The organism is Bradyrhizobium sp. DOA9, assembly GCF_000617845.2.
Taxonomy (GTDB): domain Bacteria; phylum Pseudomonadota; class Alphaproteobacteria; order Rhizobiales; family Xanthobacteraceae; genus Bradyrhizobium.
Genome location: NZ_DF820425.1, coordinates 5,214,741 through 5,270,834, shown reverse-complemented (window position 1 = coordinate 5,270,834; position 56,094 = coordinate 5,214,741). Strand labels below are relative to the sequence as shown.

53 protein-coding genes, 2 tRNA genes and 1 pseudogene (1 of these 56 cut by a window edge) are annotated in these 56,094 nt (G+C 64.8%); 38 read left to right on the top strand and 18 right to left on the bottom strand.

Annotated elements, in window-relative coordinates:
- Positions 1-189: the end of an ATP-dependent Clp protease proteolytic subunit gene (locus BDOA9_RS24675; protein ID WP_025036638.1), read on the top strand. The gene continues 447 nt to the left of window position 1, outside the view; 189 of the gene's 636 nt are visible here — the last part of the coding sequence; its start codon lies off the left edge, out of view; it ends in the stop codon at positions 187-189.
- A gap of 62 nt (positions 190-251) precedes the next feature.
- Here the strand turns inward: BDOA9_RS24675 and BDOA9_RS38160 are convergent, their stop codons facing one another.
- Positions 252-458 carry a hypothetical protein gene (locus BDOA9_RS38160; protein ID WP_152033448.1) on the bottom strand — a complete coding sequence of 69 codons (207 nt, stop codon included), beginning with the start codon at positions 456-458 and terminating at the stop codon, positions 252-254.
- A 180-nt stretch (positions 459-638) separates the two neighbouring features.
- Between BDOA9_RS38160 and clpX the strand changes: the two genes are divergently transcribed.
- The 3 genes from clpX to BDOA9_RS24660 all read left to right on the top strand — a co-directional run bounded on the left by clpX (position 639) and on the right by BDOA9_RS24660 (position 5,134).
- A complete protein-coding gene (clpX, locus tag BDOA9_RS24670) occupies positions 639-1,910 on the top strand; it encodes an ATP-dependent Clp protease ATP-binding subunit ClpX (protein WP_008547851.1) in 1,272 nt (423 codons plus the stop codon).
- 322 nt (positions 1,911-2,232) lie between these two features.
- Positions 2,233-4,656, top strand: coding sequence for an endopeptidase La (lon, locus tag BDOA9_RS24665; protein WP_025036637.1), 2,424 nt, complete (start codon positions 2,233-2,235; stop codon positions 4,654-4,656).
- A gap of 73 nt (positions 4,657-4,729) precedes the next feature.
- Positions 4,730-5,134, top strand: coding sequence for a GFA family protein (locus BDOA9_RS24660; RefSeq protein ID WP_025036636.1), 405 nt, complete (start codon positions 4,730-4,732; stop codon positions 5,132-5,134).
- A gap of 112 nt (positions 5,135-5,246) precedes the next feature.
- On the opposite strand, the gene BDOA9_RS24655 is transcribed toward BDOA9_RS24660, so the two are convergent.
- Positions 5,247-5,323: transfer RNA gene (locus BDOA9_RS24655), tRNA-Val, on the bottom strand.
- 130 nt (positions 5,324-5,453) lie between these two features.
- On the opposite strand from BDOA9_RS24655, the gene BDOA9_RS24650 reads away from it, so the two are divergent.
- Positions 5,454-6,314, top strand: coding sequence for a class I SAM-dependent methyltransferase (locus BDOA9_RS24650; RefSeq protein WP_025036635.1), 861 nt, complete (start codon positions 5,454-5,456; stop codon positions 6,312-6,314).
- A gap of 126 nt (positions 6,315-6,440) precedes the next feature.
- Here the strand turns inward: BDOA9_RS24650 and BDOA9_RS24645 are convergent, their stop codons facing one another.
- From BDOA9_RS24645 to BDOA9_RS24620, 6 genes are all read right to left on the bottom strand, one after another.
- Positions 6,441-7,433 carry a cation diffusion facilitator family transporter gene (locus tag BDOA9_RS24645; RefSeq protein WP_025036634.1) on the bottom strand — a complete coding sequence of 331 codons (993 nt, stop codon included), beginning with the start codon at positions 7,431-7,433 and terminating at the stop codon, positions 6,441-6,443.
- Position 7,434: 1 nt separating this feature from the next.
- Positions 7,435-10,653 carry an efflux RND transporter permease subunit gene (locus BDOA9_RS24640; RefSeq protein ID WP_025036633.1) on the bottom strand — a complete coding sequence of 1,073 codons (3,219 nt, stop codon included), beginning with the start codon at positions 10,651-10,653 and terminating at the stop codon, positions 7,435-7,437.
- Entirely contained in the window at positions 10,646-11,635 is a 990-nt protein-coding gene (ihpB, locus tag BDOA9_RS24635; RefSeq protein ID WP_025036632.1) for a divalent metal ion exporter adaptor subunit IhpB, read from the bottom strand. The genes BDOA9_RS24640 and ihpB overlap by 8 nt, the downstream gene beginning before the upstream one ends.
- Positions 11,632-12,900, bottom strand: coding sequence for a divalent metal ion exporter subunit IhpA (gene ihpA, locus BDOA9_RS24630; RefSeq protein WP_025036631.1), 1,269 nt, complete (start codon positions 12,898-12,900; stop codon positions 11,632-11,634). Before ihpA ends, ihpB begins: the two co-directional genes overlap by 4 nt.
- 55 nt (positions 12,901-12,955) lie before the next feature.
- On the bottom strand, positions 12,956-13,318 hold the full coding sequence (locus BDOA9_RS24625) for a hypothetical protein (protein WP_025036630.1): 363 nt from the start codon (positions 13,316-13,318) through the stop codon (positions 12,956-12,958).
- 120 nt (positions 13,319-13,438) lie between these two features.
- Entirely contained in the window at positions 13,439-13,669 is a 231-nt protein-coding gene (locus BDOA9_RS24620) for a hypothetical protein (protein ID WP_025036629.1), read from the bottom strand.
- Between the two features lie 359 nt (positions 13,670-14,028).
- Here BDOA9_RS24620 and BDOA9_RS24615 point away from each other — a divergent pair, with 359 nt between their 5' ends.
- Positions 14,029-14,913, top strand: coding sequence for a hypothetical protein (locus tag BDOA9_RS24615; RefSeq protein ID WP_025036628.1), 885 nt, complete (start codon positions 14,029-14,031; stop codon positions 14,911-14,913).
- 63 nt (positions 14,914-14,976) lie between these two features.
- Here the strand turns inward: BDOA9_RS24615 and pepT are convergent, their stop codons facing one another.
- The 4 genes from pepT to BDOA9_RS24595 all read right to left on the bottom strand — a co-directional run bounded on the left by pepT (position 14,977) and on the right by BDOA9_RS24595 (position 17,314).
- Entirely contained in the window at positions 14,977-16,227 is a 1,251-nt protein-coding gene (gene pepT / locus BDOA9_RS24610) for a peptidase T (protein WP_025036627.1), read from the bottom strand.
- A 115-nt stretch (positions 16,228-16,342) separates the two neighbouring features.
- Complete coding sequence (locus BDOA9_RS24605) at positions 16,343-16,672, bottom strand: HU family DNA-binding protein (RefSeq protein ID WP_025036626.1); 330 nt, start codon at positions 16,670-16,672, stop codon at positions 16,343-16,345.
- Positions 16,673-16,874: 202 nt separating this feature from the next.
- Positions 16,875-16,951: transfer RNA gene (locus BDOA9_RS24600), tRNA-Asp, on the bottom strand.
- Positions 16,952-17,110: 159 nt separating this feature from the next.
- On the bottom strand, positions 17,111-17,314 hold the full coding sequence (locus BDOA9_RS24595; RefSeq protein ID WP_025036625.1) for a hypothetical protein: 204 nt from the start codon (positions 17,312-17,314) through the stop codon (positions 17,111-17,113).
- A 392-nt stretch (positions 17,315-17,706) separates the two neighbouring features.
- Between BDOA9_RS24595 and BDOA9_RS24590 the strand changes: the two genes are divergently transcribed.
- The 22 genes from BDOA9_RS24590 to BDOA9_RS24485 all read left to right on the top strand — a co-directional run bounded on the left by BDOA9_RS24590 (position 17,707) and on the right by BDOA9_RS24485 (position 39,936).
- Positions 17,707-19,959, top strand: a complete 2,253-nt coding sequence (locus BDOA9_RS24590; protein ID WP_025036624.1) for a TonB-dependent siderophore receptor — start codon at positions 17,707-17,709, stop codon at positions 19,957-19,959.
- A gap of 700 nt (positions 19,960-20,659) precedes the next feature.
- Positions 20,660-21,025, top strand: a complete 366-nt coding sequence (locus tag BDOA9_RS24585) for an NADH-quinone oxidoreductase subunit A (protein ID WP_008136158.1) — start codon at positions 20,660-20,662, stop codon at positions 21,023-21,025.
- Positions 21,016-21,606, top strand: a complete 591-nt coding sequence (locus BDOA9_RS24580) for a NuoB/complex I 20 kDa subunit family protein (RefSeq protein WP_025036623.1) — start codon at positions 21,016-21,018, stop codon at positions 21,604-21,606. The genes BDOA9_RS24585 and BDOA9_RS24580 overlap by 10 nt, the downstream gene beginning before the upstream one ends.
- 11 nt (positions 21,607-21,617) lie before the next feature.
- Positions 21,618-22,232: an NADH-quinone oxidoreductase subunit C gene (locus tag BDOA9_RS24575; protein ID WP_025036622.1), complete on the top strand. Its 615-nt coding sequence runs from the start codon at positions 21,618-21,620 to the stop codon at positions 22,230-22,232.
- A gap of 2 nt (positions 22,233-22,234) precedes the next feature.
- On the top strand, positions 22,235-23,431 hold the full coding sequence (locus BDOA9_RS24570) for an NADH-quinone oxidoreductase subunit D (protein ID WP_025036621.1): 1,197 nt from the start codon (positions 22,235-22,237) through the stop codon (positions 23,429-23,431).
- Positions 23,431-24,426, top strand: a complete 996-nt coding sequence (locus BDOA9_RS24565) for an FkbM family methyltransferase (protein ID WP_025036620.1) — start codon at positions 23,431-23,433, stop codon at positions 24,424-24,426. Before BDOA9_RS24570 ends, BDOA9_RS24565 begins: the two co-directional genes overlap by 1 nt.
- Positions 24,427-24,437: 11 nt before the next feature.
- Entirely contained in the window at positions 24,438-25,049 is a 612-nt protein-coding gene (nuoE, locus tag BDOA9_RS24560; RefSeq protein WP_025036619.1) for an NADH-quinone oxidoreductase subunit NuoE, read from the top strand.
- Entirely contained in the window at positions 25,049-25,249 is a 201-nt protein-coding gene (locus BDOA9_RS24555; protein WP_025036618.1) for a hypothetical protein, read from the top strand. The genes nuoE and BDOA9_RS24555 overlap by 1 nt, the downstream gene beginning before the upstream one ends.
- 15 nt (positions 25,250-25,264) lie before the next feature.
- Entirely contained in the window at positions 25,265-26,590 is a 1,326-nt protein-coding gene (gene nuoF / locus BDOA9_RS24550; RefSeq protein ID WP_025036617.1) for an NADH-quinone oxidoreductase subunit NuoF, read from the top strand.
- A 5-nt stretch (positions 26,591-26,595) separates the two neighbouring features.
- Positions 26,596-28,671 (top strand): NADH-quinone oxidoreductase subunit NuoG, encoded by a 2,076-nt coding sequence (gene nuoG / locus BDOA9_RS24545; RefSeq protein ID WP_025036616.1) that lies wholly within the window; start codon positions 26,596-26,598, stop codon positions 28,669-28,671.
- Positions 28,672-28,681: 10 nt separating this feature from the next.
- Entirely contained in the window at positions 28,682-29,749 is a 1,068-nt protein-coding gene (gene nuoH / locus BDOA9_RS24540) for an NADH-quinone oxidoreductase subunit NuoH (RefSeq protein ID WP_152033444.1), read from the top strand.
- 8 nt (positions 29,750-29,757) lie between these two features.
- Positions 29,758-30,252: an NADH-quinone oxidoreductase subunit NuoI gene (nuoI, locus tag BDOA9_RS24535; RefSeq protein ID WP_210268102.1), complete on the top strand. Its 495-nt coding sequence runs from the start codon at positions 29,758-29,760 to the stop codon at positions 30,250-30,252.
- Between the two features lie 9 nt (positions 30,253-30,261).
- Positions 30,262-30,900 carry an NADH-quinone oxidoreductase subunit J gene (locus BDOA9_RS24530; RefSeq protein WP_025036613.1) on the top strand — a complete coding sequence of 213 codons (639 nt, stop codon included), beginning with the start codon at positions 30,262-30,264 and terminating at the stop codon, positions 30,898-30,900.
- Entirely contained in the window at positions 30,897-31,205 is a 309-nt protein-coding gene (nuoK, locus tag BDOA9_RS24525; protein WP_008547737.1) for an NADH-quinone oxidoreductase subunit NuoK, read from the top strand. The genes BDOA9_RS24530 and nuoK overlap by 4 nt, the downstream gene beginning before the upstream one ends.
- Before the next feature lie 8 nt (positions 31,206-31,213).
- Positions 31,214-33,292: an NADH-quinone oxidoreductase subunit L gene (nuoL, locus tag BDOA9_RS24520; RefSeq protein ID WP_025036612.1), complete on the top strand. Its 2,079-nt coding sequence runs from the start codon at positions 31,214-31,216 to the stop codon at positions 33,290-33,292.
- On the top strand, positions 33,293-34,801 hold the full coding sequence (locus BDOA9_RS24515; RefSeq protein WP_025036611.1) for an NADH-quinone oxidoreductase subunit M: 1,509 nt from the start codon (positions 33,293-33,295) through the stop codon (positions 34,799-34,801).
- A gap of 22 nt (positions 34,802-34,823) precedes the next feature.
- Positions 34,824-36,260 (top strand): NADH-quinone oxidoreductase subunit NuoN, encoded by a 1,437-nt coding sequence (gene nuoN / locus BDOA9_RS24510; protein WP_025036610.1) that lies wholly within the window; start codon positions 34,824-34,826, stop codon positions 36,258-36,260.
- A gap of 1 nt (position 36,261) precedes the next feature.
- Positions 36,262-37,068: a biotin--[acetyl-CoA-carboxylase] ligase gene (locus tag BDOA9_RS24505; protein ID WP_025036609.1), complete on the top strand. Its 807-nt coding sequence runs from the start codon at positions 36,262-36,264 to the stop codon at positions 37,066-37,068.
- Positions 37,068-38,738 (top strand): ribonuclease J, encoded by a 1,671-nt coding sequence (locus BDOA9_RS24500; protein ID WP_025036608.1) that lies wholly within the window; start codon positions 37,068-37,070, stop codon positions 38,736-38,738. The genes BDOA9_RS24505 and BDOA9_RS24500 overlap by 1 nt, the downstream gene beginning before the upstream one ends.
- Before the next feature lie 10 nt (positions 38,739-38,748).
- Positions 38,749-39,153: a methylmalonyl-CoA epimerase gene (gene mce, locus BDOA9_RS24495; protein WP_025036607.1), complete on the top strand. Its 405-nt coding sequence runs from the start codon at positions 38,749-38,751 to the stop codon at positions 39,151-39,153.
- Positions 39,154-39,162: 9 nt separating this feature from the next.
- Positions 39,163-39,438: a DUF1467 family protein gene (locus BDOA9_RS24490; protein WP_025036606.1), complete on the top strand. Its 276-nt coding sequence runs from the start codon at positions 39,163-39,165 to the stop codon at positions 39,436-39,438.
- Between the two features lie 150 nt (positions 39,439-39,588).
- Positions 39,589-39,936 (top strand): hypothetical protein, encoded by a 348-nt coding sequence (locus BDOA9_RS24485; RefSeq protein WP_025036605.1) that lies wholly within the window; start codon positions 39,589-39,591, stop codon positions 39,934-39,936.
- A gap of 14 nt (positions 39,937-39,950) precedes the next feature.
- Here BDOA9_RS24485 and BDOA9_RS24480 read toward each other — a convergent pair whose 3' ends face one another.
- Positions 39,951-40,214: a GlsB/YeaQ/YmgE family stress response membrane protein gene (locus BDOA9_RS24480; RefSeq protein WP_025036604.1), complete on the bottom strand. Its 264-nt coding sequence runs from the start codon at positions 40,212-40,214 to the stop codon at positions 39,951-39,953.
- A gap of 32 nt (positions 40,215-40,246) precedes the next feature.
- Positions 40,247-40,696 carry a YidB family protein gene (locus BDOA9_RS24475; protein WP_025036603.1) on the bottom strand — a complete coding sequence of 150 codons (450 nt, stop codon included), beginning with the start codon at positions 40,694-40,696 and terminating at the stop codon, positions 40,247-40,249.
- A gap of 230 nt (positions 40,697-40,926) precedes the next feature.
- Here BDOA9_RS24475 and mtnK point away from each other — a divergent pair, with 230 nt between their 5' ends.
- The 8 genes and pseudogenes from mtnK to BDOA9_RS36880 form a co-directional block, all read left to right on the top strand.
- Positions 40,927-42,216 (top strand): S-methyl-5-thioribose kinase, encoded by a 1,290-nt coding sequence (gene mtnK / locus BDOA9_RS24470; RefSeq protein ID WP_025036602.1) that lies wholly within the window; start codon positions 40,927-40,929, stop codon positions 42,214-42,216.
- Between the two features lie 323 nt (positions 42,217-42,539).
- Positions 42,540-44,129 carry an ABC transporter substrate-binding protein gene (locus BDOA9_RS24465; RefSeq protein ID WP_025036601.1) on the top strand — a complete coding sequence of 530 codons (1,590 nt, stop codon included), beginning with the start codon at positions 42,540-42,542 and terminating at the stop codon, positions 44,127-44,129.
- 55 nt (positions 44,130-44,184) lie between these two features.
- Positions 44,185-45,108: an ABC transporter permease gene (locus BDOA9_RS24460; protein WP_025036600.1), complete on the top strand. Its 924-nt coding sequence runs from the start codon at positions 44,185-44,187 to the stop codon at positions 45,106-45,108.
- Positions 45,105-45,926 (top strand): ABC transporter permease, encoded by an 822-nt coding sequence (locus BDOA9_RS24455; RefSeq protein WP_025036599.1) that lies wholly within the window; start codon positions 45,105-45,107, stop codon positions 45,924-45,926. The genes BDOA9_RS24460 and BDOA9_RS24455 overlap by 4 nt, the downstream gene beginning before the upstream one ends.
- Positions 45,923-46,903: an ABC transporter ATP-binding protein gene (locus BDOA9_RS24450; RefSeq protein WP_025036598.1), complete on the top strand. Its 981-nt coding sequence runs from the start codon at positions 45,923-45,925 to the stop codon at positions 46,901-46,903. The genes BDOA9_RS24455 and BDOA9_RS24450 overlap by 4 nt, the downstream gene beginning before the upstream one ends.
- A complete protein-coding gene (locus BDOA9_RS24445; protein ID WP_025036597.1) occupies positions 46,896-47,939 on the top strand; it encodes an ABC transporter ATP-binding protein in 1,044 nt (347 codons plus the stop codon). The genes BDOA9_RS24450 and BDOA9_RS24445 overlap by 8 nt, the downstream gene beginning before the upstream one ends.
- Positions 47,940-48,052: 113 nt before the next feature.
- Positions 48,053-49,834 (top strand): B12-binding domain-containing radical SAM protein, encoded by a 1,782-nt coding sequence (locus BDOA9_RS24440; RefSeq protein ID WP_025036596.1) that lies wholly within the window; start codon positions 48,053-48,055, stop codon positions 49,832-49,834.
- An 88-nt stretch (positions 49,835-49,922) separates the two neighbouring features.
- Positions 49,923-50,272, top strand: a pseudogene (locus tag BDOA9_RS36880) (oligopeptide/dipeptide ABC transporter ATP-binding protein); the annotation flags it as partial.
- A gap of 177 nt (positions 50,273-50,449) precedes the next feature.
- Here BDOA9_RS36880 and BDOA9_RS24430 read toward each other — a convergent pair.
- The 3 genes from BDOA9_RS24430 to BDOA9_RS24420 all read right to left on the bottom strand — a co-directional run bounded on the left by BDOA9_RS24430 (position 50,450) and on the right by BDOA9_RS24420 (position 53,294).
- Positions 50,450-51,262 (bottom strand): aminoglycoside phosphotransferase family protein, encoded by an 813-nt coding sequence (locus tag BDOA9_RS24430; RefSeq protein ID WP_025036594.1) that lies wholly within the window; start codon positions 51,260-51,262, stop codon positions 50,450-50,452.
- A gap of 152 nt (positions 51,263-51,414) precedes the next feature.
- Entirely contained in the window at positions 51,415-52,563 is a 1,149-nt protein-coding gene (locus tag BDOA9_RS24425; protein WP_042336746.1) for a tetratricopeptide repeat protein, read from the bottom strand.
- Positions 52,564-52,667: 104 nt separating this feature from the next.
- Positions 52,668-53,294 carry a LysR family transcriptional regulator gene (locus BDOA9_RS24420; RefSeq protein WP_025036592.1) on the bottom strand — a complete coding sequence of 209 codons (627 nt, stop codon included), beginning with the start codon at positions 53,292-53,294 and terminating at the stop codon, positions 52,668-52,670.
- A gap of 130 nt (positions 53,295-53,424) precedes the next feature.
- Between BDOA9_RS24420 and BDOA9_RS24415 the strand changes: the two genes are divergently transcribed.
- Positions 53,425-53,817, top strand: a complete 393-nt coding sequence (locus tag BDOA9_RS24415) for a RidA family protein (protein WP_025036591.1) — start codon at positions 53,425-53,427, stop codon at positions 53,815-53,817.
- Positions 53,818-53,862: 45 nt separating this feature from the next.
- A complete protein-coding gene (locus tag BDOA9_RS24410) occupies positions 53,863-54,567 on the top strand; it encodes an L-2-amino-thiazoline-4-carboxylic acid hydrolase (RefSeq protein ID WP_025036590.1) in 705 nt (234 codons plus the stop codon).
- A gap of 173 nt (positions 54,568-54,740) precedes the next feature.
- Here the strand turns inward: BDOA9_RS24410 and BDOA9_RS24405 are convergent, their stop codons facing one another.
- Positions 54,741-55,754 carry an IS5 family transposase gene (locus BDOA9_RS24405; RefSeq protein ID WP_025032531.1) on the bottom strand — a complete coding sequence of 338 codons (1,014 nt, stop codon included), beginning with the start codon at positions 55,752-55,754 and terminating at the stop codon, positions 54,741-54,743.
- Positions 55,755-56,094 lie beyond the last annotated feature (340 nt).

The window sequence follows — 56,094 nt, the reverse complement described above, 5'->3', positions numbered from 1 at the left end:
GAAATCCTGAACCTGAAGAAGCGGCTCAACGAGATCTACGTCAAGCACACCGGCCAGACCTACAAGTCGATCGAGGATGCGTTGGAACGCGACAAGTTCCTGACCGCAAACGACGCCAAGGAGTTCGGCCTGGTCGACAAGGTGATCGACAAGCGCGCCGAGGAGCCGGCACCGGCGAAGGCCCCGTAGCACTACCGGGGCGTCACGACGATCCCTCGGTTTGCCGTGGACCCGTCAGGGCGGCGTTCACGTTAGGTGCGCGTGCGCGCGGTGCAAAACGCGGTTTTGCGCCCCGCGACAAGCAGAAAGTTCCGCTTTCGTGCTTGTTTTTCGTGGCAATCCAGCAACGCCGGGGTGTTTTCGATCACTTCGCTCGTGCCAAGACCGGAAATCACGGTATTGTCACGGCTTGCCGGCGACCCCCGATTAGCGAATTCTTGATAGTCGGGTGACAGCATGGTTGGCTACGATTGATCGGCTGATCGCGGGAGAATCGAGCGACCGTGATTCGCGCAGGATGTAGTAAGGCGTAGGGTCTTTTTTGGTACGGAATTTGCTCTACTTAAGCTTCATGCCGGCCATCGTGTCGGAATGGAGCGATCGAGCGGAACGGGATCGAACCGCGGACGGAGACATGAATGAGTAAGGTCGGCACGAGCGACTCCAAGAACACGCTATATTGCTCGTTCTGCGGCAAGAGCCAGCACGAAGTCCGCAAACTGATCGCGGGTCCCACGGTCTTCATCTGCGACGAGTGCGTCGAGCTCTGCATGGACATCATCCGCGAGGAGAACAAGTCCTCGCTGGTCAAGTCGCGCGACGGTATTCCGACGCCAAAGGAAATCTGCAAGGTGCTGGACGATTACGTCATCGGCCAGAGCCATGCGAAGAAGGTCCTCTCGGTCGCGGTGCACAATCACTACAAGCGCCTCAACCATCAGACCAAGCACAACGACGTCGAGCTCGCGAAGTCGAACATCCTGCTGATCGGTCCGACCGGCTCGGGCAAGACGCTGCTCGCGCAGACGCTCGCCCGCATCCTGGACGTGCCGTTCACGATGGCCGATGCGACCACGCTGACCGAAGCCGGCTATGTCGGCGAGGACGTCGAGAACATCATCCTGAAGCTGCTCCAGGCCGCCGATTACAACGTCGAGCGTGCCCAGCGCGGCATCGTCTACATCGACGAAATCGACAAGATCAGTCGCAAGTCCGACAACCCCTCGATCACGCGTGACGTGTCGGGTGAGGGCGTGCAGCAGGCGCTGCTCAAGATCATGGAAGGCACGGTGGCTTCGGTCCCGCCGCAGGGCGGCCGAAAGCATCCGCAGCAGGAGTTCCTGCAGGTGGATACCACCAACATCCTGTTCATCTGCGGCGGCGCTTTCGCCGGCCTCGAGAAGATCATCTCGGCACGCGGTCGGTCGACCTCGATCGGCTTCGGCGCCCAGGTGCTCGCGCCTGAGGACCGCCGGACCGGTGAGATCTTCCGTCACGTCGAGCCCGAGGACCTCCTGAAGTACGGCCTCATCCCCGAGTTCGTCGGCCGTCTGCCGGTCGTGGCGACCCTCGAGGATCTCGACGAGACCTCGCTCAAGAAGATCCTGACGGAGCCGAAGAACGCGCTGGTGAAACAGTACCAGCGGCTGTTCGAGATGGAGAACATCGAGCTGACCTTCGCCGACGAGGCGCTTGGCGCGGTCGCCCGCAAGGCGATCGAGCGCAAGACCGGCGCGCGAGGCCTGCGCTCGATCCTCGAGGCGATCCTGCTCGAGACCATGTTCGACCTGCCGGGCCTGGAAGGTGTGGAAGAAGTCGTGATTTCCCGCGAAGTCGTGGAAGGCACGGCCCGTCCGCTCTACATCTACGCCGATCGGTCCGATCGCGCCGTCGAGAACGCCAGCGCCTGATCCGACGGCGCTGGAACGCTCCAATCGTGTCCTCGAAGTGGGCTGCGGAACCGGTATTTCCGCAGCCGGTGTTGCGTCGCTTATTGCGTGCGTAAGCGCCTGATGGCGCGCGTCTTTCAATGACTTGACACCCCCCGGGTCGATAGCCACCTAATGTCGGCGGCGAGCGAAAAATCTCTTCAAGATTCGCCTCAGTTCCGTTCCGGCGAGCCGGTCCAACTTGTAAAGGACCGACCGGTTCTGCGGATCACCTCGGCACCTTGTGGCGGTTGCGCGTGATCAGCGGGCTGCGTGCAAGGGGGCAAAGCAAAAGGAAAAGGCCATGACCAATCCAAAACCCCGGCCAACCATCGTTCATGGCGAAGCGCACGCCTATCCCGTGCTGCCGCTGCGCGACATCGTCGTCTTCCCGCACATGATCGTTCCGCTCTTCGTCGGCCGCGAGAAGTCGATCCGCGCGCTCGAAGAGGTGATGAAGAACGACGCGCTGATCATGCTCGCGACGCAGAAGAACGCGTCCGACGATGATCCGGCGCCCGATGCCATTTACGAGACCGGGACGCTTGCCAGCGTGCTGCAGCTCCTGAAGCTCCCCGACGGCACCGTGAAGGTGCTGGTCGAAGGGCTCGAGCGTGCGCGCGTGGCGAAGTACACCGATCGCGCGGACTATTATGAGGCGACCGCGGTCGCGCTCGCCGACACCGATGCGAAATCGGTCGAGGCGGAAGCGCTGGCGCGCTCGGTCGTGTCCGACTTCGAGAGCTATGTGAAGCTCAACAAGAAGATTTCGGCCGAGGTCGTCGGCGTCGTGCAGGCGATCACCGATTTCGCCAAGCTCGCCGACACCGTTGCCTCGCATCTCGCCGTCAAGATCGCCGATCGGCAAGGAATCCTGGAGACGCTGTCCGTCACCACGCGCCTGGAGAAGGTGCTCGGCCTGATGGAGAGCGAGATCTCGGTGCTGCAGGTCGAGAAGCGCATCCGCTCGCGTGTCAAACGCCAGATGGAGAAGACCCAGCGCGAGTATTATCTCAACGAGCAGATGAAGGCGATCCAGAAGGAACTCGGCGACGACGACGGTCGCGACGAGCTCGCCGACCTCGAGGAGAAGATCTCCAAGACCAAGCTCTCCAAGGAAGCGCGCGAGAAGGCGCAGCATGAATTGAAGAAGCTGCGCCAGATGTCGCCGATGTCCGCGGAAGCGACCGTCGTTCGCAATTATCTGGACTGGCTGCTGTCGATCCCGTGGAACAAGAAGTCCAAGGTGAAGAAGGACCTGGAGCAGGCGCAAGCCATCCTGGACTCCGATCACTACGGGCTCGAGAAGGTCAAGGAGCGCATCGTCGAGTACCTCGCGGTGCAGTCGCGCGCCAACAAGCTGACCGGGCCGATCCTGTGCCTGGTCGGGCCTCCCGGCGTCGGCAAGACCTCGCTCGGCAAGTCGATCGCGAAGGCGACGGGGCGCGAATTCGTGCGCGTCTCGCTCGGCGGCGTGCGCGATGAGGCCGAGATCCGCGGTCACCGCCGCACCTATATCGGCTCGATGCCCGGCAAGATCATCCAGTCGATGCGCAAGGCCAAGTCGTCCAATCCGCTGTTCCTTTTGGACGAGATCGACAAGATGGGCGCCGATTTCCGCGGCGATCCGTCCTCGGCGCTGCTCGAGGTGCTCGACCCCGAGCAGAACGGGACCTTCAACGACCACTATCTCGAGGTCGACTACGATCTGTCCAACGTGATGTTCATCACCACCGCGAATACGCTCAATATTCCGGGGCCGCTGATGGACCGCATGGAGATCATCCGGATCGCGGGCTACACCGAGAACGAGAAGGTCGAGATCGCGCGCAAGCACCTGATCCCGAACGCGGTGTCCAAGCATGGCCTCGACTCCAAGGAGTTCTCGATCGACGACGAGGCGCTGCTGCTTCTGATCCGCCGCTACACCCGCGAAGCGGGCGTGCGCAATCTGGAGCGTGAGCTCTCCACACTGGCCCGCAAGGCGGTGAAGGAGCTGATGATCTCCAAGAAGAAGTCGGTCAAGGTCACCGAGAAGACTCTGGAAGAGCTGCTCGGCGTGCCGAAGTACCGCTTCGGCGAGATCGAGAGCGAGCCGCAGGTCGGCATCGTCACCGGCCTTGCCTGGACCGATGTCGGCGGCGAGCTGCTGACGATCGAAGGCGTCATGATGCCCGGCAAGGGCAAGATGACGGTGACGGGCAATCTGCGCGACGTCATGAAGGAGTCGATCTCCGCGGCGGCGTCCTACGTCCGCTCGCGCGCGATCAACTACGGCGTCGAGCCGCCGCTGTTTGACAAGCGCGACATCCACGTGCACGTGCCGGAGGGTGCGACGCCGAAGGATGGTCCGTCAGCAGGCGTTGCGATGGCCACCGCGATCATCTCGGTCATGACCGGCATTCCGGTCCGCCATGATGTCGCGATGACCGGCGAAATCACGCTGCGCGGCCGCGTGCTGCCGATCGGCGGCCTGAAGGAGAAGCTGCTGGCTGCGGCCCGCGGCGGCATCAAGACGGTGCTGATCCCCGAGGACAACGCCAAGGATCTCACGGAGATTTCCGATGCGATCAAGGGCGGCATGGAGATCATCCCGGTCTCGCGCCTCGACGACGTCGTCGCCAAGGCCTTGGTGAAGAAGCCGGTGCCGATCGTCTGGGAAGAGGACACCAAGGTGACGGTGAAGCCTGATGGCGATGAAGCCGCCGGCGGCCTGACCGCGCACTGAGTGTGCGGCTCGAAAATGATGATAAAACGGCGCCTTCGGGCGCCGTTTTTGTTTGGGCGACAGGGAGGAGGCAATGCAGATCGACGGGCAATGTCATTGCGGGGCGATCGCCTTCGAGGCCGATGTCGATCCGGAAGGGGTGTCGGTCTGTCACTGCACCGATTGCCAGACGCTGACCGGCTCGCCGTTCCGCGTGACGGCCATCTGCACCCGGGCCGATGTCCGCCTGACCCGCGGTACGCCCAAAATCTACGGCAAGCGCGGCGACAACGGCCGGATGCGCTTCCAGCATTTCTGCGGCGACTGCGGTTCCCCGCTGTTCACCAGTGGCGAGGGCGACCAGGCCGACGATTGGGGCATCCGCTGGGGCTCGATCCGCCAGCGCGATGCGCTGAGGCCGGTGCGGCAGATCTGGTGCCAATCGGCGGCTGTCTGGATCGATGCGGTGCCGCTGCTGCCAGGGCGGCCGCGGGATTGAGATTGGGCTTGCCTAGCCCGCCTTCGCCCTTTGGGCTTCGGCGCGCCAGCCTTCACCGGCTTCGCGCTCATGACCTGCTGTGCTGGCCTGCCGAGCCGTAGCTCGCGAAGGCTGGTGGGCGGTCACGGATTCGAACCGCGGACCCTCTCGGTGTAAACGAGATGCTCTAACCAGCTGAGCTAACCGCCCCATGGCGCCCTCTTTAGCCCTCCGGCGGGGGGAGGAGCAAGGGGCGGCAACAGCGTAAATCCAGCTCATTTGAGCGCTTGACGGGCCTTCAACGTGATATCACCGCCAGGCAAAGTGACTGAGGAACCCGATGCAACAGCCGAGCGGACACGAGCAAAACGCCGATCAGATCGCCTATTGGAACGGCCCGAGCGGGCGGCGCTGGGCCGATCGGCATGCGGCGCAGGAGAAACTGCTCGGCCCCATTGCCGACGTCCTGATCGCGCGCGCCAAGCCCCGGCCGGGCGAGCGCGTGCTCGACGTCGGCTGCGGCTCCGGTGCGACGACTGTCGCGTTCGCGAAGGCGGTGGCGCCCGATGGTTTTGCGCTTGGGCTCGACGTCTCCGAGCCGATGCTGTCGCAGGCGCGCGCGCTGGCGCCGAAAGGCTTGCCGCTCGACTTCGTGCTGGCGGATGCGACGGTGTATCCGTTCGAGCCGGCGAGCTTCGATCTGCTCGCTTCACGCTTCGGCGTCATGTTCTTCGCCGACCCCGTCGCGTCCTTCACCAATCTCCGCCGCGCGCTGAAGCCGACCGGGCGGCTGGCCTTCGCTTGCTGGCGCGAGCCGAAGGAGAATCCATGGGCGATGGCGCCGCTGATGGCGGTCTACAAGCACGTGCCCAAGATGCCGCCGGTCGGTCCGGAGGAGCCGGGCCCGTTCGCCTTTGCCTCGGAAGAGCGCGTCATGCGCATATTGAAAGGCGCAGGCTTCGTCGACGCGGCGATGGAGCCGCACAATCTGGCGATGGACATTGCTATCGGCGGCGGGCTCGATGCCGCCGTCGACGGCGCGCTCCAGATCGGTCCCGCCAGCCGCGCACTCCAGGGCCATCCGCCGCAGACCTACGAGGCCGCAAAAGCCTCGATCCGCGAAATGCTCGCGCCGTTTTTGAAGGGGCAGAGCGTGGCACTGCAGGGCGCGATCTGGATCGTGACGGCGAAGGCGGGGTAGGCCGCAGCTCTCTCCGCCGTCATTGCGAGCGCAGCGAAGCAATCCAGAGTCTTTCCGCGGCGGGACTCTGGATTGCTTCGTCGCAAGTGCTCCTCGCAATGACGGGGATAGATGCGAGCACTCGGCTCACACCACGTCATCCGGCGCCAGCGCGCAGCCATTGTCGGGATGGGTCTCGATCTGAAGCGTGGTGTGGCCGATGCGGAACGATGTCTTGAGGAGCTGCGCGGTCTCCATCAGGAACGCATCGCCGCTGCCGGCCGGCATGACGAGGTGGCAGGTCAGCGCGGTCTCCGTGGTCGAGATCGGCCAGACGTGGAGATCGTGAATCCCTGAGACGCCCGGCCGCGCCAGCAGGAACGCCCTGATTGCGGCAAGGTCGGTTCCCTCCGGCGCGGCCGCCATGGACATGTGGATGGAGCCGCGCAAGAGGCTGGTCGCGCTCCAGAGGATGGTGGCGCAGATGACGAGGCTGGTGAGGGGATCGAGCCAGAGCCAGCCGGTCCAGATGATCAGCGCGGCCGAGACCACGACGCCGAGCGAGACCGCGGCGTCTGCCGCCATGTGCAGATAGGCGCCTTCGATGTTGATGTCGTCCTTGCGGCCGCTCGCGAACAGCAGGGCGGTAAAGCCGTTGATGAGGATGCCGACGCCCGCGACCACCATCACGGTGACGCCTGCGACCGGCTCCGGCTCGCGCAGGCGCAGGATCGCCTCCCAGCCGATGGCGCCGGTCGCGACCAGCAGGAACACGGCGTTGGCGAGCGCCGCCAGGATGGTGGAGGCGCGAAATCCGTAGGTGAAGCGGCCGCTCGGCGCGCGGCGGGCTGCGATCGAGGCGCCCCAGGCGATGACGAGACCGAGCACGTCGGACAGGTTATGGCCGGCATCGGCGAGCAGGGCGGTGGAGTTGCCGATATAGCCGTAAATCGCCTCGGCCACGACCAGCGCGATGTTGAGCGCAATGCCGAGCGCGAACGCCTTGCCGAAATTGGCGGGCGTGTGGACATGGCCGTGCCCGTGACCATGATCGTGTGCATGACCATGATCGTGGCCATGGTCATGCGCGTGGCCCGCATGATCGTGGTGGTGGTGACCGTGGTGGTCGTGGCTGCCCAATCTAGCGCTCTCCAAACGCCGTCAAATCGGGCGCCATTGTAGGCCTTTCACTTGCCACGTCACGGCGGAACAGCACGTAGAGCGCCGGCAGCACCAGCAGCGTCAGGACGGTCGACGAGATGATGCCGCCGATCACCACGGTTGCGAGCGGCCGCTGCACCTCGGCACCGGCGCCGGTGGCGAGCGCCATCGGCACGAAGCCGAGTGAGGCGACGAGGGCCGTCATCAGCACCGGGCGCAGCCGCGTCAGCGCGCCTTCGCGCACGGCCTCCGCGACGGATCGTCCCTCGCTGCGCAGCCGCTCTATGAAGGCGATGATGACGAGGCCGTTGAGCACGGCGACGCCGGACAGCGCGATGAAACCGACGCCGGCGCTGATGGACAGCGGAATGTCGCGCAGCAGCAGCGCGGCGACGCCCCCGGTCAGCGCCAGCGGCACGCCGGAGAACACCAGCGCCGCATCGGCCACCGATCCCATGCCCATGAACAGCAGCAGGAACACCAGCAGCAGCGCCACCGGCACCACGATCGTCAGCCGCTTGGTGGCCGAGACCAATTGCTCGAACTGGCCGCCCCAGCCGATGAAGTAGCCCGGCGGCAGCTTGACCTTCTCGGCCACCGCCGCTTCGGCCTCCGCGACGAAAGAGCCGAGGTCGCGTGCGCGAACATTGGCGGTGACGACGATCCGCCGCTTGCCATTCTCGCGGCTGATCTGGTTGGGCCCCGGGGTCGCATCGACGGTGGCGACCGACGCTAGCGGCACATAGCGCATCTGGGCGAGGGGAGAGCTGGCCAGCGCCGTTCGAACGGCCGTGCCGGAGCCGGATTCCTCTCCGGGCGGCAGCGGGATCGGGATCGCCCTGATCGCCTCGAGATTGCCGCGCAAATGCTCCGGCAGGCGCACGACGATGTCGAAACGGCGATCGCCTCCGAACAGCTTGCCGGCCGACTTGCCGCCGACCGCGATCTCGACGATGCCCTGCACCTCGCTGGCGCTGAGGCCGTAGCGGGCGAGTGCCTGGCGGTCGAGGCGGACGGTGAGGATCGGCAGGCCCGCGACCTGCTCGATCTTGACGTCGCTGGCGCCGCGGATGCCGCGGATCGCGGCCTCCACCTGCCTGGCGGCGCCTTGCAGGATGTCGAGATCGTCGCCGAAGATCTTGACGCCGACGTCGGTGCGCACGCCGGAGATCAGCTCGTTGACGCGGAACTGGATCGGCTGGGAGATTTCGTAGGCGCTGCCGGGGATCTCGTCTGCGGCATGCTCGATGGCCTTGACCACCTCCGATTTCGACTTGCCGGGGTCGGGCCATTCGGCACGCGGCTTCAGCATGACGTAGCCGTCGGTCTGCGCCGACGACATCGGATCGGTGGCGATCTCCGCGGTGCCGATGCGGGTGAAGAACTCCTTCACCTCCGGAACCTGCTTAATGCGCTTTTCCAGCGCCTTCTGTAGGTCCAGCGACTGGGTGAGGCTGGTGCCGGGAATCCGGATCGACGCCAGCGCGACGTCGCCTTCGTCGAGGCTCGGAATGAACTCGCCGCCCATGCGCGAAGCGGCGATGCCGCTCGCGACCACGATGACCACGGCCATGATGGCGACCGTGGCGCGATTGTCGATGGCAAAGCGGAGCAGGGGGAGATAGGCGCGCTTCGCCGCCCGCATGAACAGGTTCTCATGCTCGGACACCTTGCCGGTGACGAAGATGGCAACGGCCGCCGGCACGAAGGTGATGGAGAACAGCACGGCCGCGCCCAGCGCCATCAGCACCGTCAGTGCCATCGGCGTGAACATCTTGCCCTCGACGCCGGTCAGCGTCAGCACGGGCAGATAGACCACCGCGATGATCAGCGTCCCGAACAGGCTCGGCTTGATCACCTCGTTCGACCCGCGCAGGATCGCGCGCAGCCGTTCGCTGGTCGTCAGCAGCCCGCCTTTCTCGCGCTGTGCCGCCGCCAGCATGCGCAGGCAGTTCTCCACGATGATCACGGCACCATCGACGATGATGCCGAAGTCGATTGCGCCAAGCGACATCAGGTTCGCGCTGACCTTGGTCTCGACCATGCCAGTGATGGTCATGGCCATGGACAGCGGAATGACGCAGGCCGTGACCAGGGCGGCGCGGATGTTGCCGAGGATCAGGAACAGCACCGCCACGACCAGCGCAGCGCCTTCCAGCAGGTTGTTCCGGACGGTGCGGATGGTGGCTTCGACCAGATCCGTGCGGTCGTAGACGGTCCGCGTCACGACGCCCTCGGGGAGCGATTTGGCGATCTCCTCGAGACGGGCCGCGACGCGGCGGGCGACGGTCCGGCTGTTCTCGCCGATCAGCAGCATGGCGGTGCCGAGCACCGTCTCCTCGCCGTTCCACGTCGCGGCGCCCGTACGCAAATCGCGGCCTTCCGTCACGGTCGCGACATCCCTGATTCTGACGGGATTGCCGCCGCGCGAGCCGATGACGATGTCCTGGATCTCGCCGATATTGCCGACCTGGCCCGGCGAGCGAACCAGATATTGCTCGCCGTTGCGCTCGATATAGCCGGCTCCGACATTGGCGTTGTTGGCGGCGAGCGCCGTCATCACGTCGCGAAAGCCGAGCCGGTAGGCCATCAGCTTGCCGGGGTCAGGCAGCACGTGGAACTGACGCTCGAAGCCGCCGATCGTATTGACCTCGATCACACCAGGCACGTTGCGGAGCTGGGGCCGGATGATCCAGTCCTGCACGGTGCGCAGAGCGGTCAGGGAATAATCATGGCCCGCCTGCGTCTTCGCGCCCGCCTTCGCTTCGACCGTGTACATGAATATCTCGCCGAGGCCGGTCGAGACCGGGCCCATCGCGACCTCGACGCCAACAGGCAGCTGGTCCTTCACCTGCTGGATGCGCTCGCCGACGAGTTGCCGGGCGAAGTAGATGTCGGTGCCGTCCTTGAAGACGATCGTCACCTGGCTGAGGCCGTAGCGCGACAGCGAGCGGGTGTAGTCGAGCTTCGGGAGTCCGCCCATCGCGGTCTCGACCGGGAAGGTGATGCGCTGCTCCGTTTCCAGCGGCGAATAGCCGGGCGCGCGGGTGTTGATCTGGACCTGGACGTTGGTGATGTCAGGCACGGCGTCGATCGGCAGGCGCTGGAAATTCCAGGCGCCGAAGGCGACCGCGCCGAGCGCGAGCAGGAGGACGAGCCAACGTTGCTGCAGCGAGACGGCGATGAAGCGCTCAATCATGCTCGGCCTCGCCCTTGCCCATCTCCGCCTTCACGACGAAGCTGTTCTCCGCGACGTAATGCTCGCCGGCCGCAAGGCCTGCCTTGATCTCGACGTGGCGCGGATCGGAATCGCCAAGCTCGACCGGACGCGCCTCGATCTTGTCGCCGTCCTCGCGCACGAACACGATGGTCTTGTTCTCCAGCGTCTGGATCGCGCTCCGCCGGACGGCAACCGCGACGTTGCGCGCGGCGAGGATCAGCCGCGCCGTGACGAACAGGCCGGGCCGCAAGCGACCGTCCGGATTGGGCAGCACCACGCGCGCCAGCGCCGTCTGGGTCTCGCTACTGCCGATCGGCGCCATGTAGGAGATCGTGCCCTTGATCTCGCCGCGGCCGTCGTCGGGATCGATCAGCACCTCGTCGTTGAGGCGGACGCGGCGGAGATCCTGCCGGTAGATCGACAGATCGACCCAGATGGTGGAGAGGTCGGCGACGACGAAGGCCGGCTTCTGCTCGGAGGCGTATTCGCCGAGCGAGATCTGCCGCTCGATGATGGTGCCGGCAATGGGCGCCTTGAGCTCGTAGACGGTCAGGCTCTGGTTGCTTTCGATCGCGGCGAGCAGGTCGTCCTTGCCGACCTTGTCGCCGATCCGCTTCTGGATGGATTTGGCGAGGCCCGGAAAGCGCGGCGTTACCTGCACCACGGCTTCCTGGTTGGCGCGCAGGATGCCGTTGAAGGCGAGCGTGTCGGTCAGCGTCGCGCTGGCGGCTTCCGCCAGCACCACGCCGGCTGCGGCGAGCTTGACGTCGGAGATGCGGATGCGGTCGGCGCCGTGCTCGTCCTGCTCGACGCGATCGTTCGGTTTCTTGTGTTCGGAATGCTCGGCGTGCTCGCCATGCTCGGTGTGCGCGAGCTTGTCCGCTGCGAGCAGGGAATAGCCGTAAGCGCCGAGCGCGGCGGCGGCGATGGCCACGAGGATGATGGTGGAAGACGTCTTCATCGCGCGCTCTCCCGGGCCAGCGCAAAGGGATTGCCGACGAGGCCCTCGATGATCGCCACGCCGGCGTGGAAATTCTGCAGCGCCTCCTGCTCGCGCAGCCGCGCCTGGCTGACGCTCGCTTGCGCGTCCAGCACCTCGAGCAAGGTGAAGCGGCCCTGGCCGTAGCCTTGCGAGATCGCCTCGGACGCCTCGACGGCCTTGGGGATCGCGGTCTCGCGCAGCACCGCGAGCTCGCGTAGCGAGCCCTGCAGCGAGTCATAGGCGCGGCCGGCGATCACGATCAGCGTGTTGCGATTGGCCTCGCGCTCGGCTTTGGTCTTGGCGAGGCTTTCCTGCGCGGAGAGGATGTTGCCCTGGTTCTGGTCGAACACGGGGATCGGCACGGAGACGGTCAGCCGCGCCGCATCGTCGCCCGTTTCGTTGAAGTGGCGCCAGCCGGCCGCGATCCGTACGTCCGGATACGGCCTGAGCCGGGCCAGCAGCAGCTCGGCATTGCGCTGGGCATAGACCGCGGTCCAGCGCACCAATTGTGGATTGGCATCGATGGCGGCGACGACCGACTGGAACGTCGGCGGCCGGCCGGTGGTGTCGAGCCGGCCCGAGACCTCGCCGAACTTCGCGGACGCATCGCCCATCAACACCGCAAGCTCGCGCCGGGCGCTCGCCAGCGTCGCCTTGAAGCGCTCGCGGTCGGCCTTGACCAGGGCGGAGGCGACCTCGGCGCGGCCGGTCTCGGCCGGCGAGGAGGCGCCGGCCTCGACGCGGCGGCGCAGAAGCGGTGTCAGCTGGTCGATGGCGGCGATCTGCTCGTCGAGGATCTGGATCCGCCGCTGCGCGCCGAGCACGCTGAGAAAGGCGATCGCGGTCTCCGACAGCACCTCCAGCCTGATCGCCTTGCGCTGGATCGCCGCGACCTCGACGCCGGCTGCGCCTGCGGCGATCCGCGCCTCGCGCTTGCCGAACAGCTCGAAGGCCTGGCTGATCTGCAGCGTGGTCTCGGCCGAGCGCGTCCCGCGATATCTGCCGGAGCCGAATGAATCGTCCTGTTCGTAGGACAGCTCCGGATTGAGCAGGGCGCCCGCCTGGATGCGCTGGCCCGTGGCGATGCCGACGTCGCGCTCCGCCGCCGTCAGGCGCGGGCTTGCGGCCAGAGCGCGCGACAGCGCGCTCCGCATCGTCAAAGTCTGGGCGTGCGAAAGCGTCGATGCTGCAATCAGACACGCTGCCGCGCACGCCAGGCGCGCGGCCATTCCCCTGCGAAACATGAAACCGACCCGTGAAGCATGAACCTAAAGGGCGCGGGGCGCCCGACCAATCCGTTCAGGCAACAGGTCTGGGAGGAGGAGAGTCGGTATCGGGAACGATTCCGGCGAGCCGCGGGGCCCGTTGCGGGTTCGGCGCCGACACAAGCGCGGTTGCTGCTGTCGCTGGCGCCGGCTGTGCCACGGTCACCGAGAAGCAGCCGTGGCAATGATGTCCGCCGATGGCCTTGTGGTCGAGGTGGCCGCTGGCGCCATCGAGCATCGCGGCGATCTCCGAGCCGCCGCTGGGCGTGGTGACGTCGATATCGTGTACGCCGTGCAGCGCGCCGGCGATCAGATAGACGGCCGCGATCAGCACGGACAGCAGCCCGCGCCAGGTGCGCGAGCGGCAGGATCCTGAGGGCTGGCGGCTTGCGAGCACGAGGTCACTCTGGTTGCGGTCTGTGCTCGGCCTAGCATGGCTGCGGGAACAGTGTCGACCCGCAATATTGTTACGTCCCTCGAACAATTGCCGCAGCAGCGCATACGCTGCCTGCGCCACTCACTGCCGCACAATGACGCGCCGATGTGGCGCCGTGGTCTCGATCGCGGGCGCCGGAGTTTCGCTGCCCTCGTCGCCTTCCATGGTGACGACGGCGCGACAGCTCGCTTCCATCGCCCGTTCCAGCCATTTGATGGCTTCGTCGATCCATTCGTCCTGGTGCTCGGGATCGGCGAGGGCCTTCTCCCGGAATGCATTGGCTTGATGCAGGCACGCCGTTCTGCGATCCACGCGCCTCTCCTGATCTGGAGGTTCCGCCCCGATCGCATCATTGATGATCCCGGTCCCGGCGTCGTTAACATACGACAGGAGGAGACGCGCCGGCCGCAACGCGGAAAGGCCCCAGCCGGTCGAGCCGGCTGAGGCCTCATATGCTCACAATCTCTATCCCTAGGACTTGAGCAGACAACCCGCATCTTCCAAGTTCGTTCCAGACGATCTGTCCAATTTGGAACGTTCCTCATAGCTCGCGATTAGCGAGCAGAAGAACTGAGGAGGACGGACAATGGACGGGTTGATTTATCTGATCGGCTTGATCGTCGTCATCATGGCGATCCTGTCGTTCTTCGGCCTACGCTGAGAGAACGGCAATGGAAACGCTCGTACGGGAAGAGGTCATGGAAGGCGGCCTGGCAGGCGAGGCGCCTCGAACGATCCAGTGGAGCTCGGTTTTCGCAGGCGCGCTTGCTGCAAGTGCAATGTCGTTCATCCTGATCGGCTTTGGCGTCGCGGTCGGCCTCGGTGTCAGCTCGGCCTCGCCGACCTGGCGCGATGCCTCGGCGTCGCTGGCGCTGCTCTCCGGGCTGTATCTGATCATCCAGGCGATCATCAGCTTCGGCTTCGGCGGCTACGTCGCCGGCCGAACGACCCGGTCCGAACCCGCGCTCGCAACGATCGAGGATGACGGCGAGCGGCGGGACGGACTCCATGGCCTGACGGCCTGGGCGCTCGCGGTCCTGGCCGGCGCAGCGCTGCTGGCGCTCCTCGGCGCCGCCGCGATCGACCGTTCGCCGATGCGCAGCTCGGCCAGCAACACTTCGGCGGCCGAGCCCTTGTTGAGCTATGAGCTCGACAAGCTGTTCCGCGCGCCGCGCCGCGCGCCGAACACCGACCTGAGGGACGCGCGCGCCGAAGCCGGACGTATCCTGATGACCTCGTCCAGCCACAGCGGCGTCAGCGCCGATGATCGGACCTACCTCGTGCAACTGGTCGCTGCCGCGACGGGATTGGCGGCCCCCGAGTCCGAGCGGCGGGTGGATGCGCTGATCGTGGATTCGAAGACGGCCATCAACCGCGCGCGACGCAACTCGATCATCGTGGCGTTCTCCGTCGCAGCCGCGACCCTGATCGGCGCCGCAGTCGCCTGGGCTGCAGCCGTGGCCGGCGGACGACATCGCGACGGAGCACCGTTGCCGAGCTGGATGGCGAGCGCCAACCGCTTCCATCGCACCCCGCGCGCAATGCCGGTGCCGTAGGCTCTCAATCAAATGGAAATGGCCGAGCGCAAGCTCGGCCATCGTCGACGTCTGCAGGAAGCCTCAGGCCTTCTCTTCCCAGATCATCGCCAGATGCACGATGGTCTGCACCGCCTTTTCCATGTCCTGCCGGCTGACCCATTCGAGCCGCGAATGGAAGGCATGCTCGCCGGCGAAGATGTTGGGGCAGGGCAGGCCCATGAAGGACAGACGCGAGCCGTCGGTGCCGCCGCGGATCGCGGTGCGCATCGGGCGCAGGCCGGCGCGACGGATCGCCTCGATGGCGTATTCGAGCACGTGCGGGTGACGATCGATCACCTGCTTCATGTTGCGGTACTGCTCCTTGACCTCGAATTTGTAGGTCGAGCGCGGATAGTCCTTCATCACGTCCTTGACGATGCCCTCGAGCAGCGCCTCCTTCTCCTTCAGCCCGTCCTCGGTGAAGTCGCGGACGATGAAGGAGAGCGTCGCCTGTTCCAGCGCGCCGTCGATGCCGATCGGATGCAGAAAGCCCTGCTTGCCCGAGGTGGTCTCGGGCGAGCAGCCCTCCTTCGGCAGACGCTCGACGATGGCGGCGGCGATCTTGATCGCGTGCTCCATCTTGCCCTTGGCGTAGCCGGGATGGGCGCTGACGCCGTTGATGGTGATGGTGGCGCCGTCGGCCGAGAAGGTCTCGTCCTCGACACAGCCGGCGCTCTCGCCGTCCATGGTGTAGCCGAAATCGGCCCCCAGCTTGTTCAGGTCGACATTGTCGACGCCGCGGCCGATCTCCTCGTCCGGCGTGAACAGGATCTTGATGGTGCCGTGCTTCACGTCGGGATTGTTGAGGAAGAAATGCGCGGCATCCATGATCTCGGCAACGCCGGCCTTGTTGTCGGCCCCCAACAGCGTGGTGCCGTCGGTGGTGATGATGTCGTTGCCGATCTGGCTCTTCAGCGCCGGATGCTCGTTGAAGCGGATCACCTGGCTGGTGTCGCCGGGCAGGACGATGTCGCCGCCGCGATAGTTCTTCACGACCTGCGGCTTGACGTCCTTGCCGGTGACGTCGGGCGAGGTGTCCATGTGCGAGCAGAAGCAGATCACCGGCACCTTCTTGTCGGTGTTGGCCGGGATCGTTCCGTAGACGTAGCCGTATTCGTCGAGATGCGCGTCCGCGACGCCCATGGCCTTCAGCTCGGCAGCGAGCACGCGGCCGAGATCCTTTTGCTTCTCGGTCGACGGCGAGTGGGGCGATGCCGGATCGGACTGGGTGTCGATGGTGACGTAGCGCAGGAAGCGCTCGGTCACGGTATGTGAAAAGGAGAGGGAGGACATTTCTGGTCAACCGCCGGGTGTTCGGGAAGCTGGCGGTATATCAGAAAAGCGGGCTGCGATGCGGCCGGAACGAGCTCGGGTCAGGCTTGAGGATCAAGCTTAACGAAAAGTACCCTCAGATCGCCTCCTTCAGTTCCTTCACCGGGCGGAACGCGACCTTCCTGCTGGCCTTGATGTGGATCGCTTCGCCGGTGGAGGGATTGCGGCCGGTGCGGGCGGCGCGCTTGCGGACCTGGAGGATGCCAAGGCCGACGATGCGGACCCGGTCGCCCTTCTTGAGGTGCTTGGTGATCAAATCGACCATGTCGGTCAGGACCGCCTCGGCATGCTTTTTGGAGACATCCTGGCGCTCGGCAATGTCGGCGGCGAGGTGCTTGAGCGTGATCGTGGCGGGCGCGGCGGCCTTCTTCCCCGAATCCTTCTTGGCCGGATCCTTCTTAGCCATGTCTGGCCTCCTCATCGTCCAATGACAGGGAGTCCCGAAAACAGCCGAGAATATGTGGGGTCCCTCTAAGTCTTTCCAGGCGTAGACGATTCGGACGCGGGCTGACTATGCCGAGAGTTCCCGACGGCCGCCTGAAATTGCGCGCAGAGCCGCGAAAGGCGTCGAGAGGTTCGGGCTAAGCTTATGAGGGGGTTGCCAAAAATGGCGCGAGAGACGGGGCTCGAACCCGCGACCTCCGGCGTGACAGGCCGGCGCTCTAACCAACTGAGCTACTCCCGCGTGGTTCGCTGAACGCGCGCGGAACGAGGGGGGACTTAAAGGGGGGACATGGTGAAGTCAAGGACGTTGCGCTTCCCCTGGGCGTCCCCGCTAAGCATTGCTCTGGAAAACGAAAAAGGCCGCCCGGCGGCGGCCAATGGTCAGCCAAAAGGGCAGGTCTCAGCGAATCTCCGACGTCCCCGCGCTGGTCACCACCACGGGCTTGCCGGCCTTGATGACCTGGGTGGACTGGGCGGTCTGGCTGTAATCGGCATTGGTGCGGGCCGCGATCCCGAAGCCGGCCACGGCAATGCCGGCCACCAGCGCCACCACCACGATCTTCAGGTGGGTCGCACGATCAGCAGAATGAATAGAGTGGTTCATCTGAGCCTCCCGACGGGCTTTGCCGTCGTCTATGGGCTCATCTTCTAAGGACCATCTGTTTCCGGATGGTTTCGCGGGTTCCGCAAAATGGTTTCATCTGCCCGTCCGGGCCGGGCGGGACCGGTTGTCGCGTCCGGCTCCGACGAAAGCTAAGGCGACGGGCCCGGGCTTCCGCAAACGGTCTGAGAATCGGATAATCAGAAGTCGGCGCGCTGATCTCGCAGCAATCTCCGGACATGTTGGATCGCATCTAAGAGTCTTTCTAAGAAGCTTTCAATTAGGGAAATCGCGCGCCCTCACATAAGCGTCATCACGAGCGCATGCCGTTCCGGGACAGGCGGCATGACGCATCGAACATGCAGCTTCGGGGTGGCGCGTTGAACAGTCTTGGAATGCTGCGGTCGGCCGTGTTGGCGACCGCATCCGCTTGGGTCTTGATGCCTCAGGCATCGCTTGCACAATCTTCCGCGCAGAGTGGCGCGCAAAATCTGCCTTCGGTAACCGTCACCGCGCCGCAAACACGCAGACGTGCTGCCGCGGCTCCACAGCGCCGCGCGGCGCGATCACCGGTGCAGACCACCGAGCGCAACAAGCCGCAGCCACGGCGCGACGTCGGCTTCGTCGAGACGCCGCGCGGTCCGGTGAACGGCTACGTCGCCGGCCGCAGCTCTTCGGGCACCAAGACCAACACGCCGATCATGGAAACGCCGCAGGCGGTGTCCGTCATCGGTGCCGAGCAGATCCGCGACCAGAAGCCGAACAAGCTCGATGAGGTCCTGCGCTACACCGCCGGCGTGCGGGCAGGGACCTTCGGTGCGGACACGCGCAACGATTGGTGGCTGATCCGCGGCTTCAAGTCCGACGACATCGGGCTGTTCCTTGACGGCATGCAGCTGTTCTACACGGCCTATGCGAGCTGGCGGCTGCCGCCGTCCAACATGGAACGTGTCGAAGTGCTGCGCGGTCCGTCCGCCGTGCTCTACGGCGGATCGAGCCCGAGCGGCATCGTCAACGTCATCAGCAAGATGCCGCCGGCCGAGCCGATCCGTTACATCGAGACCGGCGTCAACAATTTCGGCAACGCCTATGTCGGCTTCGATGTCGGCGGGCCGGTCGCGACGCAGCCCCAGGACGGAAAGCTGTTCTACCGCTTCGTCGGCGAGGTCAGGAACGGCGGCACGCAGGTCGACTTCACGCCTGACAACAACTATTTCATCGCACCGTCGTTCACCTGGAAGCCCGATGCCGACACGACCTTCACGGTGCTGGCGTCGGCCTCGAAGCAGGACACCCGCGGCATCAACTTCCTGCCCTATCAGGGCACGGTGACCAGCGCGCCCTTCGGCAAGATCCCGACCAGCTTCTTCGCCGGCGACCCCAGCGTCGACAAGTTCACGCGCGAGCAGGAGATGCTCGGCTACCAGTTCGAGCGCCATCTCACCGACGATGTGACGTTCCGTCAGAACGCGCGCTTTGCGCATGTCGACATCACCTATCGCGGCTATGTCGGCAACGGCTGGGACAACATCAACACGGCGACGATGGGCCGCTATAACTGGTATGCGAAAAACACCGCGAACCAGGCCAATCTCGACAACCAGCTGGAGTACCGTTTCAACACCGGCGCCATCAGGCACACGATGCTGTTCGGTGTCGATCTCAAGGGCTATCAGATCGACGACTACCAGGCCTTCGGATTCGGCGTATCCTCGATCAACGTCTTCAATCCCGCCTACGGCGCGGCCGAGGTTGCGTTATCAAGCGCGCCGTTCCGCAACTACCTGATCACGCAGAAGCAGGCCGGCACCTACCTCCAGGATCAGATGAAGCTCGGCAACTTCACGCTGGTGCTGAGCGGCCGCAACGACTGGGTCGAGACGACCCAGGAAGCCCGCGACACCGGCGCCACGGTTGCCAGCCGCGACGACAGCAAGTTCAGCGGGCGGGCGGGGCTGATCTACAATTTCGACAATGGCATCGCGCCCTACGTCTCCTATTCGACGAGCTACAACCCGATCATCGGCCTTAACGCGCAAAATCAGCTGTTCCTGCCGGAGACCGGCAAGCAGGCCGAGATCGGCGTGAAGGTCGCGCCGGTCGGATTCGACGGCTATTTCACTGTCTCGGTTTTCGATCTGGTTCGCCAGAACGTTGCGACGACGACGGTGACGACGCCGGTGCTGCAAAACCAGACCGGCGAGGTGACCTCGCGCGGCATCGAGCTCGAAGCGGTGGCCAACGCCACGAAGGAGCTGAAATTCATCGGCTCCTTCACCTCCTACAATCTCTTTGTGAGCAAGGATCTCGATCCGACGCTCGTCGGCAAGACACCGACCAACACGCCCGAACTCCTGGTGTCCGGCTGGGCGGACTACACCTTCAAGGACGGTCCGCTCGCAGGGTTCGGCTTTGGCGGTGGCGTGCGTTACATCGGCTCGTCCTGGGCGGACACTGCCAACACGCTCGAGGTTCCCGCGGTCGTGCTCGGCGATCTCGCCCTCCATTACGAGTGGCAGAACTGGCGCACGGCGCTGAACGTGATCAACCTGACCGACAAGATCTATGTCGCCAGCTGCGCGTCGGCCTCGTCCTGCTTCTACGGCGATCGTCGGCGTATCACCGCCAGCGTCTCCTACAAATGGTGAGGGCGGGGCCGGAAGACCCCGGGGCTTGGAGCAACTGATCGTGATGTTCGTTCGGGTTCGCCCGGACGGCCGCTGATCTGCCGTCACGATGAGCTCGCGGGCCAAGCCCCCCGGCCCGAAGCTCATCCGAGCGCGGCGCGCGCGACCAGCACGTCGCCGCAGCCGCCGCGCTCGCGGCCGGCTTCAAGCCGACCGCCGGCGCATTCGTCAGACGAGCGGTCCCGTCGTGATGCATGGCTGTTCTGATCACTCGCGGCTGTGGAAACGTGTCTTTCCCGCACCCGATGCGGCGGCCCCATCGTTGGCTTCCCGGCCGGGCCGGCTTGGAGGGACCATCGGCAGAACATGTCGCCGGAACGGCGGGGGGTGCCCCTGCGGCGGCGATTGCCGGGGCTGAGTGCGCTGCTGCAGCAAAACCCGAGGATTTTGGACGGTCAGCGCGCAGCAAATAGCTGGCTCGGACCGAGCGCCGCAGTCTCCGAACGGCTGACCTGCGAGACCGTGGCAGCCCTTGCTGGCCATGGCGATCTGCTCCATACCAGCCGCGGGGTGATTCCGGGATTTTCACCGCTCTGGGGGCGGCAAAGGGCCTGAAAAGAGCGTGTCTTGCGCCCATTGGTGCACTGCGCTAAGGCTCAGAATAATTCCAAATCGGACGAATCCGTGGCTGTCCCGAGGCTGCGGGAAAAAGGGCTCGCCAATGAGCGGCATTCTGCAGAACTATCTTCCACTCGTCGTCTTCATAGGGGTAGCGGGCCTCATCGGCCTCGTGCTGCTGATCGCGCCGTTCATCGTGGCGTTCCAGCAGCCGGATCCCGAAAAGCTGTCGGCCTACGAGTGCGGCTTCAACGCCTTCGACGACGCCCGCATGAAGTTCGACGTCCGCTTCTATCTCGTCGCCATCCTCTTCATCATCTTCGATCTCGAGGTGGCGTTTCTGTTTCCCTGGGCGGTGGCGTTCGGCAAGCTTGGCGCGACCGGCTTCTGGTCCATGGTGGTGTTCCTCGCCGTGCTGACGGTCGGGTTCGCCTATGAATGGAAGAAAGGGGCCCTCGAATGGGATTGAACCCGGCTACGCAGTCCGCAGGTCCGTTGATCGCACCGGCCCCGAAGGGCATCCTGGACCCGTCGACCGGCAAGCCGGTCGGGGCCAATGATCCGTTCTTCCTCGAGGTCAATTCCGAGCTGTCCGACAAGGGCTTCTTCGTGGCCGCGACCGACGACCTCATCACCTGGGCCCGCACCGGCTCCCTGATGTGGATGACCTTCGGTCTCGCCTGCTGCGCGGTCGAGATGATGCAGGTCTCGATGCCGCGCTACGACGTCGAGCGCTTCGGCTTCGCTCCGCGTGCCTCGCCGCGCCAGTCCGACGTGATGATCGTGGCGGGAACGCTGACCAACAAGATGGCGCCGGCGCTGCGCAAGGTCTACGACCAGATGCCCGAGCCGCGCTACGTCATCTCGATGGGCTCCTGCGCCAATGGCGGCGGCTATTATCACTATTCCTACTCGGTCGTGCGCGGTTGCGACCGCATCGTGCCGATCGACATCTACGTGCCGGGCTGCCCGCCTACGGCGGAAGCGCTGCTCTACGGCGTGCTGCTGCTGCAGAAGAAGATCCGGCGCACCGGCACCATCGAACGCTAAGGTTTTACGTCATGGACGACGCCAAGCTCGACGCCCTGGGGCAGACGATCGTTAGCGCGCTTCCGGGCGCCGCGACCGGTCACTCGGTGGCCTTCAACCAGCTCACCGTGGATGTCCAGGCCGCCAGGATTGTCGAGGTGGTCAAGTACCTCCGTGATGACCCGAACTGCCGTTTCGTCAACATCACCGACATCACGGCGGTGGACTACCCGGATCGCGAGAAGCGCTTCGACGTGATCTATCATTTCCTGTCGCCGACGCTGAACGCGCGCATCCGGCTCAAGGCGCAAGCCGACGAGACCACGCAGGTGCCGTCGCTGATCGAAATCTTTCCCGGCGCCGACTGGTTCGAGCGCGAAGCCTACGACCTCTACGGCGTGTTCTTCGTCGGCCATCCCGACATGCGTCGCATCCTCACGGACTACGGTTTCGAAGGCCATCCGCTGCGCAAGGACTTCCCGCTCACCGGCTTCGTCGAGGTCCGCTACGACGACCAGGAGAAGCGGGTGGTGTACGAGCCTGTCAGGCTCAACCAGGAATTCCGCAAGTTCGACTTTTTGTCTCCTTGGGAAGGTGCCGACTATCCGGTGCTTCCGGGCGATGAAAAAGCGGGGCCGAAGGTCTGATCATGAACGAGCAACCTGAAAATCTCCGCAACTTCACCATCAACTTTGGACCGCAGCATCCTGCGGCCCACGGTGTGTTGCGTCTCGTGCTCGAACTCGACGGCGAGGTGGTCGAGCGCGTCGATCCGCATATCGGCCTGCTTCATCGCGGCACCGAGAAGCTGATCGAGCAGAAGACGTACCTGCAGGCGATCCCCTATTTCGACCGGCTCGACTACGTCGCGCCGATGAACCAGGAGCACGCCTTCTGCCTCGCCGCCGAAAGGCTGCTCGGCATCGAGGTGCCGCGCCGCGGCCAGCTGATCCGCGTGCTCTATTGCGAGATCGGCCGTATCCTCTCGCATCTTCTCAACGTCACCACGCAGGCGATGGACGTCGGCGCGCTGACCCCGCCGCTGTGGGGCTTCGAAGAGCGCGAGAAGCTGATGGTGTTCTACGAGCGCGCCTCGGGCAGCCGCATGCATGCGGCTTATTTCCGTATCGGCGGCGTGCACCAGGACCTGCCGCAGAAGCTGGTCGACGACATCGAGGCCTGGTGCGATCCGTTCCTCAAGGTGGTCGACGATCTCGACCGGCTGCTCACCGCCAACCGCATCTTCAAGCAGCGCAACGTCGACATCGGCGTGGTGCCGCTGAAGGAAGCCTGGGAGTGGGGCTTCTCGGGCGTGATGGTGCGCGGCTCGGGCGCGGCCTGGGACCTGCGCAAGTCGCAGCCCTATGAGTGCTACGCCGAGATGGATTTCGACATTCCGATCGGCAAGAACGGCGACTGCTACGACCGCTATCTGATCCGCATGGAAGAGATGCGCCAGTCCGTGCGCATCATGAAGCAGTGCATCCAGAAGCTGAACGCGCCCGACGGCAAGGGCCCCGTCGTCGTCGAAGACAACAAGGTCGCGCCGCCGCGCCGCGGCGAGATGAAGCGCTCGATGGAAGCGCTGATCCACCACTTCAAGCTCTACACCGAGGGCGTCCACGTGCCGGCCGGCGAAATCTATGCCGCGGTCGAGGCGCCCAAGGGCGAGTTCGGCGTCTATCTCGTCGCCGACGGCACCAACAAGCCCTACAAGTGCAAGATCCGCGCGCCGGGCTTTGCCCATCTGCAGGCCATGGACCACATCTGCCGCGGCCATCTGCTCGCCGACGTCTCGGCGATCCTCGGCTCGCTCGACATCGTGTTCGGAGAGGTCGATCGGTGATGGGGCAGCAGACGCCAATCCAGTTTGACCGCGCCTCGGGGGCCCTTGAAGGGGCCAACCTGTGGGAGCGGACGGCTGCCTTGGCGCTGGTGACGGGATCGAAGATCTCCTCGCACTTCTCGCATATGGGCTACATCGCCTGCGCGAATTTGCTGCGCAAGACGCTGCCCGAGCGCAACATCGCGATCAGGCTCAATCCCGACGCGGTGTTCGAGTTTCCCTACGGCGACGGCTATTGGAGCAAGCTGCTCAACCGCTCGTACAACTATGAAGACGAACTCGAGCTGCTGTTCGCCGACTCCATCGACGTCGACTACACGCTGCTCGATTGCGGCGCCAATTACGGCTACTGGTCGGTGCTGGTGTCGAGCAAGCCTTTCGGCGCGCACAAGGCGATCGCGATCGAGCCGTCGGGCCAGAACTATGCGAAGCTCGCCAACAACGCCCGTGTCAACGGCAACCGTTTCGAGACCATGAAGTGCGCGATCGGTGCGGCGCGCGGAACCGCGCGGCTCTCGGGCACCAAGCACGAGGCCTTCAGCATCGCCGGCGATCCCTCGGCGGGCGGCGAGGAGGTGCCGGTGATTGCGCTCGACGACCTCATCGACGACGGCAAGATCGCAGCGAGCGGCAAGTACCTGATCAAGCTCGACGTCGAGGGCGTCGAGATCGAGGCGATCAAGGGCGGGGCACGATTGCTTCAGGCGGACAGCGTCATCATGTGCGAGGAGCACGGCAGCGACCGCTCGCACGCCGTGTCGCGCTTCATCCTCGAACAGACCCCGCTGAAGCTGATCGTGTTCGATCCGCGCAGCAACCGCATGGAGACCGTGACCGAGCTGTCGATCCTCGACCGCATCAAGGTCTCGACCCATGTCGGCTACAACGTTTTCGGCACCGCAAGCGCATTCTGGCAGGACAGGATCGAAGCCCTCAACGCCAAGAACCTGAATGCCAAAAACCTGAATGCCAAGTCCGCGCGCCGCATGCAGTGAGAGATTGAGCTATGTCCGTTCGCCGATTAGCACCGAAGGAAGTCCAGCCCGCGAGCTTTGCGTTCACGGAGGAGAACCTCGCATTCGCCCGGCAGCAGATCGCGAAATATCCAGCCGGCCGCCAGGCCTCCGCCGTCATCGCCATTCTCTGGCGCGCGCAGGAGCAGAACGAGGGCTGGGTGTCGGAAGCCGCGATTCGCGTCATCGCCGACATGCTCGACATGCCCTATATCCGCGTGCTGGAGGTCGCGACCTTCTACACCATGTTCCAGCTCGCGCCCGTCGGCAAGAAGGCCCACGTCCAGGTCTGTGGCACCACGCCATGCCGGCTGCGCGGCGCCGAGGATCTGATTCACGTCTGCGAGCACCGCATCCATCACGAGCCCTTCCATCTCTCCAAGGACGGCAATTTCAGCTGGGAGGAGGTGGAGTGCCTGGGCGCCTGCGTGAACGCGCCGATGGTGCTGATCGGCAAGGACACCTATGAGGACCTGACCAAGGAAAGCTTCGGCAAGGTGCTCGATGGCTTCGCGTCGGGCAATCCGCCCAAGCCGGGTCCGCAGAACGGCCGCCAGTTCTCGGCGCCGATATCAGGACCGACCACGCTCAAGGAGGTCACCTGATGCGTGATCTCCTCGTAACCGGAGGGACCGCGGCCGTGAAGAGATGGGGCTTCGTCGCCATGCACGCCGCGATCGCGGCTGCCTTCATGTTCCTGCTGCAGCGTTACTTCATGAACGCGTCGCAGGAGACCAGTCTGCTCTGGGCGCTGTTCTTCGCCGTCTGCGCCGCCGGACTTGCCTACAAGCAGTCCATTCGTTGATCGGAAAGCACTGATATGCTCGAGGACAAGGACCGCATCTTCAAGAACCTCTACGGCCTCCATGATTGGGGGCTCGAGGGCGCGCGGCGCCGCGGTGCCTGGGATGGCACCAAGAACATCATCGACAAGGGCCGCGACTGGATCATCAACGAGATGAAGGCGTCGGGCCTGCGCGGCCGCGGTGGCGCCGGCTTCCCGACCGGTTTGAAATGGTCCTTCATGCCGAAGGAGTCCACCGACGGTCGTCCCAGCTATCTCGTCGTCAACGCCGACGAATCCGAGCCCGGCACCTGCAAGGACCGAGAGATCATGCGGCATGATCCGCATCTCCTGATCGAGGGCTGCCTGATCGCGAGCTGCGCCATGAACGCGCACACCTGCTACATCTACGTCCGCGGCGAGTTCATCCGCGAGCGCGAGCATCTGCAAGCCGCAATCGACCAGGCCTATGACGCCAAGCTGGTCGGCAAGGACAACGTCAACGGCTGGCCGTTCGACATCTACGTCGCCCACGGCGCCGGCGCCTATATCTGCGGTGAGGAAACCGCGCTGCTCGAAAGCCTCGAAGGCAAGAAGGGCCAGCCGCGGCTGAAGCCGCCGTTCCCGGCGAACGTCGGCCTGTTCGGCTGCCCGACCACCGTCAACAACGTCGAGTCCATCGCGGTTGCGCCCGACATCCTGCGCCGTGGCGCGGCCTGGTTCGCCGGCATCGGCCGTCCGAACAATGTCGGCACCAAGCTGTTCTGCATCTCCGGCCATGTCGAGCGGCCCTGCAACGTCGAAGAGGCCATGGGCATCCCGTTCCGTGAGCTGATCGACAAGCATTGCGGCGGCATTCGCGGCGGCTGGGACAATCTCAAGGCCGTGATCCCCGGCGGCTCGTCGGTGCGCATGGTGCCGGCCGAGCAGATCATCGACACGCCGATGGATTTCGACAGCTTGAGCAAGCTGCGCTCGGGCCTCGGCACCGCCGCCGTGATCGTGATGGACAAGTCGACCGACCTGATCCGTGCGATCGCCCGCATCTCCTATTTCTACAAGCACGAGAGCTGCGGCCAGTGCACGCCGTGCCGCGAGGGCACGGGCTGGATGTGGCGCGTGCTGACCCGCATGGCCGAAGGCCGCGCCCACAAGCGCGAGATCGACATGCTGCTCGAGGTGACGAAGCAGGTCGAAGGCCACACCATCTGCGCGCTCGGCGACGCGGCGGCATGGCCGATCCAGGGCCTGATCACGCACTTCCGCCACGAGATCGAAGCGCGCATCGACCAGTATTCGCACAAGGCCGATGTCGACGACATCGGCGTCCGCGATCCCGTGAACATGGTCGCGGCGGAGTAAGAGACATGACCAAGCTCATCATCGACGGCAAAGAGATCGATGTCCCCGCCGAGTACACGCTGCTTCAGGCGTGCGAGGCGGCCGGCGCCGAGATTCCGCGCTTCTGCTATCACGAGCGGCTGTCGATCGCCGGCAATTGCCGGATGTGCCTCGTCGAGGTGAAGGGCGGCCCGAAGCCGGTGGCGAGCTGCGCCTGGGGCGTGCGCGACTGCCGTCCGGGTCCCAAGGGCGAGCCGCCGGAGATTTCCACGCGTTCGCCGATGGTGAAGAAGGCACGCGAAGGCGTGATGGAATTCCTTCTGATCAACCATCCGCTGGACTGCCCGATCTGCGACCAGGGCGGCGAGTGCGACCTGCAGGACCAGGCGATGGGCTATGGTGTCGACACCAGCCGCTTCGCCGAGAACAAGCGCGCGGTCGAGGACAAATATCTCGGCGCGCTGGTCAAGACCTCGATGAACCGCTGCATCCAGTGCACGCGCTGCGTCCGCTTCTCGGCGGAAGTCGCCGGCGCCCCCGAGATGGGTGCCACCGGCCGCGGCGAGGACATGGAGATCACGACCTATCTCGAGCACGCGCTGACGTCGGAATTGCAGGGCAACCTCGTCGACATCTGCCCGGTCGGCGCGCTGACCTCGAAGCCCTATGCGTTTGCGGCGCGTCCGTGGGAGCTCGGCAAGACCCAGTCGATCGACGTCATGGACGGCGTCGGCTCCGCGATCCGCGTCGACACCCGCGGCCGCGAGGTGATGCGGATCCTGCCGCGCATCAACGAGGCCGTGAACGAGGAGTGGATCTCGGACAAGACCCGGCACGTGGTCGACGGCCTGCGCACCCAGCGCCTCGACCGGCCCTATATCCGCGAGGCCGGCAAGCTGCGCGCGGCGAGTTGGACCGAGGCCTTCGCCGCGATCGCCGCCAAGGCGGCGCGCACCGACGGCAAGCGCATCGGCGCGATCGCCGGCGATCTCGCCGGCGTCGAGGAGATGTTCGCGCTGAAGGACCTGCTCGCCAAGTACGGCTCGAGCAATCTGGCGGTGCAGGGTGGCGACGCCTTCGATCCCGCGCTCGGCCGCGGCGCCTACATCTTCAACCCGACGCTCGCCGGCGTCGAGCAGGCCGATGCGCTGCTCATCATCGGCTCGAACCCGCGCAAGGAGGCGGCCGTGTTCAACGCCCGCATCCGCAAGCGCTGGCGCGCCGGCGGCTTCAAGGTCGGCGTGATCGGTGCCAGGGCCGACCTCACCTATGATTACGAGCATCTCGGCGCAGGCACCGAGACGCTGGGCGAGCTCGCGGCCGGCAAGCACTCCTTCATGGACGTGCTGAAGAACGCCAAGCACCCGATCATCCTGGTCGGCGCGGGCGCGGCCGCCCGTCACGACGGCGCCGCCATTCTCGCAGCCGCCGCCAAGCTCGCGCTCGATGTCGGCGCGGTGAAGGACGGCTGGAACGGTTTTGGCGTGCTGCACGAGACCGCCTCGCGCGTCGGCGCGCTCGACATCGGCTTTGCCGCAACCGGCGGCGGCCTGAATGCCGCGCAGATGACGACCTTCGGCACGCTCGACTTGCTGTTCCTGCTGGGAGCTGACGAGATCAAGCCACCGGATGGCACCTTCGTCGTCTATATCGGCACCCATGGTGATCGCGGCGCGCACCGCGCCGACGTCATCCTGCCGGCGGCCGCCTACACCGAAAAGTCCGCGATCTACGTCAACACCGAAGGCCGCGTGCAGATGACGGGCCGCGCCGCGTTCCCGCCGGGCGAAGCCCGTGAGGACTGGGCGATCATTCGCGCGCTGTCGGAAGCGCTCGGCAAGAAGCTCGGCTACGACTCGCTTCCAGCCCTGCGCCAGGCAGTGTTCAAGGCCGTGCCGCATCTGATCCGTCTCGACCAGATCGAGGCTGGCTCGCCTGACCAGGTCAAGAAGCTGGCGGGGAAGGGCGGCTCGCCCGAGAAGGCGCCATTCAAGCCCCTGGTCGAGGACTTCTATTTGACCAACCCAATCGCGCGTGCGTCCGCCGTGATGGCGGAATGCTCGCGCCTCGCCTCCGGGCACATGCTGACCGCAGCGGAGTGAGCGTGATCTGATGGAATTTTTCGAAAGCGCATTCTGGACCGGGTTTCTCTGGCCGCTGATCATCATGGTCGCGCAGAGCGTCCTGGTGCTCGTCGTCCTGCTGGTGGCGATCGCCTACATTCTGCTCGCCGACCGCAAGATCTGGGCGGCGGTGCAGATCCGGCGCGGCCCGAACGTGGTCGGCCCCTGGGGCCTGCTGCAATCCTTCGCCGACCTCCTGAAGTTCGTGCTGAAGGAGCCGATCATCCCGGCCGGCGCCAACAAGGGCGTGTTCCTGCTGGCGCCGCTGGTGTCGTGCGTGCTGGCGCTCGCGGCCTGGGCGGTGATCCCGACCAATCTCGGCTGGGTGATCGCCGACATCAATGTCGGCATCCTCTTCATCTTCGCGATCTCGTCGCTGTCGATCTACGGCATCATCATGGCCGGCTGGTCGTCGAACTCGAAATACCCGTTCCTGGCGGCGCTGCGCTCGGCCGCGCAGATGGTGTCCTACGAAGTCTCGATCGGCTTCGTCATCATCACCGTGCTGCTCTGTGCCGGCACGCTGAACCTGTCGGCCGTGGTCGAGGCCCAGCACGTCCGCGGACTCGCCAGCCTGATCGGGCTGCCGCAGCTGACCATCCTGAACTGGTACGTCTGGCCGCTGTTCCCGATGTTCGTGGTGTTCTACGTCTCGGCGCTGGCGGAAACCAACCGTCCGCCGTTCGACCTCGTCGAAGCCGAATCCGAGCTCGTCGCCGGCTTCATGGTCGAGTACGGCTCGACGCCGTACCTCCTGTTCATGCTCGGCGAGTATGTCGCGATCGTCACGATGTGCGCGATGGCCACCATCCTGTTCCTCGGAGGCTGGCTGCCGCCGGTGGACCTGCCGCCCTTCAACTGGGTGCCGGGGATCATCTGGTTCTCGCTGAAACTGTTCTTCATGTTCTTCCTGTTCGCGATGGCGAAGGCGATCGTGCCGCGCTACCGCTACGATCAACTGATGCGGCTCGGCTGGAAGGTGTTCCTGCCGCTGTCGCTCGTGATGGTGATCGTGGTGGCCGGCGTGCTGCATTTCGCCGGCATCGCGCCGAAGTGAGGGCCGTCATGGGTATCAACGTCAACGCCACTGCACGCTCGCTTCTGCTGTCGGAATTCGTCTCGGCGTTCTTCCTCGCCATGCGCTATTTCTTCCAGCCGAAGCCGACGCTGAACTATCCGTTCGAGAAGGGTCCGATCTCGCCGCGCTTCCGCGGCGAGCACGCGCTGCGCCGTTATCCGAACGGCGAGGAACGCTGCATCGCCTGCAAGCTGTGCGAGGCGATCTGCCCGGCGCAGGCCATCACCATCGAGGCCGGCCCGCGCCGCAACGACGGCACCCGCCGCACCGTGCGGTACGACATCGACATGGTGAAGTGCATCTATTGCGGCCTCTGCCAGGAGGCCTGTCCGGTCGACGCCATCGTCGAAGGCCCGAACTTCGAGTTCGCGACCGAGACCCGCGAGGAACTCTATTATGACAAGGCCAAGCTGCTCGCCAACGGCGACCGCTGGGAACGCGAGATCGCGAAAGCGATCGAGCTCGACGCGCCGTACCGGTGAGGTGAGGGCATGATCCTTCCCGCGCTGTTCTTCTATCTGTTCGCCGGCGTCTGCGTCGCCTCGGCGGTGATGGTGATTGTCTCGCGCAATCCCGTGCACTCCGTGCTGTACCTGATCCTGGCCTTCGTCAACGCCTCCGGCCTGTTCGTGCTGATGGGCGCCGAGTTCCTCGGCATGATGCTGATCGTCGTCTATGTCGGCGCGGTCGCGGTGCTGTTCCTGTTCGTGATCATGATGCTCGACGTCGACTTTCTCGAGCTGCGCGAGGGCTTCATCGAGTACCTGCCGGTCGGCCTCGTGATCGGCGGCATCTTCCTGTTCGAGCTGCTGCTCACCGTCGGCTTCTGGGTCATCAATCCCGGCGTCTCCAAGACGATCACGGCGGCGATCCCGGCCAACGTCTCCAACACCGAGGCGCTCGGGCTCGTGCTCTATACGAAGTACATCCATTACTTCCAGCTCTCGGGCATGGTGCTGCTGGTCGCCATGATCGGCGCCATCGTGCTGACGCTGCGTCACAAGGCGAAGGTCAAGCGGCAGGACATCAACATTCAGAACGCGCGCACGCCCGACATGGCGATGGCGATGCGCAAGGTGGCGCCGGGGCAGGGGCTCTCGGACGCGGATGCGGCGGAGTGGGTGAAATGACGATCGGGCTCGGACACTATCTGGCGGTCGGCGCGATCCTGTTCACGCTCGGCATCCTCGGTATCTTCCTGAACCGCAAGAACATCATCGTCATCCTGATGTCGATCGAGCTGATCCTGCTCTCGGTCAACATCAACCTCGTGGCGTTCTCGACCTTCCTCGGCGACATCGTCGGCCAGGTCTTCGCGCTGCTGGTGCTGACGGTCGCGGCTGCCGAAGCTGCGATCGGTCTCGCCATCCTGGTGGTCTATTTCCGCAACCGCGGCTCGATCGCGGTTGAGGACGTCAATCTGATGAAGGGCTGAGCTCTCACATGGTTCAGGCAATCGTTTTCCTGCCCCTGCTGGGCGCCATTCTGGCCGGGCTCATCGCCCTGGCCGGCGCGCATGCCCGCAACCCCTCGGGCGACGAGCTCGATCATCACGGCGACCATGGTCATGGCGATGCTCACGCCTCGGCCGCGCATGACTCTCATGGACATGACGACCACGCGCACGACGATCACGGCCATGGACCGACCGAGGCGCCGGCGGCGGGCTCGCGCGCGGCCGAGCTGATCACCACCGGGCTGCTGTTCGTCTCGGCGGCCTTGTCCTGGATGACGCTGGTCGACGTCGGCTTCATGCATCACGACTACAGGATCCAGCTGCTGCCCTGGATCTTCTCCGGCGACCTCCAGGTCTGGTGGACGCTGCGCGTCGACACGCTCACGGCCGTGATGCTGGTGGTGGTGACGACCGTGTCCTCCCTCGTGCACCTCTATTCCATCGGCTACATGGACGAGGATCCGAACCGGCCGCGCTTCTTCGGCTATCTCTCGCTGTTCACCTTCGCCATGCTGATGCTGGTGACGGCGGACAACCTCGTGCAGCTGTTCTTCGGCTGGGAAGGCGTGGGTCTGGCCAGCTACCTCCTGATCGGCTTCTGGTACCAGAAGCCCTCGGCGAACGCCGCCGCCATCAAGGCCTTCGTGGTCAACCGCGTCGGCGATTTCGGCTTCGCGCTCGGCATCTTCGCGGTCTTCATGCTGGTCGGCTCGACCGATTTCGAGACCATCTTCCACGCCGCGCCCGGCCTCACCGGCAAGACCATCAACTTCCTCGGCTGGCACGCCGACGCGCTGACCCTGACCTGCCTGTTGCTGTTCATGGGCGCGATGGGCAAGTCGGCGCAGTTCCTGCTGCACACCTGGTTGCCGGACGCGATGGAAGGCCCGACCCCGGTGTCGGCGCTGATCCACGCCGCGACCATGGTCACCGCCGGCGTGTTCATGGTGGCGCGCCTGTCGCCGCTGTTCGAGCTCGCGCCGAATGCCCAGGCCGTTGTCATGTTCTTCGGCGCGACCACGGCGTTCTTCGCCGCGACCATTGGCCTCGTCCAGAACGACATCAAGCGCATCGTCGCCTATTCGACCTGTTCGCAGCTCGGCTACATGTTCGTGGCGATGGGGGCGGGGGCCTATTCGGTCGGCATGTTCCACCTGTTCACCCACGCCTTCTTCAAGGCGCTGCTGTTCCTGGGCTCCGGCTCGGTGATCTACGCGATGCACCACGAGCAGGACATCCGCAACATGGGCGGCCTCTGGAAGAAGATCCCCTACACCTATGCAGTGATGGTGGTCGGCACGCTGGCGCTGACCGGCTTCCCGCTCACCGCCGGCTACTTCTCCAAGGACGCGATCATCGAGTCTGCCTACGCCTCGCACAATCCGTTCGCGATGTACGGCTTCCTGATGACGGTCGTCGCCGCCGGCCTGACCTCGTTCTACTCCTGGCGCCTGATCTTCAAGACCTTCCACGGCGAGCCGCATGACGAGCATCATTACGAGGCTGCGCATGAAGCTCCGCTCTGGATCCTGATCCCGATCGGCGTGCTCGCGGTCGGCTCGTTCGTCGCAGGGCTCCCGTTCAAGGAGCTGTTCGCCGGCCACGGCGTCGAGGAATTCTTCCGCGAGTCCGTGAAGATGAACCCGCACATCATCGAGGAGATGCACCACATCCCGCAGACCATCGCCTTCCTGCCGACGGTGATGATGGTGCTCGGCTTCCTCGTCTCGTACCTGTTCTACATCCGCCGGCCCTATCTGCCGGTCGAGCTCGCGAACACCCAGCCGATGCTGTACCAGTTCCTGCTCAATAAATGGTACTTCGACGAGCTCTACGATCTCATCTTCGTCCGTCCGGCGAAGTGGATCGGCTACCAGCTCTGGAAGAAGGGCGACGGCTTCATCATCGACGGCTTCGGTCCCGACGGCGTCTCCGCCCGCGTGCTGGACGTCACCCGCAATGTCGTGAAAATCCAGACCGGTTATCTCTATCACTACGCATTCGCCATGCTGATCGGCGCCGCCGGCCTGATCACCTGGTTCATGTTCGGCTTTGGAGGCCAGTAAATGACAACCTGGCCCATTCTTTCGGTCACGACGTTCCTGCCGCTGGTCGGCGCGCTGATCGTCTATCTGAGCCGCGGTGACGACGAGGCGGCGCGGCGCAATTCGCGCTGGATCGCGCTCTGGACCACGCTGATCACCTTCGCGGTGTCGGTGATCCTGGTCATGCGCTTCGATCCTGCCAATCCCGACTTCCAGTTCGTCGAGAAGGCGAACTGGCTCGCCACCGGCATCACCTACCACATGGGCGTCGACGGCATCTCGCTGCCGCTGGTGATCCTCACCACCGCAGTGATGCCGTTCTGCATCGTCGCGAGCTGGAAGGCGATCACCAGCCGCGTCCGCGAATACATGATGGCGTTCCTGATCCTGGAGACGCTGATGATCGGCACCTTCTCGGCGCTCGATCTCGTGCTGTTCTACCTGTTCTTCGAGGGCGGCCTGATCCCGATGTTCCTGATCATCGGCGTCTGGGGCGGTCCGCGCCGGGTCTATGCCTCGTTCAAGTTCTTCCTCTACACGCTGCTCGGCTCGGTCCTGATGCTGCTCGCGATCATGGCGCTGTACTGGAACGGCGGCACCACTGATATCCCGACCCTGATGCACACCGCGGTGCCGCGGTCCTTGCAGACCTGGGCATGGCTGGCCTTCTTCGCCTCCTTCGCGGTGAAGATGCCGATGTGGCCGGTGCACACCTGGCTGCCCGATGCCCACGTCGAGGCGCCGACGGCCGGCTCGGTCGTGCTTGCGGCGATCCTGCTGAAGATGGGCGGCTACGGCTTCCTGCGCTTCTCGCTGCCGATGTTCCCGCTGGCCTCGCACGATTTCGCGCCGCTGGTGTTCACGCTCTCGGCCATCGCCATCATCTACACCTCGCTGGTGGCGTTGATGCAGGAGGACATGAAGAAGCTGATCGCGTACTCGTCGGTGGCGCATATGGGCTTCGTCACCATGGGCATCTTCGCCGGCACCATGCAGGGCGTCGCCGGCGGCGTGTTCCAGATGATCTCGCACGGCATCGTCTCCGGCGCGCTGTTCCTCTGCGTCGGCATCGTCTATGACCGCCTGCACACCCGCGAGATCGCGGCCTATGGCGGCCTCGTCAACCGGATGCCGCTCTATGCGATGACCTTCATGGTGTTCACCATGGCCAATGTCGGTCTGCCCGGGACGAGCGGCTTCGTCGGCGAGTTCATGACGCTGCTCGGCACCTTCAAGGTCTCGATCCCGACCGCGTTCTTCGCCAGCTTCGGCGTGATCCTCTCGGCGGCCTACGCGCTGTGGCTCTACCGCAAGGTCGTGTTCGGGGCGCTGGTCAAGCCGCAGCTGGCAAGCATGAAGGATCTCACCTTGCGGGAGTGCGTCATTCTGTTCCCGATGATCGCGCTGACGATCCTGTTCGGCGTCTATCCGAAGCCGGTGCTCGACATGTCGGCCGCCTCGGTCCAGCAACTCGTCAACAATTACAATACCGCCGTGACGGCCGTGAAGGCCGCCGCACTGCTCCAGTGATCGGGCAGGTCAGGATATCGCCATGAGCTTTGAGACTGCAGGTTATCAACTGGCGCCGGTGCTGCCCGAGCTCGTGCTCGCGGTCGGCGCGATGGCGCTTCTGATGCTCGGGGCCTATCGCGGGCAGGAGACGACCAGGACCGTCACCTCGCTGGCGGTGGTGCTCCTGATCGTGGTCGGCGCGCTGACCTACATGCAGCCCGCGGGCAAGCAGGTCACCTTCGGCGGCAGCTTCATCGTCGACGACTTCGCCCGCTTCATGAAGATCCTGGCCCTGATCGGCTCGGCCGTGACGCTGGTGCTGTCGACCGAGTTCCTGTCCGACCCGTCGCGCCGCATCTTCGAATACGCCATCCTGGTGCTGCTCTCGACCCTCGGCATGATGGTGCTGATCTCGGCCGGCGACTTGATCTCGCTCTATCTCGGCCTCGAATTGATGTCGCTGGCGCTCTATGTCGTCGCGGCCTCGAACCGCGACAACGCCAAATCGACCGAAGCCGGCCTGAAGTATTTCGTGCTCGGCGCGCTGTCCTCGGGCATGCTGCTGTACGGGGCCTCGCTGGTCTATGGCTTCACCGGCACCGTCAGCTTCGCCGGCATCGCCGCCGCCGCGACGGTCTCGAATGTCGGGCTGGTGTTCGGCCTCGTCTTCCTGCTCGTCGGCCTCTGCTTCAAGGTTTCGGCCGTGCCGTTCCATATGTGGACGCCTGATGTCTACGAGGGCGCGCCGACCCCGGTCACCGCCTTCTTCGCGTCCGCGCCGAAGGTCGCCGCGCTCGCGGTCTTCACCCGCCTCACGCTGACCGCATTCCCCGGCATCGTCTCGCAATGGCAGCAGATCCTGGTGTTCGTGTCGATCGCCTCGATGGCGCTCGGCTCCTTCGCCGCGATTGGCCAGACCAACATCAAGCGCCTGATGGCCTATTCCTCGATCGGCCACATGGGCTTCGCCCTCGTCGGCCTCGCCTCCGGCACGGTCGAGGGCGCGCAGGGCGTCTTGATGTACATCGTGATCTATGTCGCGATGACGCTCGGCTCGTTCTCCATCATCCTCGCCATGAAGCGCGACGGCCAGGCCGTCGAGCAGATCAGCGATTTCGCCGGTCTGTCGCGGACCAATCCGCTGCTCGCCTTCATGTTCGCGATGCTGCTGTTCTCGCTCGCCGGCATCCCGCCGCTCGCCGGCTTCTTCGCCAAATGGTACGTCTTCGTCGCCGCGATCAAGGCGAACCTGTTCACGCTCGCCGTCATCGGCGTGCTGACCAGCGTCGTCGGCGCCTACTATTATCTCGCCATCGTCAAGACGATGTATTTCGACGAGCCGGCCGGCCGGGTCGATCCGGTTCGCATCGAGGTGCGGACGGTGCTGGCCGTGGCGGGCCTGTTCAACCTGCTGTTTGCGCTATTCGCGGGGCCCGTGGTGAGCGTCGCCTCCGCCGCGGCAAAGTCGCTGTTCTAGGATGGCCTTCGCGCTCGGTCCTCGCGCATCGGCCGCGGGCTACAAGCTCGCGGCGTTCGAGCGGACCGGCTCGACCAATACCGAGGCGATCGAGCACGCCCGCGCCGGCGAACGCGGTCCGATGTGGTTCGTCACCTCAGAGCAGACCGCCGGCCGCGGCCGCCGCCAGCGCCCCTGGATCGCACCGCGCGGCAATCTCGCGGCCAGCATCCTCGAAGTCATGGACGTCGCTCCGGCCGTCGCCGCCACGCTCGGCTTTGCCGCCGGGCTGGCCGAGGAGGCGGCGCTCGAGCAGGTGAGCCTGGAGGCCGCGCTGCGCCTCGGCGAGGGCCGCCCACGCTACGCCCTGAAATGGCCGAATGACGTGCTCGCCGGCGGCAAGAAGCTGGTCGGCATCGGCCTCGAGGCCGAGGCCGTCGGTGGCGGCCTCGCCGTCGTGGTCGGCATCGGCACCAATGTGGTCGCCGCGCCCGAGGGCACCCCGACGCCTGCGGTGTCGCTGGCGGGCCTCGGCGTCCAGATCAGCGCCGAGGAGCTGTTCGCGGCCCTGTCGGATGCCTGGGTCGAGTTCCGCGGCATCTGGGACAATGGGCGCGGCTTTGCCGAGATCCGCAGGCTCTGGCTGGAGCGCGCCGCCGGCCTCGGCGAGAAGGTTGCGATCCACACGGGAAGCATGACGCTGGAAGGCGTTTTCGACACGATCGACGACACCGGCTGCCTGATCGTCCGCACCGCCGAAGGCCGCCTTGTGCCGGTGGCTGCGGGCGAGGTGTTCTTCGGCCCGGTCGCCTCGGTGGGAGCTGCGTGATGGCAAGGCCGGACGAACTGGTGTTTGCGCCACTCGGCGGCGTCGGCGAGATCGGCATGAACCTGTCGATCTACGGTCTCGGCAACCGCCACCAGCGCGTCTGGCTCGCCGTCGATCTCGGCGTCTCCTTCGGCGATGAGGAGCATCTGCCCGGCATCGATTTGATCATGCCCGACATCTCCTTCCTGGAGAAGGAGCGCAAGAACCTGATGGGGCTCGTGCTGACGCACGCCCATGAGGACCATTTCGGCGCCATCATCGACCTCTGGCCGAAGCTGAAATGCCCGATCTACGCCACCAAGTTCAGCGCCGCGCTGTTCGAGGCCAAATGCGCCGCCGAGCGCAATGCGCCCGAGATTCCGGTCACAGTGGTGCCCTCGGGCGGCCGTGTCGATATCGGCCCGTTCAACGTCGAGTTCATTCCCGTCGCGCATTCGATTCCGGAAGCGCATGCGCTCGCGATCCACACCGACGCCGGCATCGTGCTGCACACCGGCGACTGGAAGATCGACCCGACCCCGACGCTTGGAGCCCCGACCGACGAGAAGCGGCTGCGCGAATTGGGCGAGCAGGGCGTGCTCGCCCTGATCGGCGATTCCACCAATGCCGTGCGCGACGGCCGTTCGCCCTCGGAGGCCGAGGTCGCCAGAACCATCGTCGACCTCGTGAAATCGGCCAAGGGCCGCGTCGCGGTGACGACGTTCGCCTCCAACGTCGCCCGCGTCAAAGCGGTGGCTGAGGCCGCGAGAGCCGCGGACCGCGAGGTCGTCGTGGTCGGCCGGGCCATGGAGCGCGTGGTGCAGGTCGCGCGCGAGACCGGCTATCTCGACGGCGTGCAGAATTTCCGCTCGCCGGAGGTCTACGGCCACCTGCCGCAGGACAAGGTGCTGGCGCTGTGCACGGGAAGCCAGGGCGAGCCGCGCGCCGCGCTGGCCCGCATCGCCAATGACGACCACCCCGAGATCACGCTGAACCGCGGCGACAGCGTCATCTTCTCCTCGCGCACCATTCCCGGCAACGAGAAGGCGGTCGGCTCGATCATCAACAATCTGGTGCTGCAGGGCGTCGAGGTCATCACCGACCGCGATGCGCTGGTCCATGTCTCCGGCCATCCCCGCCGCGACGAGCTGCGCGATTTGATCTCCTGGGTGAAGCCGCAGCTTCTGATCCCCGTCCACGGCGAGGCCCTGCACCTGCATGAGCACGCCAAGCTTGCCCGCGCCGCCGGAGTGCCGCGCGTGCTGGTTTGCCGCAACGGCGACCTCGTCAAGCTTGGTCCCGGCGATCCCGGCATCGTCGGCGAGGTGCCGTCGGGGCGTCTCTACAAGGACGGCACGATCCTGGAGGATTCCAAGTCCCGGGCCGTGATCGAGCGACGGCGCATGGCGTTCTCCGGCTGCGCCTTCGTTGCCATCGCCATGACCGCCCAGGGCGAACTGGTCGACGAACCCGAGGTCGACCTCGTCGGCATCCCCGAAAAGAACAGCGCCGGCGAGACCTTTGACGACATCGTCTTCGATGCGGTGATGTCGACCATCGAGGGGCTGCCGCGGGCGCGCCGGCGTGATCCGGATGCTCTGGCCGAGTCGGTGCGACGTGCCGTCCGGGCCGTGATCAACGAACATTGGGGCAAAAAGCCCCCCTGTCTGGTACACGTACTGACAGTATAGGGAGGGGAACATGCTGGGCCGGCTCAACCATGTCGCGATCGCGACCAAGGACGCCGTCAAGGCGGCAAAGATCTACGGGGCGGCGTTCGGCGCCCAGATTTCCGAGGCCGTGCCGCTGCCCGAGCACGGTGTCACCACCGTGTTCGCGACCCTGCCCAACACCAAGATCGAGTTCATCGAGCCGCTCGGCGAGGCCTCGCCGATCGCGAAGTTCATCGAGCGCAATCCCGACGGCGGCATCCATCATATCTGTTACGAGGTCGTCGACATCATCGCCTCGCGCGACACGCTGGTGAGGGAGGGCGCAAGGGTGCTCGGCGACGGCGTGCCCAAGATCGGCGCCCACGGCAAGCCGGTGCTGTTCCTGCATCCGAAGGACTTTTCCGGCGCCCTGGTCGAGATCGAGCAGGCATAAGGCCGCGCCATGGCCATCCAGATTTCAACCTGGCTCGCGATCTATTTCGTGCTGTGGTGGGTCATGCTGTTCGTGACGCTGCCGTTCGGGGTGCGCAGCCAGCACGAGGACGGTGTTGGCGCGCCCGGCACCGATCCCGGTGCTCCCATCCTCACCCGCATGGGCCACAAGCTGATCTGGACCACGATCATCTCGGCAATCGTGTTTGGCATCGGCCTTGCGGCCTACCACGCCGGCTATCTCTCGATCGAGCGCCTGTCGAAGATGATGGGAATGCCGTTTTAGAACGTAGGGTACGAAGGATATCAAGCAAGCTCGTCATTGCGAGCGGAGCGAAGCAATCCAGTATCCTCCGCGGTAAGACTCTGGGTTGCTTCGCTGCGCTCGCAATGACGCCGGAGATAGTTTCCATATCGAAACTGAGTTGGGGGACGAATGACTTTTCAGCGTGTCGTCATTGCGCTTCTGGTGCTGATCATCGCCGGCATCGGCGCCATCGGCTATTTCGAATGGCGGATGGCGGTGCAGGTGCGAACGCTGAAAGCGTTCGTCGAGGGCTATGTCTTCAACGAAGCCGTCCTGGCCTGCGAGCAGGCCAGGAGCTCGACGCCGTTCAAATGGAACGGCGGCAAGAGCACCTCGGTGATCGGCCTGAACTCGGTCAAGACAGACAAATACAGCGTATATGCCAGCTACACCTTGGTGGCGGACAGCGTTTATTGTGATTACGATCCGATCAAAAGAAAGGCCGAGATCGGCTCGAGCTTCCTGGAGCGGGAGTAACGATCCGGGCGAACCTAGATCGCGCGGCGTTGCCGGCCGGCGACGAGACCGTAGACGAACAGCACGATGATCGCGCCGACCACGGCACCGATCAGGCCCGCGCCCTCGCCAGGGCGATACCAGCCCAACGCTTGCCCGAGATAGGAAGCGACGAATGCGCCGACGATGCCGAGGATGGTCGTCAGGATGAAACCTGAAGGTTCGTTGTCGCCCGGCATGATGAACTTGGCGATCACGCCGGCGATAAAGCCAATGATGATGGTCCAAAGAAGGCTCATGTGTACACCTCTTCTGAGTTGAGCCGCTGCTTCTATGCCTCGGGCAGGCGCCCATCCGGCGTGTATTTGTCGATGGCGGTCGGAAGCTCGCGGGATAGCCGCGTGACGATCTCGTCCTGAGAAAGCCCGGTCTGCTGCGCGAGCTTCTCCAGGACGTCACTCCCGATGGCCTGCTTGAGCTCGGGCGGGGAAATCTCCTTGTTGGGACCGGGCTTCACCCATGAATCGGCGATCTCGCCCCGCCCATTCTGGTTGAACTTCTCGAGGAGTTCGCCAATCCCCCCGTTCAGCAGGCCCCCGATCCCGCCCGCGCCGAGCATGCCGCCGAGACCGCCGAGCACGCCACCAAGCGGCTGCTGGCCGCCCGCGGACGAGCCGCTCCCAGCGCCTTTCAGCAATTCAGCCAGTTTGTCGCGATTCTGATATCCTGCAATGGCGAGCATCGCCAAAAGGGCGGTCATCGAGGGCATTCCGCGGCTCATCGGCAGCTCCTTCAAGAGGTCAGAAAAGCAAAACCGTCTCGGCCTGCTTGTGTTCCTGAATCGGCCATTTGGGGGCTCGCGACCAAGCGTCCCAGCCTGGCCGCCGCCAAAGCACCGGGTGGCAGACAGCGTACATTGTGGCTACGATCCGATGAAAAGAATGGCCGGATCGGCTCGAGCTTGCCAGCATCGGGAGTAGCGATCCGGCCCAGACATGGGATGCGATCGCAATGACCGGGGATCGGGCAGGGGACTACCGGATTCTGCATGAGGCCGACTTGCGGGCCTATCTCGCGGGCCTGCCGGACCTGAAGCGGCTGCTCGGCGGCGAGCCGGCCGCGTGGGCGATCACCGAGGTCGGCGACGGCAACCTCAACCTCGTCTTCATCGTCAAGGGCGCGGGCGGCGGCATCGCCGTGAAGCAGGCGCTGCCCTATGTCCGCCTCGTCGGCGAGAGCTGGCCCTTGCCATTGTCGCGCGCCCATTACGAATATCTCGCGCTGTCGCGCCAGGCCCAGCTCGCGCCCGGCCTCGTGCCGGCCGTGCTGCACCACAACGAGGCGTTGGCGCTGACCGTGATGGAGCTGCTCGAGCCCCACATCATCATGCGCAAGGGGCTGGTCGCGGCAACGCGCTACCCGCGCTTCGTCGACGACATCACGACCTTCATGGCGCGGACGCTGTTCTTCACCTCCGACTTCGCGCTATCAGCGGCCGAGAAGAAGGAGGCCATCGCCGCCTTTGCCGGCAACCACGCCCTGTGCAAGATCACCGAGGACCTGATCTTCACCGATCCCTACCGCATCGCCGAGCAGAATCGCTGGACCGCGCCCTATCTCGACGGGCTCGCCGCGAGCTTGCGCGACGACATGGAGCTGCACGTTGCGGTCTCCCGGCTGAAGCTGAAATTCATGGCAAGCCCGGAAGCGCTGATCCATGGCGACCTCCACACCGGCTCGATCATGGTGACAGAGAGCGAGACGCGGGTGATCGACCCCGAATTCGCATTCTACGGCCCGATGGGCTTCGACGTCGGCGCCGTACTGGCCAATCTCCTGATGGCCTATTTCGCCTCCGCCGGCCACGAGCGCGCGCCGGGCGAACGGGCGGCCTTCGAGGCCTGGGTACTGGAGACGGTCGAGCAGGTCTGGAACCAGTTTGCGCGGAAATTCCTGGAGCTCTGGCGCGCCGGCGCGGCCGGCGATGCCTATCCGGTCTCGCTTTTCGCCGGCGAGCAGGGTGCCGCGCGGCTGGAAGCCGAGCGCCAAAGCTACATCCAACGCCTGTTCGCCGACACTGTCGGCTTCGCAGCCGCAAAAATCATCCGCCGCATTTTCGGCCTCGCCCACAACATCGATTTCGAGCTGATCGAGGACCCGCGCACGCGCGCGGTCAGCGAGGCCCGCGCCGTGCGGCTGGCGCGGGCGATGATCGTGGAGACGGGGGCATTCTCTGCGATTGCCGACGTCACGGGCGCCGCGCGAAAACTGCGGGACTGGATGCCGGAATTGTCCGGCTGACAGAGCTGGCAAGGAGCTTGGTCTACGCCCGTCATTGCGAGGAGCACTTGCGACGAAGCAATCCAGGATCGTTCCGCGGAGACAGTCTGGATTGCTTCGCCACGCTCGCAATGACGGGGAAACAGCACGCCGGTCACCAGACAATGCTGCACGGGAAAGGAGCCCATCGGCGTGCTCGCCCGATGACGCACCGCGTCAATGCGCCTCCGCCCAAGGACTGCCTCAGGAACCGGCATCGATTGCCGTCAAAACGAAGCTTGCTTTCGCCACGCGACGAATGATCAAATCACTTGTCGGAATACGCCTGCGTTGCCGGGGGACACATGATGTTCAAGACCATCGCGATCGTTGCCGGTTTGGGATTGGCGCTCAGCGCCACGGCGGAGGCGCAGACGCCGCGCAAGGGCGGAACCATCCGCATGACGGCGCCCTACGGCTCGAGCTTCACCAGCCTCGACATTCACACCACGCAGCGCGCCCAGGACGAGATCTACGCCAAGGCCCTGCACCGGTCGCTCTACATCTGGAACTCGGCGGAAGGCAAACCGGTGCTGGAGCTCGCCAAGGAGGATGTGGTCTCCGGCGGAGGCCTCGTTCACACCTTCAAGTTGCGCGACGACGCCTATTTCCACAGCGGCCGCAAGATGACGGCCGACGACGTCATCTGGTCCTACAACCGCATCATGGACGGCAGCAAAGCCTATCCCGGCGCGCGTTACGTCCGCGTCATCGAGGGTGCGGCCGCCGTCGAGAAGGGCCAGGCCAAGGAGATCTCCGGCCTGAAGAAGATCGACGACTTCACCATCGAGATGAAGCTGACCGAGAAGGTCGATCCCGGCTTCTATTTCTTCACCGCGCTGACCTCGATCTATCCCGCCGACGAGGCTGCCAAGGAAAGCTTCATCCAGAAGCCGATCGGTCTCGGGCCGTTCAAGTTCGTCGAGCACGTGCCGGGATCGCGCATCGTCCTGGAGCGCTGGGACCGGTTCTACAAGCCCGGCAAGCCCTATGCCGACAAGATCGTCGTGTCGGTCATGGGCGAGGCTGCGGCGCGCGACGTCGCCTTCCGCAACAAGGAGATCGACACCTCGGTGCTGGGACCTGCACAATACGTCGCCTACCAGTCCGACGCCGACCTCAAGGGCACCATCGTCGAGGTCGCCGAGGTGTTCACGCGCTATATGGGGATGAATCCCAATTTCAAGCCGTTCGCCGACAAGCGCGTGAGGCAGGCGATCAACTACGCCATCGACACCGATCTGATCATCAACAAGCTGGTCAAGGGCAAGGCCTATCGCGCCACCAGCTGGCTGCCGCTGACCTCGCCGGCCTACGACAAGGGGATGAAGCCTTACCCCTTCGATCCCGCCAAGGCCAAGCAATTGCTCAGCGAGGCCGGCTACGCATCCGGCTTCGAGTTCGAATGGACCACCAGCCAGAATGAGAGCTGGGGTCTGCCGATCGTCACCGCCATCATCCCGATGCTGGACAAGGTGGGCATCAAGGCCAAGGTCAAGCAGGTCGAGACCGCGGTGCTGGCGGAAGTGGTTCGCACCGGCGACTACCAGGCCTTCATCTATTCCCAGGCAAGCGGCCCGGATCCCCAGGCCGCGCTGAAATGCTTCCATTCGTCGACGCCGCAGCCGGCCTGCAACTACACGACCTTCAAGAATGCCGACTTCGACAAGATCCTCGATGAAGCCGGACAGGCCGACGACATGGCCAAGCGCATCCAGCTGCTGCAGAAGGCCAATGCGCTGCTCTACGAGGAGGCGCCGGTCTGGTTCTTCAACTACAACAAGGCGGTCATGGCGGTGCAGCCGTGGCTGAAGGGCATTCAGCTCAACGCGACGGAGCTGACGCACCAGAACGTCGAGGACCTCTGGGTCGACGAGACCTCGCCCGCGAAGTGACACGCGCGCTCCCTCCGGCGCGACGCGCGAGGGAGGGAGCGGAGAAAAGCTTGAGATGCTCTCGTTCCTGATCCGCCGCGTCCTGCAGACCATTCCGACCGTGCTCGCCGTCGTGCTGCTGGTGTTCGTGCTGTTCAGCGTCGTTCCCGGCAGCATCGTCTCGAGCATGAGCGACGACAGCGATCCGCAAATCGAGCTGCGCATGAAGAAGCAGCTCGGCCTCGATCAGCCCGTCTATATGCGCTTCGGCACCTACATCGCCGGGCTCGCGGCCGGCGATTTCGGAACCTCGTTCCGGACCCGCGAGCCTGTCACGGCCATGATCGCCAAGCGGGCCTGGCCGACGCTGCAGCTGATCTTCGCCTCCATGGCGTTTGCGATTCTGCTCGGCGTGCCGCTCGGCTTCGTCGCCGCCTTGCGGCCGGGCAGCCTCGTCGACACCGTCTCGATGATGCTGGCGGTGTCGGGCCTGTCGTTGGCCAAGTTCTGGCTCGGGCTGCTCTTGATGTACCTGTTCGCACTCAAGCTCGGATGGCTGCCGAGCTTCGGCTATGGCGACGGCGGCCTCAAATATCTGATCCTGCCCGCCGTGACGCTCGGCGTCTCGCCGATGGCGCTACTGGCGCGGACGACGCGCGCGGCGGTGCTCGAGATCATGACCGCCGACTTCGTCCGCACGGCGCGCTCCAAGGGGATGAGCGAGACCAGGGTCGTCAAGTGGCACGTGATGCGCAATGCGCTCGTCCTCATCCTCACGACCATGGGCCTGCAATTCGGCGCGCTGATGGGGCAGGCGGTGGTGGTCGAGAAACTGTTCTCCTGGCCGGGCATCGGCTCGCTGCTGGTCGACAGCGTGCTCCAGCGCGACATTCCCGCCGTCCAGGGCTCCATTCTCGTCGTGGTGCTGTTCTTTCTGGCGATCAATCTCCTGATCGACGTGCTCTATGGCGTGATCGATCCCAGGATCAGATATTCATGAAGCTCCGCGCCAATCTCGTCATCGGCGGAGCGTTGTTCGCGCTGGCGATCATCGTCGGCCTGCTCGCGCCGTGGCTGGCGCACACAGATCCCGTCATGGACGCCAACCTCATGAACGCGGAGGAGCCGCCGAGCTGGACCTGGTGGTTCGGCACCGACGCGCAGGGCCGCGACATCTATTCCCGCGTCCTCTACGGCGCGCGCGTCTCGCTGACGGTCGGCATCGTCTCCCAGCTCATCAACAGCGTCATCGGCGTGGCGCTCGGTCTCAGCGCCGGCTATTTCGGCGGCTGGTGGGACGACGTCGTCAACGCCCTGACCAATCTCATGCTCGCGATCCCCTCGCTGATTTTCGCACTCGCCATCATGGCGGTGCTCGGTCCCGGCCTGACCAGCCTCCTGATCGCGCTGGGGCTGACCAACTGGTCGTTTACCTGCCGTCTTGCACGGGCCTCGGCGCTGTCGCTGCGCAGCCAGGGCTATGTGCAGGCAGCCACCGTGCTCGGCTACGGCGACGTGCGCATCATGATCACGCAGCTGCTGCCGAACATGCTGGGACCGATCGTCGTCATCGGCACGCTGGGCATGGGCAGCGCGGTGCTGTCCGAAGCCGCATTGTCGTTCCTCGGCCTCGGCGTCCGTCCGCCGTTTCCGAGCTGGGGCAGCATGCTGTCGGAAGCGCGTGAGCAGATCACGACGGCGCCGTGGCTTTCGATCTTCCCGGGCCTTGCCATCTTCCTGACCGTGCTCGGCCTCAATCTGCTCGGCGATGGCCTGCGCGACATTCTCGATCCGCAATCGCGGAGCCGGCGCACATGACAGGCAGCCCGCTGCTCGAGGTCGAGAATCTCCGCATCGATCTCGATGACGGATCGAGGCGCGTGGCGGCGGCCGAAGGCATTTCGTTCCGCATCGATCGCGGTGAGACCTTCGGCCTCGTCGGCGAGTCCGGCTGCGGCAAGAGCATCACCGCGCTCGCCCTGATCGGCCTGCTGCGGTCGCCGCTGTCGATCGGCGGTGGCGTCATCCGGTTCGACGGACAGGAGATCCAGCACCTGTCCGCCGCGAGGCAAAGGCAGCTGCGCGGCAATCGCATCGCCATGATCTTCCAGGAGCCGATGACGGCGCTGAACCCGGTCTCGCCGGTGGGGCGGCAGATCGCCGAGATGTTCGTGCTGCACAAGGGCAAGAGCTGGCGGGAGGCGAACCAGCTGGCGGTCGAGGCGCTCGCGAGCGTCCGCGTTCCCGCGCCGGAGCGCCGCGTGAGGGACTATCCGCATCAGCTGTCCGGCGGGATGCGCCAGCGCGTGATGATCGCGATTGCACTCGCCTGCGGTCCGGACCTCTTGATTGCCGACGAGCCGACCACGGCACTCGACGTCACCGTGCAGGCGGAGATCATCGAGCTGATGCGCAATCTGTGCGCCGAGCGCGGAACGGCGATCCTGATGATCAGCCACGATCTCGGCCTCGTCGCCAATGTCTGCCGCCGCGTCGCCGTCATGTATGCCGGCCGCATCGTCGAGGAGCGCGGCTCGGCCGACATCTTCCGTGCGCCCTCACATCCCTACACGCAGGGCCTCGTCGACTCGCTGCCGCGGCTCGGCAGCCGGGCCGCGCTCGGCCGCAGCAGGCTGAAGGAGATCGCGGGCGTCGTGCCGGCAATCACGCGCTTCCCGGATGGCTGCCGGTTCAATCCGCGTTGCGCGCTGGCGACGGAGATTTGCCGAACCACCGCGCCGCAGATTGATGGGCTGGAGGCGGGCGATTTCGTCCGGTGTCACCACCATGCATGAACCGCAGGGCAGGGCGGATGATGATGTGATCCTCAGCGTGGAGGATCTCGCCGTGCATTTTCCGCTCGGCGGCGGCCTGCTGGGCCGCGGCCGTCGGCTGCTCCGCGCCGTCGACGGCGTCGACCTCAGGCTGAAGCGCGGCGAATGCCTCGGCCTCGTCGGCGAATCCGGCTCGGGCAAGTCGACGGTCGCCTTGTCGATCCTGGGCCTCTTGGCGCCGACGCGCGGCCGCATCGTGCTGGACGGGCAGGTCGTCACCAGCCGGCAATCCGGCGACCGCAAGGCGCTCGCCCGCATCGTGCAGATCGTGTTTCAGGACCCCTACGCCTCGCTCAATCCGCGCCAGACCGTCCGCCGCACGCTCGAGGACCCCCTGCGTGTGCACGGCGTCACCGCGAAAAGCGAGATCGAGGATCGCGTCGCGACGATGCTGAGGCATGTCGGCCTGCGCCCCGAGCAGGCCGACCGTTATCCGCATGAATTCTCCGGCGGCCAGCGCCAGCGCATCGGCATCGCCCGCGCGCTGATCCTCAATCCGAAGATCGTCATCTGCGACGAGCCGGTCTCGGCGCTCGACGTCTCGATCCGCGCCCAGATCATCAACCTGCTGCTGGAGCTGAAGGACACGCTCGGCCTGTCCTACATCATGATCAGCCACGACCTCGGCGTGGTCGAGCACATGAGCGACCGCGTCGCCGTGATGTATCTCGGCCGCATCGTCGAGAACGGCCATTGGCGCGAGATCTTCGAGCGTCCCGCGCACCCCTACACGCAAGCCCTGATCGCGGCGATCCCCGATCCCTTGCACCACGCTCCGCTGGCAACGACCGGCGGCGACCTGCCCAATCCGCTCAACCCGCCGAACGGCTGCGCCTTCAGCCCGCGCTGCCGCTACGCGGAAGCGGTGTGCCGGAGCGAGCCGGGACCGGTGCTGGAGACGCGACCCGATGGGCACGCGGTGCGGTGCTGGCGCAGCGGGGAGATTGCGGGGGGCAGCGGGAAATCTTTCGATCAATCAGAGCATTATCGCGCATGATTCGGAACGCAAGGTGAGCTGACCGGGTGTTTTCGTGCCACAGTTCGTCGTCTTTTGCGGGGAGCGGGCGGAAACCAGTTGGCCTTTGACGGAGTTCCAGCTACCTGTAGCTCATGAGGAAGGACAAGACTTTTCGGCTTGTTCTGATCAAGCCGTCACATTACGACGACGATGGCTACGTCATTCGATGGTGGCGCGGCGGCCTGCCTTCGAATTCGCTGGCCTGCCTATACGGCATCGCGCTCGATTGCCGCGAACGCGGGGTTCTCGGGCCCGATTTCAACATCGAGATCGACGCCATCGACGAGACCAACTGGAAGGTGCGTGTCGCGGATCTGGCGCGCGCGACCAAGGCTGCGGATGCCGGCATGGTGATGCTGGTCGGGGTCCAGTCCAACCAGTTTCCCCGATCGCTCGATCTGGCGAGACAGTTTCGCAAGCTCGGAATCCAAGTTGCGATCGGCGGCTTCCATGTGTCCGGCACCCTCTCGATGTTGCCGGAGCGCGATCCCGGCGTTCAGGAGATGATGGACCTCGGTGTATCGGTCTTCGCGGGCGAAGCGGAGGGGCGGCTCGAGGAGCTGTTGCAGGATGCGGTCGCCGGGCGGCTGCAACCTCTCTACAACTACATCGACGATCTGCCACACCTGGAAAGCCAGCCTTTGCCGATCATTCCCCGCCAGCAGATCGGACGGGTCATCGGCCACACCACGAGCTTCGATGCGGGGCGCGGCTGCCCGTTCCAGTGCTCGTTCTGCACCATCATCAACGTGCAGGGCCGCAAGTCGCGACGCCGCAGCGCCGACGACATCGAGGCCGTGATCCGCGCCAACGTCGCTCAGGGCGTCTTCGCCTTCTTTCTCACAGACGACAATTTTGCCCGCAACAAGGATTGGGAGATCCTGCTCGATCGCATCATCGCGCTGCGCGAGAAGGAGGGCTGGGATCTCCGTTTCACGATCCAGGTCGACACGCTCTGCCACAAGCTGCCCAACTTCATCGAGAAATGCGCCAAGGCCGGCGTCCGGCGATGCTTCATCGGCCTCGAAAACATCAACCCGGACAGTCTGCTCGGCGCCAAGAAGCGGCAGAACAAGATCACCGACTATCGCGAGATGATGATGGCCTGGAAGAGGGCTGGGATCATGACCGTCGGCGGCTACATTATCGGCTTTCCCAACGACACACCGGAATCGATCGTCCGCGACATCGAGATCATCAAGCATGAGCTGCCGATCGACATGCTGGAGTTCTTCTTCCTGACGCCGCTGCCGGGCTCGGAAGACCACAAGACGCTCTACCTGAAGGGCGTCGCGATGGATGTGGACCTCAACAAATACGATCTGGACCACGTCACGACGAACCACCCCGCCATGTCCAGGGCGGAGTGGGAGCGCGCCGTCGAGCTCGCCTGGAACACCTATTACAGCTGGGAGCACATCGAGACGCTGATGCGGCGTGCCGCGGCGATGGGCAACAATGTCGGCAAGATCAGCACCTACGCGCTCTATTTCAAAGGCTACCATCCCATCGAGCGCGTCCATCCGCTCGAAGGGGGTGTGCTGCGGCTGAAGAGCCGCGACGAGCGCCGTCCGCATCTGCCGGTCGAGCCGGCCTGGTCGTTTTATCCTCGCTATGCCGCCGAGACCGCCGTCAAAGCCGTAAAATGGGCTTCGCTCGCTCTGCGCCTCCACCGGCTGGCGCGCAAGGTCAAGTCGGATCCGCACCGGCTGGCCTATGTCGATGCGGCGATCACACTGCAGGCTGACGAGACCGAGAATTTGGATTTGTACAAGACGCGGTCCAGCCAGGCGTTCCTCGATCAGCGGCGGCACATCGAAGAGGCACAGAAAGCCAAGTTGGCCGGGGGATCCCTGCCGACCGGTGTCGGTTGATTTGTCGCCGCGAACCATCGAGTCAGATGGACCGACGTCTGGTTGCTCCGAACAGCCAAACCATCACTTCGGCTTTTGGTACGCCTCGCTCAAGCACATGAGCGACCGCGTCGCCGTGGTGTATCTCGGCCGCGTCGTCGGGAGCGGCCATTGGCGCGACATCTTCGAACGTCCCGCGCACCCCTACACGCAGGCCTGATCGCCGCCATCCCCGATCCGCTGCGCCATGCGCCATTGGCAACGACGGGCGGCGACCTGCCCAATCCGCTCAACCCGCCGAACGGCTGCGCCTTCAGCCCGCGCTGCCGCTACGCGGAAGCGGTGTGCCGGAGCGAGCCGGGCCCCTTGCTGGCGACGCGCGCGGATGGGCATGAGGTGAGGTGCTGGCGGAGCGAGGAGATTGCGGGGCAGGCGGCGTTCGTTCGGGCCGAGGGCTAATGCGCCGAAGAGGGCGCGTCTAATCCACTAAGGCGTGTACCCATAAGAGGCGAAGATGTCAGCTCCTGCGGGCATACGGAGATCTTGCGATCAATCAGAGCATTACCGCACGTGACCCACAGGAGGGACTGAAGCCTCGCCTCAAGAGGCCACCTCGGCCCGCGCGACCAAGACGGCTCAGTCTTCCGAGCGCAGCCCCGCTTCGATGCGCTGGATCAGCCGCTCCTGCAAGGACGGCACCACGTTGCCGAGAACGACGAATGTGCGGACGATGGGTAAATACGGCTTCACGGCCACCGTCAGCTCCTCGAGCGACATACCGGCCAGCCGCGCATATTCGGATTGCGCCGCCGCATTGGTCGCGCGCGGACGCTCGGGATTGTCGGCTATTTCCGGGGCGAGCTCGGACAGGATGACATGCAAGAATCCCAGATCGACGGCAGCGGGCGCGCGCATCGCGAAAGTCCAGTCGATGAGCTTCGGGCCTTCCGCCGTCATGATCACGTTGCCGGGGCTCAGGTCGCAATGACAGAGCCCGTCGCCCGGTGACAGGCGATCGATGAGCGCGAGGATTTCAGTCCCGATGTGCTTCGGGATCTTGCCGTCATCGTGGCGCAACTCGACCACCATATGCTCGCGCATGGAGGGGATCTCCGGCGGCGCCGGTGTCTTGTGAACGGCCATGGCGAGAGCGGCAACAATCGCGCCCGCCTGTTCGAACGTCACCGCGCCGGTCCGCGAGAGATGCCATAGGCTCGGTCCGTCGAGCCGCTGCAGCACGATGCCGAAGCGCCCGTCCAAGGTCACCTCACCGAACACCTCCGGCACCGGCAGGCCCGCGGCGAGGACAGCTCGGATCATGCGCATTTCATGCCGACCGAGCTGGTGGGAGACGCCGGCCTTGAACAGCTTCACCACCTGGCCAGGCACCCAGCCATAGGCTTCGGAGAAGGCGCCTTGACCGATTTTTTCCCCGAGCGATCCCTGCATGTCCGTTCTCCATCGTGGAGTTCGTAGGATGCGTTGAGCGCCAGCAAACCCATCGCTCGCTCTATATGCAACGAAGCAGGATGGGTTTCGCAAGGGCTCAACCCATCCTACGGGCTAACCAAAACTGGCAACCTAATTCGAGTGTTCAGGGACTACTCCGCGGCATCTGGCGCGCGCAACGTGACCTGGAAACCAAACTGCGCCTTCAAGACCAGATCGAAGCTCGGGCGCGTCTTTCCATCCCGGAACACCACACCGTTGGGGCTGAAGGCGACCTTGTCCGGGTTGTTGTTCAGCGTCTGCCATTTGCACGATATAGCGACGATATCATAGGCCGAAACCGGCTTGACCTCTCCAAGGTCTGCCACGCCATTGCTGTTCGCATCATGCCACAGGGCGAAGCCGGCGAGTTCTTTACCGGTCAAAATGCCGTCACGGTCGTCATCGAGTGCGGCCAGTGGCGCGTATCCGTTGTTCCAGAACATCCAGAACGTGACATTGCCGAACAACTGCCGGCCGCTGTCGATTTTGCCATCGTGCGTCGGGTCGCTGACCAGCCAGGCAGCTTTGGGAGTAATCCAGCTCCATTCGCGACCTAGCCCGCTGCCGTCGACGTCGAACGTCACCCGCGTGTCGGGTGCTTCGAGATCGGGGGTGGTGAGGCCATCGGCCAGCGGCACTGCGATAGGAGTGACCGGGTGCGGCAGCTTTCGCATCGTGGCGACGCGGTCCTTCAGCGTCTCGATCTCGAGCTTGTCCTTCTCGGGGTCGAGAAGGGGGACGAGGTAGGAGGCGACCTCGCCGGTCAGCGTCCGACCGCCGAAACCAAGCGACGTCAGGCTCTTTTCCTTCTCCCAGGCGTCGGTTGCGATCGACCGATACTGCCTCACAGCATCGTCCTTCCTGCCGGCCTGCTCGGTCAGCCAAGCAAGGCCGAGCCGGATCACCAGGTTATCCTTGTCCAGCTCCATTGCCTGTTGGTAGGCCTTCAACGCGGCTTGCAAATGCGCTTGGGCGGCGATGTTCGCACTGGGGATAGCGGCACTCGCTACCGCATTGAAAGGAACGGCAGGCGACTGAATGCCATGGTAGGCCTTTGGTACCGTCAGCGGGTCGGACTTCTGTGCGTAAGCCATGCCATGCGCACGACCAAGGTTCAGCAGCGCCTCCGTGCTGGCAGGATTGTCCTTGGCGATCTTCTCCAGGTTCTCGATGAGCCTGGCGACCGGGATCCGCTCTACGTCCACGCCCTCCCACCTGCCGAGCGCCGGCGACATCGCAGCAAGGAGAAACAGCAGCAACGGCAACCGCACGGCACAACCCCGTCATTCAAGGGAAGACTTTTGGTCAATCTATCCGGTGCATACTGATGACGCCAGGGTCGGCCCGCACCCATTGTGCTCCGTCAACTCCTGACGCCCCCGACCAGACGCGGGCGGCGATCTGCGAGCGGTTTCGCCGCGGGCAGGGCGCGCAGCCATGCCCGAAAACTCACGATCTCCGGGCAATCCGCCGTGCCTTCCGGCGCAACCAGCCAATCACCCGCGCCCGATCCCTCATCGATCCGCTCGCAGCGATAGCCCGGATGGCGGCTCACGCCGCGGGCGATCAGCACGTCCACCTTGCCCTCGACGAGCTCGTGCAGGCCGGCGGGCTGCAGCATGCGCACACCGATCTCCGCATGTGTGCTGCGAAACGCCGCCAGATCGAGCCGGCGCAGGTCGTAGCTGCCGTGGACCCCCACTTGCAGCAGCACCGTGCCTGCCGGCTTCAATTGCGAAGTCGCATCCGCAATGTGGCGAAAGCCTTCGGAGATCCCGGGCAGATAGGCCTGGCCGGCCTCGGTGAGGATGAGCTGCTTGTGCAGCCGCTCGAACAGCTGCACGCCGAGCCGCGCCTCCAGCGCTTTCACCTGCTGCCCCACCGCCCCGGGCGTCACGTGCAATTCGTGCGCGGCCAGCTTGAAGCTGAGATGGCGCGCGGCGGCCTCGAAGGCGCGGAGCGCGTTGAGCGGGGGAAGGGCGTAGGTCATCGCAACTGCACATTGACACCGATAGGCCGCGGCCTTGCAATAGATTTTCTTGCGCTGAACCGCAGCAATGATGCTTTGCGCAGCCCTCATGCCGCCGGATACGCTTCACACGCAAATCCGGAGAAACGCCATGCCCCCAGCTCACATCGTCAGCCACAATCCCGCAACGGTTCACCCGCCCGCCGGCGGCTATTGCATGGGACTCGAGCTGAAGCAGCATCGCCGCCTGCTGTTCATCAGCGGCCAGGTGCCTCAAAATTCCGACGGCACCGTTCCCGACGGCTTCGAGGCGCAATGCGAGCAGGCCTGGCGCAACGTCAGGGAAGTGCTCGCCGCGGCAGGTCTCGGCATCGAGCATCTGGTCAAGGTCACCACGTTCCTGACCGACCGCAGCCAACTCGTCACCAACCGCATCATTCGCCGCGCGATGCTCGGGGAGCATCAGCCGGCGCTGACCGTCGTGGTCGTCGAGACCGTCGACAGCAAATGGCTGCTGGAGATCGAGGCGATCGCCGCGGAATGAGGCGGCACGTCGATGTTGCTATGAACCAATCATACCAGGTGTCCCATGGCTGAGATCCATCCGTTCTACCAGACCCACCGGCAAGCGATGGAAGCCGCCATGCGCGAGCGGCTAGACCTTGCCGAAGCGATGCTCCGCGAGCGCGCGCATCTGTCCGACATCGCCGCGATCAGGCAGGAGGTGATGGACGAATTCACGGTCGTCCTCGCCCAGATGCCTTATGTCGGCGGCGCGGCAAGCCGCATGAGTGATTTCTTCATGCGCCTGACCGGCTTCATAGCCATCAGTCGGGTGCTGCGGCGCCACGGCGTGCCGGTGCCCGTGATCGGCGAGATCGAGCGGGAAACCTACCAGGCGCAGCTGATGACGAGTCCCGAAGCCGAGCGTCTCGCCGCGGGGCGTCAGTTCATGTCACCGGAGAACCAGGTCTTGATGCGAGAGCAGGCCGCAAGAAGCGTTACAGAGGCTCACCAAGCGGAGTTTCCGGACGATTTCGTCTACGATTTCGTCGAGCCGGGCCCGCAGGACACTTTCGAATTCGGCATCGACTACAAGGCCTGCGGCTTCTGCAAGCTCGCGGCACGCCATGGCGACAAGGAGATCCTGCCGAACATCTGCGGCCTCGACTTCGACGCCTACGCCACGCGGGGCATCCGCCTGGAACGGACACAGACGCTGGCGGGCGGCGCCAGCCACTGCAATTTCCGATTTTCGCGGCTGGCGCCGGACCGGGAGGGCAATCGCATGTGAACTACACGGGGATTGTCTGCGGGCTTGCTCCGCCTCTCCCGCTTGCGAGAGCTTTGCGTAATGAGTTGTGCTGGAGTGAAGTTCGATATGGGGCTTTTTTTGAACGGCCTCGCGTAGCCCCAGAGGGGTGGGGCGTCTGTTTTTCGTGGCCGCGGGGTAGCGGCGGGTGGTGGTCACGCTGCGGCTCCTATCGGGCACAGCACCGCCCATCGTTTGAGGTTCATGGCGAGGCAGATCAGGCGCAGATGCGTCTGATTGCGCGCCAAACCCAGATAGCGAGCGCGCGCCCAGCGGTAGCTGCCCTTGAGGCGCGCGAAGACCTGCTCGACCGGTGCGCGGCGCTTTCCCACGGCATTGTTGAAGCGCTTCTGCCGCTCGGTGAGCGGATGATGCTTGTTCGGCCGGAACATCAGCCTCGGCTTGATTCCTCGCGCGGCGAGCCCGCTGCGGCGCTTGTGCTTGTCATAGGCTTGGTCGGCATAGACCGCCTTCTCATCACCACAGACCAACTCGTCGGCGGGCACCGTGTCGTTGACCGCAGCGTCGGTCAGCTTGCTGCGGCGGACGATGGCCGAACTCTGATCCATGCCGATATGGGCTTTGTAGCCGAAGTACCGCTTGCCGCCCTTCTTGGTCCAGCGTGCATCTGGATCGCGCTTGCTGTTGACCAGCTTGCTCGGTTCACGGCCGTCCGGGCCGGGCGGCTGCGGGTCCTCTGGCGGCTTCGGCGGCTTTACTGCTGCCGAGATCAGGCTCGCATCGATCAATGTGCCCCGGCGCAGCACCAGCCCGCGTGCGTCGATCTGATGCAGGATCTCGGCGAACAGCTTCTCGTCCAGACCGGCTCGCTGCAAAGCCTCGCGGAATCGCCAGATCGTCGTGTGATCAGGCGTCTCGTCGCTCAGCACAAAGCCGCAGAAGGCGCGGAACGAGGCCCGGTCGTCGAGCGCTTCCTCGAGCGCCGGATCGGAAAGCCCATACCATTGCTGCAGCAGCAGCGCCTTGAACAGCACCAGTCGCGGATAGGGCGGAGGGCCGCGCTCCGGCTCCGGAAGACCATTCAGCACTCTCTCCACTGCCGCCCAGTCGACCAGTTCGCCAATCCGCTTCAGCACCGGGCTACCCTTCCCTCGCCGCGATACCAGCGCATCCGCGAAGCTCAGTTGCCCAACCTCTCGATATGCCATCCGAATCCGCCTCCACCACAGGCCCTAGAGAATCGCAAATCCTCCTCTTGTGCAAAGCTCTCGCTTGCGGGGAGGGTTGGGGAGGGGGCTCTCTCCGCATCGGAATTGTCGGCGAAGGTCCCTGAATGGAGAGAGCCCCCACCCGGCGCTTCGCGCCGACCTCCCCCGCAAGCGGGAGGGGTTGCACCGAGCCAGCGGTGAAGCCGTCCAACCTAACGTGCTTCGGAGCTACCGCCGCCAAGTCGGAGTCAGGCCTTCGCGCATCGCAAAGCGCCGGAGTGGGCCGATGGCGCCGAGCAAGTGCATGCCGACGGCGCGGACCGGCTGCAGCGGCAGGAAG

Bases quoted from the DNA above. Each gene is read 5' to 3' on its own strand.
- BDOA9_RS24530 (WP_025036613.1), top strand. From the start codon at position 30,262: ATGATCCTTCCCGCGCTGTTCTTCTATCTGTTCGCCGGCGTCTGCGTC.
- BDOA9_RS24605 (WP_025036626.1), bottom strand. From the start codon at position 16,672: ATGGCTAAGAAGGATCCGGCCAAGAAGGATTCGGGGAAGAAGGCCGCC.
- BDOA9_RS24595 (WP_025036625.1), bottom strand. From the start codon at position 17,314: ATGAACCACTCTATTCATTCTGCTGATCGTGCGACCCACCTGAAGATC.
- BDOA9_RS24515 (WP_025036611.1), top strand. From the start codon at position 33,293: ATGACAACCTGGCCCATTCTTTCGGTCACGACGTTCCTGCCGCTGGTC.
- nuoE (WP_025036619.1), top strand. From the start codon at position 24,438: ATGTCCGTTCGCCGATTAGCACCGAAGGAAGTCCAGCCCGCGAGCTTT.
- nuoN (WP_025036610.1), top strand. From the start codon at position 34,824: ATGAGCTTTGAGACTGCAGGTTATCAACTGGCGCCGGTGCTGCCCGAG.
- BDOA9_RS24615 (WP_025036628.1), top strand. From the start codon at position 14,029: ATGGAAACGCTCGTACGGGAAGAGGTCATGGAAGGCGGCCTGGCAGGC.
- BDOA9_RS24410 (WP_025036590.1), top strand. From the start codon at position 53,863: ATGGCTGAGATCCATCCGTTCTACCAGACCCACCGGCAAGCGATGGAA.
- mtnK (WP_025036602.1), top strand. From the start codon at position 40,927: ATGACCGGGGATCGGGCAGGGGACTACCGGATTCTGCATGAGGCCGAC.
- mce (WP_025036607.1), top strand. From the start codon at position 38,749: ATGCTGGGCCGGCTCAACCATGTCGCGATCGCGACCAAGGACGCCGTC.
- BDOA9_RS24405 (WP_025032531.1), bottom strand. From the start codon at position 55,754: ATGGCATATCGAGAGGTTGGGCAACTGAGCTTCGCGGATGCGCTGGTA.
- nuoF (WP_025036617.1), top strand. From the start codon at position 25,265: ATGCTCGAGGACAAGGACCGCATCTTCAAGAACCTCTACGGCCTCCAT.
- BDOA9_RS24565 (WP_025036620.1), top strand. From the start codon at position 23,431: ATGGGGCAGCAGACGCCAATCCAGTTTGACCGCGCCTCGGGGGCCCTT.
- BDOA9_RS24570 (WP_025036621.1), top strand. From the start codon at position 22,235: ATGAACGAGCAACCTGAAAATCTCCGCAACTTCACCATCAACTTTGGA.
- nuoI (WP_210268102.1), top strand. From the start codon at position 29,758: ATGGGTATCAACGTCAACGCCACTGCACGCTCGCTTCTGCTGTCGGAA.
- BDOA9_RS24500 (WP_025036608.1), top strand. From the start codon at position 37,068: ATGGCAAGGCCGGACGAACTGGTGTTTGCGCCACTCGGCGGCGTCGGC.
- BDOA9_RS24455 (WP_025036599.1), top strand. From the start codon at position 45,105: ATGAAGCTCCGCGCCAATCTCGTCATCGGCGGAGCGTTGTTCGCGCTG.
- BDOA9_RS24475 (WP_025036603.1), bottom strand. From the start codon at position 40,696: ATGAGCCGCGGAATGCCCTCGATGACCGCCCTTTTGGCGATGCTCGCC.
- BDOA9_RS24505 (WP_025036609.1), top strand. From the start codon at position 36,262: ATGGCCTTCGCGCTCGGTCCTCGCGCATCGGCCGCGGGCTACAAGCTC.
- BDOA9_RS24575 (WP_025036622.1), top strand. From the start codon at position 21,618: ATGGACGACGCCAAGCTCGACGCCCTGGGGCAGACGATCGTTAGCGCG.
- BDOA9_RS24440 (WP_025036596.1), top strand. From the start codon at position 48,053: ATGAGGAAGGACAAGACTTTTCGGCTTGTTCTGATCAAGCCGTCACAT.
- BDOA9_RS24490 (WP_025036606.1), top strand. From the start codon at position 39,163: ATGGCCATCCAGATTTCAACCTGGCTCGCGATCTATTTCGTGCTGTGG.
- BDOA9_RS24580 (WP_025036623.1), top strand. From the start codon at position 21,016: ATGGGATTGAACCCGGCTACGCAGTCCGCAGGTCCGTTGATCGCACCG.
- pepT (WP_025036627.1), bottom strand. From the start codon at position 16,227: ATGTCCTCCCTCTCCTTTTCACATACCGTGACCGAGCGCTTCCTGCGC.
- ihpA (WP_025036631.1), bottom strand. From the start codon at position 12,900: ATGTTTCGCAGGGGAATGGCCGCGCGCCTGGCGTGCGCGGCAGCGTGT.
- BDOA9_RS24590 (WP_025036624.1), top strand. From the start codon at position 17,707: ATGCTGCGGTCGGCCGTGTTGGCGACCGCATCCGCTTGGGTCTTGATG.
- lon (WP_025036637.1), top strand. From the start codon at position 2,233: ATGACCAATCCAAAACCCCGGCCAACCATCGTTCATGGCGAAGCGCAC.
- BDOA9_RS24555 (WP_025036618.1), top strand. From the start codon at position 25,049: ATGCGTGATCTCCTCGTAACCGGAGGGACCGCGGCCGTGAAGAGATGG.
- ihpB (WP_025036632.1), bottom strand. From the start codon at position 11,635: ATGAAGACGTCTTCCACCATCATCCTCGTGGCCATCGCCGCCGCCGCG.
- BDOA9_RS24660 (WP_025036636.1), top strand. From the start codon at position 4,730: ATGCAGATCGACGGGCAATGTCATTGCGGGGCGATCGCCTTCGAGGCC.
- BDOA9_RS24420 (WP_025036592.1), bottom strand. From the start codon at position 53,294: ATGACCTACGCCCTTCCCCCGCTCAACGCGCTCCGCGCCTTCGAGGCC.
- BDOA9_RS24460 (WP_025036600.1), top strand. From the start codon at position 44,185: ATGCTCTCGTTCCTGATCCGCCGCGTCCTGCAGACCATTCCGACCGTG.
- BDOA9_RS24640 (WP_025036633.1), bottom strand. From the start codon at position 10,653: ATGATTGAGCGCTTCATCGCCGTCTCGCTGCAGCAACGTTGGCTCGTC.
- nuoK (WP_008547737.1), top strand. From the start codon at position 30,897: ATGACGATCGGGCTCGGACACTATCTGGCGGTCGGCGCGATCCTGTTC.
- clpX (WP_008547851.1), top strand. From the start codon at position 639: ATGAGTAAGGTCGGCACGAGCGACTCCAAGAACACGCTATATTGCTCG.
- BDOA9_RS24585 (WP_008136158.1), top strand. From the start codon at position 20,660: ATGAGCGGCATTCTGCAGAACTATCTTCCACTCGTCGTCTTCATAGGG.
- BDOA9_RS24445 (WP_025036597.1), top strand. From the start codon at position 46,896: ATGCATGAACCGCAGGGCAGGGCGGATGATGATGTGATCCTCAGCGTG.
- nuoG (WP_025036616.1), top strand. From the start codon at position 26,596: ATGACCAAGCTCATCATCGACGGCAAAGAGATCGATGTCCCCGCCGAG.
- BDOA9_RS24430 (WP_025036594.1), bottom strand. From the start codon at position 51,262: ATGCAGGGATCGCTCGGGGAAAAAATCGGTCAAGGCGCCTTCTCCGAA.
- BDOA9_RS24485 (WP_025036605.1), top strand. From the start codon at position 39,589: ATGACTTTTCAGCGTGTCGTCATTGCGCTTCTGGTGCTGATCATCGCC.
- BDOA9_RS38160 (WP_152033448.1), bottom strand. From the start codon at position 458: ATGCTGTCACCCGACTATCAAGAATTCGCTAATCGGGGGTCGCCGGCA.
- nuoH (WP_152033444.1), top strand. From the start codon at position 28,682: ATGGAATTTTTCGAAAGCGCATTCTGGACCGGGTTTCTCTGGCCGCTG.
- BDOA9_RS24480 (WP_025036604.1), bottom strand. From the start codon at position 40,214: ATGAGCCTTCTTTGGACCATCATCATTGGCTTTATCGCCGGCGTGATC.
- nuoL (WP_025036612.1), top strand. From the start codon at position 31,214: ATGGTTCAGGCAATCGTTTTCCTGCCCCTGCTGGGCGCCATTCTGGCC.
- BDOA9_RS24465 (WP_025036601.1), top strand. From the start codon at position 42,540: ATGATGTTCAAGACCATCGCGATCGTTGCCGGTTTGGGATTGGCGCTC.
- BDOA9_RS24450 (WP_025036598.1), top strand. From the start codon at position 45,923: ATGACAGGCAGCCCGCTGCTCGAGGTCGAGAATCTCCGCATCGATCTC.
- BDOA9_RS24650 (WP_025036635.1), top strand. From the start codon at position 5,454: ATGCAACAGCCGAGCGGACACGAGCAAAACGCCGATCAGATCGCCTAT.
- BDOA9_RS24415 (WP_025036591.1), top strand. From the start codon at position 53,425: ATGCCCCCAGCTCACATCGTCAGCCACAATCCCGCAACGGTTCACCCG.